General features: G+C 63.1%; 52 protein-coding genes, 1 pseudogene and 1 riboswitch. Of the genes and pseudogenes, 25 read left to right on the top strand and 28 right to left on the bottom strand.

Going from position 1 to position 55,411, the window contains the following annotated elements; all coding sequences use genetic code 11:
- Window positions 1-306: 306 nt before the first annotated feature.
- The gene (locus AC0CMF_RS07030; protein WP_094462355.1) at window positions 307-756 is read right to left on the bottom strand and encodes a group III truncated hemoglobin; all 450 of its coding nucleotides are present in this window, start codon (window positions 754-756) and stop codon (window positions 307-309) included.
- Between the two features lie 200 nt (window positions 757-956).
- Here AC0CMF_RS07030 and AC0CMF_RS07035 point away from each other — a divergent pair, with 200 nt between their 5' ends.
- The 5 genes from AC0CMF_RS07035 to AC0CMF_RS07055 all read left to right on the top strand — a co-directional run bounded on the left by AC0CMF_RS07035 (window position 957) and on the right by AC0CMF_RS07055 (window position 5,899).
- Window positions 957-2,084, top strand: coding sequence for a glycosyltransferase (locus tag AC0CMF_RS07035; protein WP_050472253.1), 1,128 nt, complete (start codon window positions 957-959; stop codon window positions 2,082-2,084).
- Between the two features lie 13 nt (window positions 2,085-2,097).
- Window positions 2,098-3,630 (top strand): glycosyltransferase family 39 protein, encoded by a 1,533-nt coding sequence (locus tag AC0CMF_RS07040; RefSeq protein WP_374629771.1) that lies wholly within the window; start codon window positions 2,098-2,100, stop codon window positions 3,628-3,630.
- A 111-nt stretch (window positions 3,631-3,741) separates the two neighbouring features.
- The gene (locus tag AC0CMF_RS07045) at window positions 3,742-4,539 is read left to right on the top strand and encodes a ChbG/HpnK family deacetylase (RefSeq protein WP_374629772.1); all 798 of its coding nucleotides are present in this window, start codon (window positions 3,742-3,744) and stop codon (window positions 4,537-4,539) included.
- A 232-nt stretch (window positions 4,540-4,771) separates the two neighbouring features.
- The gene (locus AC0CMF_RS07050; protein ID WP_058897870.1) at window positions 4,772-5,461 is read left to right on the top strand and encodes a Crp/Fnr family transcriptional regulator; all 690 of its coding nucleotides are present in this window, start codon (window positions 4,772-4,774) and stop codon (window positions 5,459-5,461) included.
- Between the two features lie 21 nt (window positions 5,462-5,482).
- A complete protein-coding gene (locus AC0CMF_RS07055; RefSeq protein WP_019963192.1) occupies window positions 5,483-5,899 on the top strand; it encodes an acyl-CoA thioesterase in 417 nt (138 codons plus the stop codon).
- A gap of 283 nt (window positions 5,900-6,182) precedes the next feature.
- On the opposite strand, the gene AC0CMF_RS07060 is transcribed toward AC0CMF_RS07055, so the two are convergent.
- Window positions 6,183-6,470 carry a hypothetical protein gene (locus tag AC0CMF_RS07060; RefSeq protein ID WP_050472028.1) on the bottom strand — a complete coding sequence of 96 codons (288 nt, stop codon included), beginning with the start codon at window positions 6,468-6,470 and terminating at the stop codon, window positions 6,183-6,185.
- Window positions 6,471-6,540: 70 nt separating this feature from the next.
- Window positions 6,541-6,652: riboswitch (SAM-I-IV-variant riboswitch) on the bottom strand.
- 121 nt (window positions 6,653-6,773) lie between these two features.
- On the opposite strand from AC0CMF_RS07060, the gene AC0CMF_RS07065 reads away from it, so the two are divergent.
- On the top strand, window positions 6,774-7,775 hold the full coding sequence (locus AC0CMF_RS07065; protein ID WP_374629773.1) for a hypothetical protein: 1,002 nt from the start codon (window positions 6,774-6,776) through the stop codon (window positions 7,773-7,775).
- 10 nt (window positions 7,776-7,785) lie between these two features.
- On the opposite strand, the gene AC0CMF_RS07070 is transcribed toward AC0CMF_RS07065, so the two are convergent.
- Complete coding sequence (locus AC0CMF_RS07070; RefSeq protein WP_050472026.1) at window positions 7,786-7,992, bottom strand: SlyX family protein; 207 nt, start codon at window positions 7,990-7,992, stop codon at window positions 7,786-7,788.
- 169 nt (window positions 7,993-8,161) lie between these two features.
- Between AC0CMF_RS07070 and AC0CMF_RS07075 the strand changes: the two genes are divergently transcribed.
- Window positions 8,162-8,866, top strand: a complete 705-nt coding sequence (locus tag AC0CMF_RS07075; protein ID WP_058897868.1) for a glutathione binding-like protein — start codon at window positions 8,162-8,164, stop codon at window positions 8,864-8,866.
- Between the two features lie 56 nt (window positions 8,867-8,922).
- Here the strand turns inward: AC0CMF_RS07075 and AC0CMF_RS07080 are convergent, their stop codons facing one another.
- The 6 genes from AC0CMF_RS07080 to AC0CMF_RS07105 all read right to left on the bottom strand — a co-directional run bounded on the left by AC0CMF_RS07080 (window position 8,923) and on the right by AC0CMF_RS07105 (window position 14,927).
- The gene (locus AC0CMF_RS07080; RefSeq protein ID WP_050472024.1) at window positions 8,923-9,471 is read right to left on the bottom strand and encodes a hypothetical protein; all 549 of its coding nucleotides are present in this window, start codon (window positions 9,469-9,471) and stop codon (window positions 8,923-8,925) included.
- 69 nt (window positions 9,472-9,540) lie between these two features.
- The gene (locus AC0CMF_RS07085; protein WP_374629774.1) at window positions 9,541-10,104 is read right to left on the bottom strand and encodes a hypothetical protein; all 564 of its coding nucleotides are present in this window, start codon (window positions 10,102-10,104) and stop codon (window positions 9,541-9,543) included.
- 267 nt (window positions 10,105-10,371) lie between these two features.
- Complete coding sequence (groL, locus tag AC0CMF_RS07090) at window positions 10,372-12,012, bottom strand: chaperonin GroEL (protein WP_050472022.1); 1,641 nt, start codon at window positions 12,010-12,012, stop codon at window positions 10,372-10,374.
- Between the two features lie 56 nt (window positions 12,013-12,068).
- Entirely contained in the window at window positions 12,069-12,356 is a 288-nt protein-coding gene (gene groES / locus AC0CMF_RS07095) for a co-chaperone GroES (RefSeq protein WP_019963183.1), read from the bottom strand.
- Window positions 12,357-12,606: 250 nt separating this feature from the next.
- Window positions 12,607-14,037, bottom strand: coding sequence for a sigma-54-dependent transcriptional regulator (locus AC0CMF_RS07100; RefSeq protein WP_374629775.1), 1,431 nt, complete (start codon window positions 14,035-14,037; stop codon window positions 12,607-12,609).
- 242 nt (window positions 14,038-14,279) lie between these two features.
- Entirely contained in the window at window positions 14,280-14,927 is a 648-nt protein-coding gene (locus AC0CMF_RS07105) for a hypothetical protein (RefSeq protein ID WP_374629776.1), read from the bottom strand.
- A gap of 280 nt (window positions 14,928-15,207) precedes the next feature.
- Here AC0CMF_RS07105 and AC0CMF_RS07110 point away from each other — a divergent pair, with 280 nt between their 5' ends.
- Window positions 15,208-16,806: an EAL domain-containing protein gene (locus AC0CMF_RS07110; protein ID WP_374629777.1), complete on the top strand. Its 1,599-nt coding sequence runs from the start codon at window positions 15,208-15,210 to the stop codon at window positions 16,804-16,806.
- A gap of 255 nt (window positions 16,807-17,061) precedes the next feature.
- Here AC0CMF_RS07110 and bfr read toward each other — a convergent pair whose 3' ends face one another.
- From bfr to mutY, 3 genes are all read right to left on the bottom strand, one after another.
- Window positions 17,062-17,550 carry a bacterioferritin gene (bfr, locus tag AC0CMF_RS07115; RefSeq protein ID WP_019963179.1) on the bottom strand — a complete coding sequence of 163 codons (489 nt, stop codon included), beginning with the start codon at window positions 17,548-17,550 and terminating at the stop codon, window positions 17,062-17,064.
- 122 nt (window positions 17,551-17,672) lie between these two features.
- On the bottom strand, window positions 17,673-18,218 hold the full coding sequence (locus AC0CMF_RS07120; protein ID WP_123193622.1) for a 2OG-Fe(II) oxygenase: 546 nt from the start codon (window positions 18,216-18,218) through the stop codon (window positions 17,673-17,675).
- A gap of 119 nt (window positions 18,219-18,337) precedes the next feature.
- The gene (gene mutY / locus AC0CMF_RS07125) at window positions 18,338-19,435 is read right to left on the bottom strand and encodes an A/G-specific adenine glycosylase (protein ID WP_374629778.1); all 1,098 of its coding nucleotides are present in this window, start codon (window positions 19,433-19,435) and stop codon (window positions 18,338-18,340) included.
- Between the two features lie 192 nt (window positions 19,436-19,627).
- Here mutY and AC0CMF_RS07130 point away from each other — a divergent pair, with 192 nt between their 5' ends.
- The 8 genes from AC0CMF_RS07130 to AC0CMF_RS07165 all read left to right on the top strand — a co-directional run bounded on the left by AC0CMF_RS07130 (window position 19,628) and on the right by AC0CMF_RS07165 (window position 27,940).
- Window positions 19,628-20,152: a DUF721 domain-containing protein gene (locus AC0CMF_RS07130; protein ID WP_374629779.1), complete on the top strand. Its 525-nt coding sequence runs from the start codon at window positions 19,628-19,630 to the stop codon at window positions 20,150-20,152.
- Between the two features lie 176 nt (window positions 20,153-20,328).
- The gene (locus AC0CMF_RS07135; RefSeq protein ID WP_058897860.1) at window positions 20,329-20,970 is read left to right on the top strand and encodes a DsbA family protein; all 642 of its coding nucleotides are present in this window, start codon (window positions 20,329-20,331) and stop codon (window positions 20,968-20,970) included.
- 619 nt (window positions 20,971-21,589) lie between these two features.
- The gene (gene smc, locus AC0CMF_RS07140) at window positions 21,590-25,054 is read left to right on the top strand and encodes a chromosome segregation protein SMC (RefSeq protein WP_374629987.1); all 3,465 of its coding nucleotides are present in this window, start codon (window positions 21,590-21,592) and stop codon (window positions 25,052-25,054) included.
- A gap of 206 nt (window positions 25,055-25,260) precedes the next feature.
- Complete coding sequence (locus AC0CMF_RS07145; RefSeq protein ID WP_122519391.1) at window positions 25,261-25,689, top strand: AtpZ/AtpI family protein; 429 nt, start codon at window positions 25,261-25,263, stop codon at window positions 25,687-25,689.
- Between the two features lie 76 nt (window positions 25,690-25,765).
- Window positions 25,766-26,515, top strand: a complete 750-nt coding sequence (locus AC0CMF_RS07150) for a F0F1 ATP synthase subunit A (protein WP_019963172.1) — start codon at window positions 25,766-25,768, stop codon at window positions 26,513-26,515.
- Window positions 26,516-26,584: 69 nt separating this feature from the next.
- Complete coding sequence (locus tag AC0CMF_RS07155) at window positions 26,585-26,812, top strand: F0F1 ATP synthase subunit C (protein WP_019963171.1); 228 nt, start codon at window positions 26,585-26,587, stop codon at window positions 26,810-26,812.
- A gap of 79 nt (window positions 26,813-26,891) precedes the next feature.
- Window positions 26,892-27,449, top strand: a complete 558-nt coding sequence (locus AC0CMF_RS07160) for a F0F1 ATP synthase subunit B (protein WP_374629986.1) — start codon at window positions 26,892-26,894, stop codon at window positions 27,447-27,449.
- A gap of 11 nt (window positions 27,450-27,460) precedes the next feature.
- On the top strand, window positions 27,461-27,940 hold the full coding sequence (locus AC0CMF_RS07165) for a F0F1 ATP synthase subunit B family protein (RefSeq protein WP_094462342.1): 480 nt from the start codon (window positions 27,461-27,463) through the stop codon (window positions 27,938-27,940).
- A 69-nt stretch (window positions 27,941-28,009) separates the two neighbouring features.
- Here the strand turns inward: AC0CMF_RS07165 and AC0CMF_RS07170 are convergent, their stop codons facing one another.
- Window positions 28,010-28,660: a ribonuclease HII gene (locus tag AC0CMF_RS07170; protein WP_374629985.1), complete on the bottom strand. Its 651-nt coding sequence runs from the start codon at window positions 28,658-28,660 to the stop codon at window positions 28,010-28,012.
- A gap of 60 nt (window positions 28,661-28,720) precedes the next feature.
- A complete protein-coding gene (locus tag AC0CMF_RS07175; protein ID WP_374629984.1) occupies window positions 28,721-29,845 on the bottom strand; it encodes a PA0069 family radical SAM protein in 1,125 nt (374 codons plus the stop codon).
- Between the two features lie 106 nt (window positions 29,846-29,951).
- Here AC0CMF_RS07175 and AC0CMF_RS07180 point away from each other — a divergent pair, with 106 nt between their 5' ends.
- Together AC0CMF_RS07180 and AC0CMF_RS07185 are read left to right on the top strand one after the other, a co-directional pair.
- A complete protein-coding gene (locus tag AC0CMF_RS07180) occupies window positions 29,952-30,638 on the top strand; it encodes a glycosyltransferase (RefSeq protein WP_374629983.1) in 687 nt (228 codons plus the stop codon).
- A 121-nt stretch (window positions 30,639-30,759) separates the two neighbouring features.
- Window positions 30,760-31,533, top strand: a complete 774-nt coding sequence (locus AC0CMF_RS07185) for a DUF4344 domain-containing metallopeptidase (protein WP_122519393.1) — start codon at window positions 30,760-30,762, stop codon at window positions 31,531-31,533.
- A 45-nt stretch (window positions 31,534-31,578) separates the two neighbouring features.
- Here AC0CMF_RS07185 and AC0CMF_RS07190 read toward each other — a convergent pair whose 3' ends face one another.
- Window positions 31,579-32,601 carry an AraC family transcriptional regulator gene (locus AC0CMF_RS07190; protein ID WP_374629982.1) on the bottom strand — a complete coding sequence of 341 codons (1,023 nt, stop codon included), beginning with the start codon at window positions 32,599-32,601 and terminating at the stop codon, window positions 31,579-31,581.
- Between the two features lie 282 nt (window positions 32,602-32,883).
- Between AC0CMF_RS07190 and AC0CMF_RS07195 the strand changes: the two genes are divergently transcribed.
- Window positions 32,884-33,384 (top strand): cupin domain-containing protein, encoded by a 501-nt coding sequence (locus AC0CMF_RS07195; protein ID WP_374629981.1) that lies wholly within the window; start codon window positions 32,884-32,886, stop codon window positions 33,382-33,384.
- An 83-nt stretch (window positions 33,385-33,467) separates the two neighbouring features.
- Entirely contained in the window at window positions 33,468-34,943 is a 1,476-nt protein-coding gene (locus AC0CMF_RS07200; protein WP_186415257.1) for a flavin-containing monooxygenase, read from the top strand.
- Window positions 34,944-34,950: 7 nt separating this feature from the next.
- On the opposite strand, the pseudogene moaB reads toward AC0CMF_RS07200, so the two are convergent.
- Window positions 34,951-35,509: pseudogene (moaB, locus tag AC0CMF_RS07205) on the bottom strand (molybdenum cofactor biosynthesis protein B).
- A gap of 230 nt (window positions 35,510-35,739) precedes the next feature.
- Between moaB and AC0CMF_RS07210 the strand changes: the two are divergent.
- Together AC0CMF_RS07210 and AC0CMF_RS07215 are read left to right on the top strand one after the other, a co-directional pair.
- Window positions 35,740-36,951 (top strand): aminotransferase-like domain-containing protein, encoded by a 1,212-nt coding sequence (locus AC0CMF_RS07210; protein WP_374629980.1) that lies wholly within the window; start codon window positions 35,740-35,742, stop codon window positions 36,949-36,951.
- A 149-nt stretch (window positions 36,952-37,100) separates the two neighbouring features.
- Entirely contained in the window at window positions 37,101-37,391 is a 291-nt protein-coding gene (locus AC0CMF_RS07215; RefSeq protein WP_472481347.1) for a GIY-YIG nuclease family protein, read from the top strand.
- A gap of 424 nt (window positions 37,392-37,815) precedes the next feature.
- On the opposite strand, the gene AC0CMF_RS07220 is transcribed toward AC0CMF_RS07215, so the two are convergent.
- From AC0CMF_RS07220 to AC0CMF_RS07265, 10 genes are all read right to left on the bottom strand, one after another.
- A complete protein-coding gene (locus AC0CMF_RS07220) occupies window positions 37,816-39,153 on the bottom strand; it encodes a M16 family metallopeptidase (RefSeq protein WP_472481349.1) in 1,338 nt (445 codons plus the stop codon).
- Between the two features lie 127 nt (window positions 39,154-39,280).
- Window positions 39,281-40,693: a M16 family metallopeptidase gene (locus tag AC0CMF_RS07225; RefSeq protein ID WP_174235450.1), complete on the bottom strand. Its 1,413-nt coding sequence runs from the start codon at window positions 40,691-40,693 to the stop codon at window positions 39,281-39,283.
- Between the two features lie 181 nt (window positions 40,694-40,874).
- A complete protein-coding gene (locus tag AC0CMF_RS07230; RefSeq protein ID WP_472481351.1) occupies window positions 40,875-41,609 on the bottom strand; it encodes a hypothetical protein in 735 nt (244 codons plus the stop codon).
- Between the two features lie 77 nt (window positions 41,610-41,686).
- Window positions 41,687-42,181 (bottom strand): signal peptidase II, encoded by a 495-nt coding sequence (gene lspA / locus AC0CMF_RS07235; RefSeq protein WP_019963153.1) that lies wholly within the window; start codon window positions 42,179-42,181, stop codon window positions 41,687-41,689.
- A 92-nt stretch (window positions 42,182-42,273) separates the two neighbouring features.
- On the bottom strand, window positions 42,274-45,252 hold the full coding sequence (gene ileS, locus AC0CMF_RS07240; protein WP_472481353.1) for an isoleucine--tRNA ligase: 2,979 nt from the start codon (window positions 45,250-45,252) through the stop codon (window positions 42,274-42,276).
- A 321-nt stretch (window positions 45,253-45,573) separates the two neighbouring features.
- Window positions 45,574-45,906, bottom strand: a complete 333-nt coding sequence (locus AC0CMF_RS07245) for a hypothetical protein (protein ID WP_374629975.1) — start codon at window positions 45,904-45,906, stop codon at window positions 45,574-45,576.
- Between the two features lie 3 nt (window positions 45,907-45,909).
- Complete coding sequence (locus AC0CMF_RS07250; RefSeq protein ID WP_374629974.1) at window positions 45,910-46,173, bottom strand: hypothetical protein; 264 nt, start codon at window positions 46,171-46,173, stop codon at window positions 45,910-45,912.
- 160 nt (window positions 46,174-46,333) lie between these two features.
- Complete coding sequence (locus tag AC0CMF_RS07255) at window positions 46,334-47,272, bottom strand: DMT family transporter (protein WP_186393166.1); 939 nt, start codon at window positions 47,270-47,272, stop codon at window positions 46,334-46,336.
- A complete protein-coding gene (locus AC0CMF_RS07260) occupies window positions 47,269-48,261 on the bottom strand; it encodes a bifunctional riboflavin kinase/FAD synthetase (protein WP_186393167.1) in 993 nt (330 codons plus the stop codon). The genes AC0CMF_RS07255 and AC0CMF_RS07260 overlap by 4 nt, the downstream gene beginning before the upstream one ends.
- Window positions 48,262-48,424: 163 nt before the next feature.
- Window positions 48,425-48,883 carry a MaoC family dehydratase gene (locus tag AC0CMF_RS07265; RefSeq protein WP_019963147.1) on the bottom strand — a complete coding sequence of 153 codons (459 nt, stop codon included), beginning with the start codon at window positions 48,881-48,883 and terminating at the stop codon, window positions 48,425-48,427.
- Between the two features lie 252 nt (window positions 48,884-49,135).
- Between AC0CMF_RS07265 and AC0CMF_RS07270 the strand changes: the two genes are divergently transcribed.
- Together AC0CMF_RS07270 and AC0CMF_RS07275 are read left to right on the top strand one after the other, a co-directional pair.
- Window positions 49,136-49,519: a response regulator gene (locus AC0CMF_RS07270; RefSeq protein ID WP_019963146.1), complete on the top strand. Its 384-nt coding sequence runs from the start codon at window positions 49,136-49,138 to the stop codon at window positions 49,517-49,519.
- A 190-nt stretch (window positions 49,520-49,709) separates the two neighbouring features.
- Window positions 49,710-50,390: a protein phosphatase CheZ gene (locus AC0CMF_RS07275; protein WP_186393168.1), complete on the top strand. Its 681-nt coding sequence runs from the start codon at window positions 49,710-49,712 to the stop codon at window positions 50,388-50,390.
- Between the two features lie 67 nt (window positions 50,391-50,457).
- Here AC0CMF_RS07275 and AC0CMF_RS07280 read toward each other — a convergent pair whose 3' ends face one another.
- Window positions 50,458-51,330 (bottom strand): TIGR01459 family HAD-type hydrolase, encoded by an 873-nt coding sequence (locus AC0CMF_RS07280; RefSeq protein ID WP_374629973.1) that lies wholly within the window; start codon window positions 51,328-51,330, stop codon window positions 50,458-50,460.
- A 187-nt stretch (window positions 51,331-51,517) separates the two neighbouring features.
- Between AC0CMF_RS07280 and mutL the strand changes: the two genes are divergently transcribed.
- Window positions 51,518-53,425, top strand: a complete 1,908-nt coding sequence (gene mutL / locus AC0CMF_RS07285; protein ID WP_374629972.1) for a DNA mismatch repair endonuclease MutL — start codon at window positions 51,518-51,520, stop codon at window positions 53,423-53,425.
- Between the two features lie 133 nt (window positions 53,426-53,558).
- Here mutL and AC0CMF_RS07290 read toward each other — a convergent pair whose 3' ends face one another.
- Entirely contained in the window at window positions 53,559-54,701 is a 1,143-nt protein-coding gene (locus tag AC0CMF_RS07290) for a porin (RefSeq protein WP_374629971.1), read from the bottom strand.
- Between the last annotated feature and the right edge of the window lie 710 nt (window positions 54,702-55,411).

Raw genomic sequence — 55,411 nt, forward strand, 5'->3', positions numbered from 1 at the left:
TCGTGGGGAGGGGTAAGGGGTGGGGGGGCTCTGAGTCCGCAAGATTTTGAAAAAATTAGCTTTTCCTGAAGAGGCTGGAGAGGGGAAGAGAAGCTGTCTGTAATCAATGGAGACTTTGCCAGACGGAAAGGTCTTTCCCCCCACCCCCTTGCCCCTCCCCACCAGGGGGAGGGGGGCTGAAACGCCGTGCCGGAGTAACGAGACTTCAGACCTTCCCCATCTGTCTCTGGCTTCATGCACGAAGCCTGCATATCGTAGCTCAAGGTGGAAAAAGGGCGCTGTGCTCAAAAGAGAGTGCCTTCTCCCCTATTCCTCCCCGAACAGAAATCCCGGCGGGCGGTCGAAGGGGGTGCCGAGCATGGCGAGCCAGAGGCTGGTGGCGATGCGCTCGGCCTGGCGGATGACGATGGCGGCAGCTTCCGGATCGGCAAAGACGTGGCGGGCGGTGGCGCGGAAGAGGGTGAGCCAGCGGCGGAAATCATCGCTTTCCACCTCCTGGCGCATGGGCAGGTGGGCAGGCACCGGGCGGCCCTTGTATTCGCCGGTCTTCAGCAGCACGGAGCCCCAGAAGCCCTTCATCCGTTCCAGATGCGCGTCCCAGTGCCCGGCCATGCGGGCCTCGAAAATGGGGCCGAGGCGTTCATCAGTGCGCACGGCATCATAGAAGCTGTCCACCAGCGTGTTGATCTCATCCCGCGTGATGCTTTCATGCATGGGCACGCGGGTGACGGCGGGGCGGATATCGACAGAGGTCATGGCCTGCTTTCCTGATCAGGCCGCCAGTCTAGCGGCGAGCCTTTGCAAAGGCACGGCAAAAGCTGCGCGGGCGGCAAGGGGCCGCAGGCTGGCGTCAACCGCGCCTCGCTTGCAAATGGCGGCCTTTTGGCTATGTTCCCGGCCAAACAGACCGGCAGGCAGATGGCCGCCGCAAGATGATTGAAGAACGGATTTTCCGCATGGATGTGAGCCTGAACCGGACAGAGGCGCAACGCGGCGCCGCGCCGGAACTCACGGTGGTTCTGCCGACCTATAATGAGCGGGGCAACGTGCCGCTGGTGATCGCGGCACTGCGCAAGGCGCTGGAAGGCGTGGCCTGGGAAGTCATTTTCGTCGATGACAATTCGCCGGATGGCACCGCCGCTGCAGCCCGTGCCATTGCCGCCGAAGATCCGCGCATTCGCGTCATCCGCCGTGTTGGCCGCCGGGGCCTTTCGGGTGCCTGCGTCGAAGGCATGCTGGCGTCGTCTGCCCCCTTTGTGGCCGTGATGGATGCGGACATGCAGCATGACGAGACGCTGCTGCCGCGCATGCTGGCGGCGCTGCGCTCCGGCGAGGTGGATCTGGCGGTCGCCAGCCGCAAGGTCGAAGGCGGCGATATCGGCGAGGGCCTGTCCGCGATCCGCAAGGCGGGCTCCAACTTCGCCAACGCGCTGGCGCGCAAGCTGCTGAAGGTGACGCTCTCCGACCCGATGAGCGGCTTCTTCATGCTGCGGCGGGAAGTGGTCGATGAACTTGCTCCGCGCCTCTCGGCGCAAGGCTTCAAGATCCTGCTCGACATCGTGGCGAGCGGCGAGGGGCGCCTGCGCATCCGCGAGCTGCCCTTTGTCTTCCGCGAGCGGCAGGAGGGGGAAAGCAAGCTCGATACGCTGGTGACGCTGGATTATCTGGGCCTTCTGGTCTCGAAGTATCTGGGCGACATGGTCTCCGTCCGCTTCCTCATGTTCAGCCTTGTGGGCGCCAGCGGCGTGCTGGTGCATCTGGTGGCGCTGCGCGCGTCGCTGCTGGCGCTGGAGCTGGACTTCAACCAGGCGCAGATTGCCGCGACCTTCGTCGCCATGACCACCAACTTCTTCCTCAACAACCAGCTGACCTACCGCGACCGGCGGCTGACAGGTCTTGCCATGCTGCGTGGCCTCGTCACCTTCTATGCGGTGTGCAGTGTCGGCGTGCTGGCCAACGTGGGCGTCGCAAACCTGATCTATGAAAACGAGCCGGTGTGGTGGATTGCGGGCGCTGCCGGTGCGGTGATGGGCGCGGTGTGGAATTACGCTGCCTCCTCCGTCCTGACCTGGCGCAAGTCCTGAGGGTGAAGTGATCATGGCTGGACAGACGGGCGCATTGGGAACAGGCCGCGAAAGAGTGGCAGACCTGCCGCTGTGGCTGCAGCCGAAGCTGCTTGTCCTTCTGGTGCTGGCGCTGACGGCGCTGCGACTGTGGACGGGGGCCAGTGCCTATATCGTCGAGGACGAGGGCTATTACCGGCTCTGGGGCCTCTATCCGGCTTTCGGCTATTACGACCACCCGCCGATGGTGGCCTGGTGGATCTGGCTGGGCCAGCAGATTGCGGGTGACAACGCTCTGGGGCTGCGGCTCGTCAGCATCCTGTCGGCGGCCATTGGGTCGCTGGCGCTGTGGCGCACGGCCTTCCTGCTGTTCGGCCCGCGTGTGGCCGGGCTGTCCGTGCTGTTTCTCAACGCGACGCTGCTCGTCGGCATCGGTGCTGTGCTGGCGACGCCTGATGCGCCTTCCGTGTTCTTCTGGGGCCTGACGCTCTGGGCTCTGGCGGAACTCACCGCTTCAGGAAAAGCCAACTGGTGGCTGGCAGTTGGGCTATTCGCAGGTCTTGGGCTCGTCTCCAAATATTCCGTGCTGTTCCTTGGCGCCGGGATCGTGCTGTGGCTGCTGATGCCCGCCAACCGCCGCTGGTTCCTGTCCTGGCAGCTGTGGGTGGGCGGGCTCATTGCTCTTGCCGTGCTGTCGCCGGTGCTGATGTGGAATGCGGGCCATGACTGGGCTTCGTTCTACAAGCAGTTCGGCCGCGCCGGGCGGGGTGACTGGACGGAAAAGTTCATCATCGAATTTATCGGCGCCTTCCTCGGTCTGCTCAATCCGCTGGTGGCCATTCCGGCGCTGGCCGGGCTGTGGCAGCTGGTGCGGCGCATGGGCAAGGGCGAGACAGGCGCCGGGCTGATCGTGCTGACCACGCTGCCGTTCCTTGCCTATCTGCTCGTCCATGCGCTGCATTCACGTGTGCAGGGCAACTGGCCGGCACCTGTGTTCCCGGCCTTCTGCATCATGGCCGCGGTGTTTGTGGCTGCAAGCACAGCACGCTTCTGGCGCAGGCTTGCAGCGGTGGCGATTGTGCTGGGGCTTGGGCTTGGTACTGCGGTACAGGTGCATGCGGTGTCGCCCTTCACCGGCAAGTTCGCCCGCAAGGACCCCACGTTCCAGATGCGCGGCTGGCCGGAAATTCATGACGAACTGCGCCAGATCGCTGATGCGCAAGGGGCGGGCTACATCGCCACCATGGGCTACGGCCTCAATGGCCAGATGGCCTTTGCCTTCCGGGGTGAGATCCCTGTCATCCAGCTCAATGACCGCATCCGCTATGTGATGATGCCGCAGCCGGGGCCGGAGCTGTTCTCCGTGCCGGGGCTCTATGTCACCGAAGCACGGCGCGATGCGGCCGAGCGGCTGTCGGAGACCTTTGGCCGGGTGGAGCTTGTGGCAACCCTCACGCGCAAGGTTGAGGGCGTGCCGCTTGAGGACCTCTTGGTCTATGTCATCGATCAGCCGGAAGGCCCGCCGCTGGAGCCGATTGATCCCGCTCTCTGGATGTCCGCGCAATAGGCTGATGCCGCGAGGTTATGCCTGAATTTCTGTTTCCGATTGTATTCCAAGCCTTTTTGCGGTTAGCAAAGAGGCATGGTGCCCCGCGATAAATTGCGGGTAGGGGGCGGAATGAAACGGATCACCCTGGCGGCAGTCGATTATGGCTTCGCGTTCGGCACGGACCGGGCGATCCGCGAGCTTTTGGCGCAGGGCCGCCTCAGCGCGGTGGGCTGTCTTGCTTTCTCCGAGTTGTGGCGGCGTGAATATGCGCCCTTGCGCGAGGTCGTGGATGGCGGCGCAGGTCATGCACTGGTTGGCCTGACCCTGACGCTGACAGGCGCCTTCGGCATGCCGATGAGCCCCCGCTGGCAGCAGGAACTGGGGCCATCCTTCCGCAGCCCCGGCTGGTTCGCCCGCCGCGCAGGCTTCGGGCTGCTGCCCGACGAAATCATCCTTGAGGAGATGGCTGCCCAGCTCCGCAGCTTCATCGTGTATTTCGGCGCTGAACCGCAATTCATCACCCTGTCCGATGGCCTGATGCGCCACCGGGCTCTGGTGCGGCTGCTGGCGCGGTCGGTGGAGGCTGAGGGCCTTGCCACCCGTCCGCTTCTCATCTACCCGCAAGGGGAAGGGCGGGCGCTGCGCCGTTTCAGCCGCTTTGCGTTGAAGCTTGGCTTCCCCGTTCTGGCCAGCGGCCCCATGCTGCCGGACCCGCCAACCGAGGCGGAACTGCAGGAGGCGCTGAGGCATCACTTCGACGGACTTCCCGAAATGGCTTTCGTCGTGGCGCGGCCTGCGATCATCGATGACCGTCTGCGGCGGCAACTGCCAAAGGCGGAGCTTGCAAGGCGCGAGCGGCATTTTGCCGTGCTCAAAAGCCTCAAATTCTTCAACACACTGGCAGAGAAGGACATCTTCCTTTACTGAAGGTGTACCAGCCGGTTTTCTCCTGCCAGTCCTCGATCTGCCTTCCGCAAACGGAAACGGCTCCAGTGGGGGCTGGAGCCGTTCTTCGGGAGGAGGCAAACAGCTCTCGCTGTCTGCTATTGTGGATATGGGCAGTTTTTGCGAGATTGCCAGAGGCAGGGTAGACAATTTTTACTGGGCAGGCGGGCGGCGCAGGGCCGTGTGTCTGCCATGAGCCAAGGGGCAGCGTCTCGTGTCGGATCTCAAGGGTTTTCTCGACAACAGCTTCACTCTCGAGGGGCTGCCGTCAGAGCTGGCGGACGGGCTCACCCGTCTGGCGCGTCCGATGAAGGTGAACCAGGGAGCGATCCTGTTCGAGACCGGCGATCCGGGCAATGGCTGCTACGCCATTCTGGAAGGTTCCCTCAAGGTCTCCATTCTGTCCGTCGAAGGGGATGAGCAGCTGCTCGCCGTGCTGGGGCCTGGGGATCTGGTGGGTGAACTGGCGCTTCTCGACGGGCGGCCGCGCTCGGCCACCGTCACGGCGCTGAAGGCGGCACGGCTCGCCTTCATCGACAAGTCCGCTTTCGAGCGCTTTGCCGATGAAAATCCGCAGCTCTACCGCCACATGCTGTCCATCGTCGGCAAGCGGCTGCGCCAGTCCAACGATGTTCTGGCCGCCCGTTCCTTCCTCCCGCTGCCGGGCCGCGTGGCTCAGACGCTGATGCAGCTGGCGGAGACCTTCGGCAAGCCGCTGGATAACGGCCGCATCCTCATTCACTACAAGCTCAGCCAGTCCGAGATCGCCAATATGGCAGGCGCTGCGCGCGAGAATGTCAGCCGCGTGCTGAACGACTGGAAGCGGCTCGGCACGATCAGCCGCATTTCCGGCTATTATTGCCTCGAGCGCCCGGAAGTGCTCAAGCAGGCAGCAACCCTCTGATTTTCCTCCCCACCGTCTTTCATGGAGAGCCATGTGACAGCCACTTCGGACGCAGAAACCGAACAGCCAACCGGTGACCTGACCCTTCGCACCATGGCCATGCCGGCCGATACCAACGCCTCGGGCGACATTTTCGGCGGCTGGGTGCTGTCGCAGATGGACCTTGCAGGTGGCATTGCCGCCGGCCAGCGCGCCAGTGGCCGCGTTGTGACCATTGCAATCGACCGGATGAAATTCATCCGTCCGGTGCATGTGGGTGATGTGCTGTGCATCTACACCCGCGTTGGCCGGATCGGCCGGTCCTCCATGGAAATCAACATGGAAGCCTGGGCCCTGCGCCACCGCTATGGCCAGCGGGAAAAGGTGACCGAAGCGATGTTCACCTTCGTCGCCGTGGATGAGGATGGCCGTCCGCGTCCGGTTCCGGCGGAGTGCTGAGGTCAGCTCCGGGTGAGCCGGGCTCATTGAGGGGCGGTCAAGCCCGTGCGGCGCCTGAGCGATTTCAAGGCGTGATGCGTCGGCATCGAAAGCCTTGGCATCAGTCCATTGGTGAAAGCCTCTCCACTTTCGTCTTGCCATGACGAACAGAAAGAAGAAGCCGGTCAGGCAGTCCTGACCGGCTTGTGGCCTGTTTGGGGGCAGGCGGAACAGCACGAAGCGCAAGGCTTTTCAGCCATGGCACGTGAAAATAGCGTGGTTCGGGAACGGGTTCCGCGGCGGTTCAGCCGGGAAAGCTCTGCCGGGCGCGACGCTCGAGATCGGCGTAAAGGCTCTCGTCGACCGCTTTGGAACAACCTGTGTTCCACAGTGCGATCAGCCCTTCCACCCGTGTCTTGCGCATCTCTGAGGTCAGCGGCGCATGTGTACGGCGGAGCGCGGCGGTCAGTTTCAACTGACGCAGGCGCTGCAGGACATAAAACTCCGAGGCGGTCAGGGAAGAACGGGCGGCAGGTGCGGCCAGGTCCTTCAGCTGTGCCCCGGCCAGGACAATCTGGACGGATGCGTTCACGGCGTTACTCTCTCTTCTCGACATTAAAAAATCCTCCTTCGGTTGCCCGAGGAGGACTGGCGCATTGACGTTCTGACCGCTTGGTTGCCCTGGGTTTCCCCATGGCCACATCCCTTTGCGGGGACCACCTTGCCCGGCCGGGCAGGTTGGCGAGGGCGCCAGCCCTTCTCTTGATGATGCGGGCTTTATGGCACAAACCTTTTGCGGGGTCAATCAGCGGGAATTTCACGTCTGCCTCCCGCTCTGCGTCTAGCTGACAGAGCGAAAATCCGGCCGAGCCGCCGCCCTTTCCGGGAGAGTCAGATGCCCCAGCAGACCGATGCCACCTTGCAGATGATCGATGCGAACAATGCGGGCTTCGGCACCGTGCGGCTGGATCCGCGGGCGGAAAGCAGCAACTACGAGGACCATCTCGTGTTGCAGGGCACTCAGTTGCCAAGCACCTATTACGGATTGGCGGGGTCGGACAATACGACCCGGTTCAGGCCGTTGCATCAGGCTGGCTTTCTGGCGACTACGGCCCGCACGCGCGTCTATTTTGCGGTGGCGGGGATGATCAATCAGATCACCAACCCGCGTACGGCGCTTTCGTCCAGTCTTCAGCAGGTTCAGGGGCCGGTCTACAAGAGCAAGTATTATGTCTTTGTCCGCCTCGGCGTTTCCCTTGCTGATTTTCAGGCGACGATTGCCGCCATGATTGCAAATGCGCAGGCGATCACGACAGGCGATCTGGTGGACATCAATGGGCGGTCGCAGGCAACGGGCCCGACCGGCCTCTACTATGTGAATGCAGGGGCGCTTGAGGGCACATTCTGGGCGCGCAAGAATGCAGGTTGGGAAAGTTCGTTCTTTCCATCCAAGATCAACAAGCGCCTCCGGCCGCTCTGTCTGATGGATTTCCGCATTCAGCCCAATCAGGTTGCGACGGCGCAGGGCACGGGAGCTGCCTATGCCGCCAGCATTGCGCTGGTGCCCACGGCGCGCAACCAGGTGCATACGGGCCATACGCTGATGACACCAGCCGCGCTTGCCAACTGGTACGCCGGCCAGAACTTTGCCTCTCTGGCTGGCAATGTGGCTGGTGCCACGATCTGGAACAAGTATGACTGGCTTGGCCAATACCAGCAGAATGCGTCCTTTGCGACGAACAACTATGATGTCGCAGGTCCGCAAATCGCCAGCGGTAACGAATATTACGCCCGTGAGTTCTTCAATCTGTTCCCGGTGACGAACCCGAATGCCAATGCGAAGACCGCGCAAAGCCAGTCCATCGTCTCGATGATCGATGGCTTCGTGAACAATTGAGTGTTCGCACTCAATAATGCGGCGGGCGGGTGACGGGATGGGCGGAAATGCCCGTCTCGATCAGTTCGTCGATCTGGTCCGTCATTTCCCTCAGCTTGCGCGTCAGCCGCTCGATCTGCTTGCCCTGCTCGATGACCACGGCGTTGAGGTCGTCGATGGTGCGGATGGCATGGGCAAGGCCGATTTCCAGATTCACGACGCGGTCTTCATCCATCATGGCAAGGGCCTCTCGTGATATGTGGCCGCTTCTCAGCCGCAGGTTTGGAAATTCTGACAGGGTACGGTCTTGGCAGGGCGGACAGGATGCTTAAGTTAGACAAGCGGGGTGCTCTGCCTCGCGTCTTATCTCCCCTCCCGCCCTTTGGCACAAGAGCGAAAGCCCGAACATGACAAGCCTTGCGGATTTTCCGATCACCCGGAAGTGGCCGGCCCAGCATCCTGACCGTATCCAGCTTTACTCCCTGCCGACGCCGAATGGCATCAAGGTCAGCGCCTTCCTGGAAGAAGCGGGCCTTGCCTATGAGCCGCATCTGGTGGATTTCGGCTCCAGTGACCAGATGACGCCCGAGTTCCTGTCGCTGAACCCGAACAACAAGATCCCCGCCATCATCGACCCCAATGGCCCGGACGGAAAGCCTTTCGGCATCTGGGAATCGGGTGCCATCCTCATCTATCTGGCGGAAAAGACGGGCCAATTCCTGCCGGAGGATCCGGCCGGGAAGTATGAGACCATCCAGTGGCTGATGTGGCAGATGGGCGGTCTTGGCCCCATGTCCGGCCAGCTCGGCTTCTTCCACAAATTCGCGGGCCGCGAATATGAGGACCGCCGCCCGTTCGAGCGTTACCGCGACGAGGTGAAGCGCCTGCTGGGTGTGCTCGATCAGCGTCTTGAGGGCCGCGAGTTCATCATGGGCGCGGACTACACCATCGCCGACATGGCCTCATGGCCCTGGCTGCGCACCCTCTCCGGCTTCTATGAGGCAGCAGAGCACGTGGACCTTGCCACCCGCAAGAACGTGCTGCGCTGGTTCGAAGCCTGCATGGCCCGCCCGGCCAGCCAGAAGGCGGTCAATATTCCGGCGCGGGGCTGAGAAACAAGGATCAGTCCGGCCCGGCGCGAAGGCCGGGCCGGTCTTCATGACGCCGATCACGCAAAGATCTGCCACCAGGGGGCCCAGCCGGCCGTCTTCATCTGAGTAGGAGACACCTGCGCCGTCTTCTGGTTGATCTGGCCCGTCAGCGTCAGCTGTGTCTGCAGCGTTGTGGCATTGATCATCGTGCAGCCGAAATCGGCCGGGTTTTCGTCCGAAAAGCTGTTGTAGAAAACGTAGAGCCCGATGGCCGGGCTATCGCCGAAGTAGCCGTTCTTTGTGGTGGCAATCAGCGTGTTCATCTGGTTGATGTCGATCGTGTAGAACGGGAACCTGTTCACGACATCGAGTTTCTTCGCCTGCACCAGCAGGACGGAGCCCTTGTAGTTCCAGATCCAGTCGCCGCCGAATTCGATCTCCAGCTTGGCGCCTTGAAGGCTTGTCGTGCCGAGACCGAGATTCTGGCCGGTCGACTGATCATTGATCACGGCGAGATTGACACTCGTGATCGCGTCTTCCCGGATCACCTCGCCCAGATTGGATGAGGCCTTCATGATGTTGTAGGTCCAGGTGGACTGGGTCTTGAGAACGTCGGTAAGAGACATGGACTGCTCCCTGCGCTGGTCTGTCTCTTGCCTTGACGCAGGCAGGGCAGGGCGCGTGAGCATCCCGCCTCACTTCAGCGGAAACATCTCGTACCAGGGCCGGGCGCCCGCATGCCGGGCCTCCTCAAGCGTGACGATGGCCGGGCGGAGCGTCAGCCGGTTGCGGTTGAACAGGAAGTCCTGCATCCGCCGCGCATCGATGAACAGGCAGCCTTCGTTCATGCGGTGCTCTGGCCCGGTAAAGCTGGTGTAGAGCACGAAGACCGGATGCACGTGCCGGTGGCCGTGTGAGGCGGCTTCTGCCGCCGCGATCAGGCTGCGGATGCCGTCAACCTCGAAGGGAAAATAGCTCAGTCCCAGATGCCGCTCGCGCTCCAGCCGCAGGGCGCGCACCAGATAGTGCCGGTCCTCCAGGCTCCACGCCCAGCTCGCCCCCAGATCCTCCGCAAGGCCGGGGTCCTCCTGCCAGGCTGTCACCAGCCCGATCTTGGCCGACCGCGTCATCTGGTGGATCGTCACCAGATTGACCGTCGTCAGAAACGGCTCCGCCACATGCGCCCCAAGATGGGCGGTGGCTTCCATGAAGTCCGAGGTCCAGACCGACCTCTCGGCGAGAATTTCCTGAATATTCATGACCATCCCGGCCCCAACTGCCCTGCCTTGAAGGACGCTTGCGGGGGAGGGATGTGAATATAATCCGGTAGGGGATTTGTGGGCGGCCATGCAAAAAGGGCGGCCCGAGGACCGGCCTTTCCGTATTTCGAGGCTGATGGACTTCTTAGAAGTCCATGCCGCCCCCCAAACCCGCGCTAGCGGGTTCAAGACTTAGTCTGATGGGCGGCCATGCAAAAAGGGCGGCCCGAGGGCCGCCCTTTCCGTATTTCGAGGCTGATGGACTTCTTAGAAGTCCATGCCGCCCATGCCGCCCATGCCGCCGCCCGGCATTGCCGGAGCGTCCTTCTTGGGCAGCTCGGCAACCATGGCGCCGGTGGTGATCAGCAGACCGGCGACGGAAGCGGCGTCCTGCAGGGCAGTGCGCACGACCTTGGTCGGGTCGATGATGCCGGCTTCGATCATGTTGACATAGGTCTCGGTCTGAGCGTCGAAGCCGAAGGAGACGTCGTTGTTCTCCTGGATCTTGCCGACGACGATCGAGCCTTCCACGCCGGCGTTCTCGACGATCTGACGGATCGGGGACTCAAGAGCGCGCAGGACGATCTTGATGCCGGCCTGGATGTCAGCGTTGTCGGAGGACAGCTTCTCGACAGCAGCCTTGGCGCGCAGGAGCGCGGTGCCGCCGCCCGGGACGATGCCTTCTTCGACGGCCGCACGGGTCGCGTTCAGGGCGTCGTCGACGCGGTCCTTCTTTTCCTTCACTTCGATCTCGGTTGCACCGCCAACGCGGATGACGGCGACGCCGCCAGCCAGCTTGGCCAGACGCTCCTGCAGCTTCTCGCGGTCGTAGTCCGAGGTGGTTTCCTCGATCTGCGCCTTGATCTGTGCAACGCGGCCAGCGATGTCGTCCTTGGAGCCAGCGCCATCAACGATGGTGGTGTTTTCCTTGGAGATGGAGACCTTCTCGGCGCGGCCGAGCATGTCGAGCGTGACGCTCTCCAGCTTGATGCCGAGGTCTTCGGAGATCACCGTGCCGCCGGTCAGGATGGCGATGTCTTCCAGCATGGCCTTGCGGCGGTCGCCGAAGCCCGGAGCCTTGACGGCAGCGATCTTGAGGCCGCCGCGCAGCTTGTTGACGACGAGGGTCGCCAGAGCTTCGCCTTCGACGTCTTCAGCGATGATGAGGAGCGGCTTGCCCGACTGCACCACAGCTTCGAGAACCGGCAACATGGCCTGCAGGTTGGAGAGCTTCTTCTCGTGCAGGAGAATGTAGGGCTTCTCCAGTTCGGCGAGCATCTTCTCGGCGTTGGTGACGAAGTACGGGGACAGGTAGCCGCGGTCGAACTGCATGCCCTCGACGACTTCCAGCTCGGTCTCGAGAGACTTGGCTTCCTCGACGGTGATCACGCCCTCGTTGCCGACTCGCTGCATGGCTTCGGCAATGTCCTTGCCGACCTGCACGTCGCCGTTGGCGGAAATGGTGCCGACCTGAGCGACTTCTTCAGAGGTGGTGATCTTCTTGGAAACCGAGACCAGGTACTTCACGGCTTCGGCAGCAGCGAGGTCGATGCCGCGCTTCAGATCCATCGGGTTCATGCCGGCGGCAACAGCCTTGGCACCTTCCTTGACGATGGACTGGGCCAGCACGGTGGCGGTGGTGGTGCCGTCACCGGCGATGTCGTTGGTCTTCGAGGCCACTTCGCGCACCATCTGGGCGCCCATGTTCTCGAACTTGTCTTCCAGCTCGATTTCCTTGGCAACCGACACACCGTCCTTGGTGATGCGCGGAGCGCCGAAGGCCTTGTCGAGGACCACGTTGCGGCCCTTCGGGCCGAGGGTCACCTTGACAGCGTTTGCGAGGATATCGACGCCACGCAGCATTTTTTCGCGGGCATCAGCACCGAACTTTACGTCCTTGGCAGCCATTTTATCGTCTCACTCTAATTTGGGTTGATGTCAGTGAAATCCGGAGGTCCGCCTGATCAGGCGATCACACCCATGATGTCGGATTCCTTCATGATCAGCAGGTCTTCACCGTTGATCTTGACTTCGGTGCCGGACCACTTGCCGAAGAGCACGCGGTCACCAGCCTTAACGTCAACCGGGATCAGTTCGCCGTTGTCCTTGCGGGCACCAGCGCCGACGGAGACGACTTCGCCTTCCTGCGGCTTTTCCTTGGCGGTGTCCGGAATGATGATGCCGCCGGCGGTCTTCTCTTCGGAGGTTACGCGACGAACAACGACACGGTCGTGCAGCGGACGAAACGTCATTTGGCTCTTTCCTCTCATGCGGCGTGCCCCCATATGAAGCAGCACGCAATCCATAATGTTGATGGCTCGAGAGATCGCGGGTTGCCCCGCGTCTTGTTAGCACTCCTCAACAGCGAGTGCTAACAGCCCCCGATTTAGGAGCGCCTGCGGGCCTTGTCAATGCCGGACCAAACGAAAAAATCCTCCGGCTGATTGGCCGGAGGACTCGGGTTTTCGGACTTTCGGGGGTCTTGCGCCGCTCTGCCTGCGCTCACATGGCGGCAGAACGCTCCGACCAGGACTGCTTCTTGCGGTAGATGGTCGAGGGGCTGATCTCGAGCGCTGCAGCAGCCAGTGCGATATTGCCGTCAAAGGCATCCAGCGCGTCCTCGATGATCCGCCGCTCCTGCGCCCAAAGGGGCTCTATGGCAGCCAGCGGCCGGGCGCCGCGTGCGGGGCGGCGGCGCTCGCGGGCTTCATCGCTGCCGAGCCGGGCGCGGGCCGAGGCCTCCCGGATGAAATGTGGCAGCATGTCATAGGTGACCGCCGTGCCGTTGTTCATCACCACGATCTGCCGGATGGTGTTTTCCAGCTGGCGCACGTTGCCGGGCCAGGCATAAGTCTCAAGCCGCGCTTCCGCATCGGCATCAAAGCCGCGGAAGGATCTGCGGTCCTCTCCGGCAAAGCGGGTCAGGAACTCCAGTGCCAGCGGCAGGATGTCCTCGCGCCGTTCGCGCAGGGGCGGCAGATGCACGGGCAGCACGTTCAGCCGGTAATAAAGGTCTTCGCGCAGACGGCCTGTTGCGACCTCCGCCAATGGATCGCGGCTGGACGAGCACATGATACGCAGGCTGGACGGCGCGCCGTCCTCCGGCTTCGCCAGCCCCTTGTCCTGAAGCAGCAGCAGAAGCTTGGCCTGAAGCGACAGGTCCAGCTCGTTCACCTCATCAAGGAACAGCGTGCCCCCGGCCGCCTGTGCCGTGGCGCCAGGATAGGCCTCGCTGCCATCACCGAACAGCTCCGTGTCGATCCGCTCCACCGAAAGCCCGGCGCAGTTGATAGAGACAAAGCGGTTGCCGGCCCGGCCGGACAGAACGTGGATCGCTTCGGCACACAGGCTTTTGCCCGTGCCGGATTCACCCGTGATGAAGACCGGGGCATCAGACGGCGCAAGACGGCCGATCTGATTGTAGACGCCCGTCATCAGCTGTGATGTGCCGGTGAAGCGGCCGATGGGCGCGCGGGAGGCCGGATCCATCTGGCGCATGGCCGGGGTATCCCGGCGTGCGGACTGTGGCTGAAGCTGCGGGCGGCGGCCATCGAGCTGGGCCTGCACCTTGCTCATCAAGGCATCCAGCGTGAAGGGCTTGGCGATGAAGTCGTGTGCTCCGGCGCGCATGGCATTCATGGCCTGCGTGACGGAACCGTGGGAACTGGTGGCGATGATGATCGCACCGGGGCTGCGCACGGCAAAACGGGCAAGCGCCTCGTCTCCGCCGGCCGTCTCGATGTCGATGATCAGCACATCGGCCGAAGCGTCGCTCAGCGCATCGAGGCACTGGCGCGGGTCCGAATAGACCAGCGGCTCGGCAACAGCACCGCTCAGCCGCGCACAGACCGTGGCTGCACGGGTTGCATCCGCCGGGCTTGCGTCAAGAACGCGCACATGAATGGACCTTGTGAGGTCCGGAAGGCTCCCCATCCCCGGGTTACTCCCGCTCTTGTCAGATGTCTTCAGGCAGGTCTTGTCTGAACTGTCGGCTGAGTGTTGTGCAAACGTGGTAAACAAAGCGTTGTCAGCCTCGTAAATAGTGACGGCAACGCCATCCAATCGGCCGGGGGCTCAGGGTTTCATGGTTGATTTCTCTGCGGGATTTTCTCCGGCGCCGTGCGGCCCCGGCCAGAGCCACACCATATGATGGTGCTTTCGATGACTGGAACCGGCTAAAGGTGTGCGGCGGCGTAACCTGCGGCGAAGGCGATCGCCATCAGCGGAAAGAACACCGCCGGGCGCAGCAGAACGGCCGGAAAGCTGCGCGCTTGCGGTGTTTCCAGCAACTTTGCGGAAGAGGTGGGAGGCGTAAGCGCTGGATCGGCGGGGAGGGGCGGTTCTGACCCTGCCTCCGGCTTCGTTTCGGGGGCAGTTCCGGATTCCGGCACGGGCATGAGGTGAAAGCCGGGCTGGTAACTGCCCCTGGGGATGATGATGCGCACCGGATCGCTGTGTCCGGTGCCCGCATAATAATCCTCAAGGCGTTTGCGCAGTCTTGCCGCCTCCACCCGGACGATCGGGTCTGTGGCAGGGTTGAAACTGTCGTCCCGCCCCAGTGCCTGCGTGGCGATGGTGTAGCCCTTCAGGGGGACCGGCGGATCGGCGATGGAGGCTTCCACCACGAAGGTCAGGAACTGGCGCAGCTGCTGGGATGCCGAGAACTCCGGACTGCCGGTGATCTTGTGCAGGGCGAGGCGGACGAGGTCACGGTTGACGGCTGGCTGCGGGCTGTTGCCGGTGCCGGATGCGGGCCGAACGGTACCGCCTGCGCGGGCAAGGCGCGCTTCCGGTTCCCGTTCACTGGCCGACTGTCCTTCCACTCCGCCAATCTCCCCGCTTGTTCAAGAGATAGCGGGCCTCCCGTTTCAGCCCCTGGGGATAAGGCTATGGCTCTCGCAGCGAATTGCAAGGGTTTTTGCGGCTGGCCGTTGTTGCGTTGCAGGAAGGCCGCAGCGCCGCACTGTTAACCATTATTAATGCGCTTTAATGAGAACTAGGCAAAGTTTTCCCCGTAAAGGCGGGTTTGCGGAGTCGGAACTACAGCGGCTTTCGGGCAAAATCGTTAACAGAGTATTGATTCGGGGTAGTGCGGCCAAAGGCATGGGGCGTTTAGCGACCATCATCATTCTGATCTGTATGGGCGTGATTGCCCTGTCGGCCGCCGCTGTGCTCGTTTATCAGTTTGGCCGTCCGCCGGGGGAAGCGCTGTCGCTGTCGCTTGCGCTGATGTGCACCATGATCGTGGTGCAGGTGGTGCTGGGCCGTGGCCGCGACCGGGGCGAGGTCAGCGACGTTGTCGAACGTCTGGAAGACCGGCTGCTGGAGCTGGATGAGGACGTCAACAACCTCGAAGGCCGTCTGACGGGCGTCGAACACACCATTCCGCGCCGCACCCGTGAGGAAATCGATCCGTTGTTTGCCGAGATCGAGGTGCTGGGTACGCTGGTCAAGCAGATGGCGGAAGCCATGTCCGACATGGAAACCCGCATCGAGGACCAGCGCGCCATTGGCGGCCCGGCTCCCGTGCAGGGCCTTGCCTATCATGGCCAGCCTTATGAGCAGGCGCCGCAGCACATGCAGCCGCAGCTGGCTGCGCCCCAGCAGCCTCAGTATCAGCAGCCGGCCTACGCCCAGCAGCCTTATTATCAGGATGCGCCCCAGCAGCCGCAGGCCTATGCCGCGCAGCAGCAGCCGGCCTATCAGTCGCAGCATCAGGGGCATCACGCTCCCGAGCCGCAGCGCCAGCCGGAGCCGCAGCACGCGCCGCACCAGCCGCATCAGCATCAACCCGAGCACATGCCCGGCGGGCGGATCGAGCCTGTGTTCGGCGGTTTCGAGCAGCCCGGCTTCCGCAACGAGCCGGAGCCGGCTCGTCCGGCATTCCAACCGCAGGCCCCGGTTTCGCAAAAGACCGATCCGGCCATGCGCGAAATGATCCGCTCGGCGCTGAATGCCAACCGGGTGGATCTGTTCCTGCAGCCGATCGTCACCCTGCCGCAGCGCCGGGTGAAATATTATGAAGCCTTCACGCGCCTGAGAGACGGCAACGACCAGGTTCTGGAGCCGGCCGTCTTCCTGCCGGAGGCGATCCGCTCGGGCCTCATCCCGCGCATCGACAATCTGCTGCTGTTCCGCTCCGTGCAGGTGATCCGCCGCCTGACGACACGCAACCGCGATGCAGCCCTGTTCTGCAATGTCTCCTCCATTTCGCTGGCGGACGAGACGTTCTTTCCCGGCTTCCTGGAGTTCGTGCGCAACAACAAGAGCTTCAGCGACCTGCTGATCCTCGAGTTCACGCAGGACGATGTGGCGCAGATGGGCGTTGTGGAGATGGAAAGCCTCGGCGCTCTCGCCGAGATCGGCTTCCATTTCTCCATCGACCAGATCCATGACCTGAAGATGGACTTCAAGTCACTGGCCGAGCGCGGGTTCCGCTATGCCAAGCTGCATGCGGATTATCTCATCGGCCGCCGCAGCTCCGATCACGGGCATATCCATCCGGGCGATTTCGGCAATCTGCTGCACCGCTACGGCATGACGCTGATTGCCTCGCATGTGGAGACGGAATCGCAGGTGCTGGAGCTTCTGGACTTTGATGTCTCCATGGCGCAGGGGCATCTCTTCTCCCCGCCGCGCCCCGTCCGCGCCGAAGTTCTCCAGGGCATGCCTGCACCCGCGCCGCGTAAGCGCGCCAGCTGATGATGACGCCGCGCAAGCGGCTCGAGTTGTTTCCTCTGAGCATCCACCCGCGCCGTCCCGGCCTTGTGCCGGGACCTGTCAGGGATCCGAGGCCGTGACCGCCTGACGGGTCCCGGATCTTCGCTACGCTGCGTCCGGGACGGCGCGGTGTGGGCGGCTGGCTTTCCGGAAACAGAATGGCACCAAACAAAAAAGCGCGCCGGCCGGGGCCAGCGCGCTTCTTGGGATCTCTGAATGATCTTTGGGGCCTGATACTTATTCGCCGACTTCGTTGGCCGGTTCTGCCTGCAGCATGCCGTAGCGCTCTTCGCCGATGCGGCCGAGCAGCTCAAGCTGGGTTTCGAGGAAGTCGATGTGGCCTTCCTCGTCCTTCAGCAGCTCTTCGAACAGCTGCATGGAAACGATGTCGCCTTCCTCACGGCAGATCTCGCGGGACTTGGCGTAGGAGGTGCGGGCGTCATATTCGCCGGCAAGGTCACACTCGAGCACTTCCTTGATGGTCTGGCCAATCCGCAGGGGAGCCAGCTTCTGCATGTTGGGATGGCCTTCCAGGAAGATGATGCGCGACGTGATCTTGTCCGCATGCTGCATCTCTTCGATCGACTCGGCGCGCTCCTTCTTGGCGAGGCGCGTATAGCCCCAGTCATCCAGCAGGCGGTAATGCAGCCAATACTGGTTGATGGCGCCCAGTTCGAGGAACAGGGCCTCGTTGAGGCAGTCGATGACCTTGGGATTGCCCTTCATGATGAGACTCACTTCATTCAGCGGGGTTGAACTGGATCTACATTAGAATAATTCTACAGTGGCTGTCCAGCCCCTCCGGTTGAGGTTCCTCATTTTTCCCGTTGGTATCTTCACAATGGGTGTCAACGGAAGGATGGCCCATGGCACCAGCAGGTCAGTGAATAGCGCCGCCCGCTTGAGACCGGGGTAACCCGGTGCAGCATGAAGCTGGCAAAAAGCGTCGCAGAGCCCTGTTCTCTCGGTGCTGACCATTTGGTGCTGCCCAGATCAAGATCGAGGCTGCCGCCGTCATAGAGCGCGGGCGGTGTCAGCTGAACAACGATGGTGAGCTTGCGCTGGCGGGCGATGGCGCCGTCGCCGATGTCGGAATGCCAGTCGTAGTGGCCTTCATCCGTCTCGTCATAAGCGGCGACCTGCAGCCGCTCCTTGAAATCGGTGATGTCGAACTGAAAGGCCTCGCGGTTGGCCGCAGCGACCGTTGCAAGAATGCGGTCCATGACAAAGGCAGCGCTGCCTTGATCATCGAGCCAGGAGATCCGTGCGCGGCGGATGGTGTGCTGCACACCGCCGACCAAGCCCCCGTCCGTCATCTCCGCATTCTCGGCGAGGGCTATGATCTCTGCGCATTCGGCAGGGGTGAAAACGTCCTTCACAGTATGCTTGAACATGTGCCGATGACTTTCTGATCGACGCGAAATGGTGCGCGATCAATCCTGACGGCATGGAAAAAGCAAGAGGAATCGCAAAGCCTTGATCGATAAGGGAAAATAGCCGCGTTCGCAGGGCCTCACCGGCGGGCGTGCGAGATGATCTTGCGCATCACGGTCGGCAGGGCTTCGCCCTCCACATCGCCCGGTTCTGACCACCAGCAGCCTTCGGGCAGGGGCGTGCCGGCAGGCAATGTGGCGCTGTAGACGGTCACCTCCAGATGGAAGTGGGTGAAGGTGTGGGTGGCAACGCCCAGATGCTGGTGCCAGCGGGCCTTGACGGGGGCGGCTGAAAGCGCCGTCTCTTCGGCAAAATCCGTGCTCCAGACCGTGCCGGGCACTTCGGCCATGCCGCCCAGAAGCCCTTTGGGCGGGCGCTTGCGCAGGGTCAGCGCGCCATCGCCATCCCGCAGCATGACAAAGGCTGCGCCCCGCCGCGTCGGCTTTTCCGCCTTGGCCGCCTTGCGGGGCAGGGTGTCTGCAATGCCCTGACGGCGGCCCTCGCAAGGCGCGCTCCAGGGGCACAGGGCGCACGCGGGTCGGCGCGGGGTGCAGATGGTGGCGCCCAGATCCATCACGGCCTGGGCAAAGTCGCCCGGCCTTTTTTCAGGGGTCAGCGCATCCATCGCCGCACGGATGGCGGGCTTTGCGCCGGGCAGCGGCTCTTCGATCAGATGCAGCCGCGACAACACCCGCTCCACATTGCCGTCCACCACGGCAGCGCGCTGGTCAAAGGCAATGGCGGCGATGGCTGCCGCCGTATAGGGCCCGATGCCGGGCAGCGCCTTCAGGCCTTCCTCGGTCTCGGGAAAACGGCCGCCAAGCTCAAACGCGATCCTTTCGGCGCAGGCCTTGAGGTTGCGGGCGCGGGAATAATAGCCGAGCCCGGCCCATGCCTTCATCACGTCATCGGTCTCGGCGTTTGCCAGATCCGTGACCTTCGGCCACTTGGCGGTGAAGGCGAGGAAATAGTCCTTCACGGCTGCAACGGTGGTCTGCTGCAGCATGATCTCCGACAGCCACACCCTGTAGGGATCGGGGACAACGCCCACCGTCCGCTCATGCGGGGGCACGCGCCAGGGCAGGGCACGGGCGTTGCGGTCGTACCAGGCCAGAAGCTCTCGCGCGCGCTGAGCGGTGGCCTGATCCTGCAGAAGGGGCGGAGATGATGCGTCCATGGCGCAAAGCTTGGCCGGGAGCGGCGGTAAATCAAGGCTGCCCCAGTGCGGGAGCTGGGGAAAAGCAGGTGAAAATGCCCCGCCATTCTGGTGTTAAGAGGCTGGTCTTGATTTCGGCGCAAACTGCAAGGAGGAGTTTGACAGGCACATGCAGGCGCAATGCGCCGGCCGCAGAAGGAATTGGGCAGACCGATGAGCAGCTTGGGCGGATCAGGCAGACAGGGACGGGTGCAGTCGCGCCCGCTTGCCGATCTGATCGGCAAGGCGATGGAGCCCGTCTTCCGCAAGCGCGGCTTTGCCTCGGCTGATCTGGTGGCCAGCTGGCCGGACATCGTTGGCGACCGTTATGGTGAAAGGGTGCGGCCCGAACGGCTGATCTGGCCGCGCACGCCGGAACGGGATGGTTCGGGCGTGCCGGAGCCCGCAACGCTTGTGGTCAACACCGATGGCGCAACGGCCCTGATGCTGACCCATGACATGCCCATCGTGCTGGAGCGCATCAACGCCTATTTCGGCTGGGCTGCAATCGGCCGCATCCGGATCGTCCAGAAGCCGGTGACCGTGCCGGTGAAGAAGCAGCGGCCCGCCCTGCGCGCCCTGACGGATGACGAACAGAAGAAGCTGGATGCCAAGCTTGACGGGCTGGAGCACAAGGGCCTGCGCCAGGCGCTGGAGACCCTTGGCAAGCAGGTCATCGCCCGCTCCTCCGGCAGCTGAGCAGAGCCTTCAACAGGACAAAACACCGCTTGCCATGCGGTTTTCTGCCGCTGCGGCAGTCTTTCGATATCACGGACACGTGTGTTTCCCACTGCTGCCACAATTGCACTGTCCGGTTGACGTGTCCCTTGCAAGCGGGCACATGACTGCGACCGCCAAACAGTATCAGGCAGGATATGATCGTGAACCTTACCCGCAGACAGCTTCTGGCCAGCGCCGCCGCAACCACCTTTGCCGCCGCCCTGGCAACCTCCGTCCCGGCCTTTGCCCAATCGGCAGATGTTGCGAAGCTGATGGAGCCGGGCCCCCTCGGTGACATGGTGATCGGCAACGAAGATGCGCCGGTGACCATCATCGAATACGCGTCCCTGACCTGTGGCCATTGCGCCAACTTCCACAAGAACACCCTGCCCGAGCTGAAGAAGCAGTATATCGACACGGGCAAGGCCAAGATGATCATGCGCGAGTTCCCGCTGGATCCTGTCGCTTCCGGTGGCTTCATGCTGGCCCGCTGCGCGCCGCAGGACAAGTATTTCGACGTCCTGTCGGCCATGTTCGCCGATCAGCGTAGCTGGGCCTTCACGCAGGACCCCTATAACGCGATGCTGAATTTCTCCAAGCAGCTCGGCTTCACGCAGGAAAGCTTCGAGGCATGCCTCGGCAACCAGCAGCTTCTCGATGGCATCACCGCCGTGCAGGAGCGGGCCTCCAAGGAATTCGGTGTCAATTCGACCCCGACCTTCTTCGTCAACGGCGAGCGTATTGTCGGCGCGTCCTCCTTCGACGAGTTTGCCAAGGTCATCGAAAAGCACCTCTGAGCCCAAGGGGCCAGTTGAGCAAGGCTCCAGTTGAGCTTCCGCCCCGCCGCAGCCGGTCTGCGGCGGGGCGTTTTATTGCCGTTTTCCCCGCTATTCCCGCAATTGGCGGTTTGATCCGGGCGGTCAGAAGCGGCTTTTCCTTGACAAGAGCCCCTCTCGTCAGCCGGAGTCTGCGCCAAAGGGCATGGCTGGGGAGCCGTGTCCTGCAGCCATCCGGCCTCCTGGGGCGGACGGCATCTTTCCGGGGGCGCATGCGCGTGACAGAAATGCTCGACAGGGTAATGGCTTCTGCCTGCCCGGCCGTTTGGCCGGGACGGGATAGCCGTGCCCTGGCGGTGGCGGTGATGTTGCGTGACCACGGCTTTGCGGCTGTCTCTTCGCCCCCCTCCCCCTTGTGGGGAGGGGCTGGGGGTGGGGGGCTCGGCATTTCGATGCTCCGCTGCTTTTCTGTTCTGGAAAACAGCGGCCTGACAGTTCGCTTGAGAAATCGCGGTGCCTCCCGGACACAAGCAGGCTCACAGCCCCCCACCCCTTACCCCTCCCCACGTTGGGGGAGGGGGGCGGAGCTGCCTTGCCATCAGAACAATCGTTCCCTCCTCCTCACTGTTGGAGGCGCGGCGTGAAGTTCAACAAGCTGCGCGTGGCCGGGTTCAAATCCTTCGTCGAGCCGATGGAATTCGTCATCGGCGACGGGCTGACCGGCGTTGTCGGCCCCAATGGCTGCGGCAAGTCCAATCTTGTCGAGGCGCTGCGCTGGGTGATGGGGGAAAACTCCTACAAGAACATGCGCGCCTCCGGCATGGACGATGTGATCTTCTCCGGAAGCCTCAACCGTCCGGCCCGCAATACTGCGGAAGTGACGCTCTTTCTCGACAACGCCGACCGCAAGGCGCCCACCGGCTTCAACGACAGCGACATGCTGGAAGTCAGCCGCCGCATCGAGCGCGAGGCAGGGTCCGTCTACCGCATCAACTCGCGCGATGTGCGCGCCCGTGACGTACAGCTGCTGTTTGCCGATGCCTCCACCGGCGCCCGCTCTCCCGCCATGGTGCGGCAGGGGCAGATCGGCGAGCTGATCTCGGCCAAGCCTACCTCCCGCCGCCAGATCCTGGAAGAGGCGGCCGGCATCTCGGGTCTGCACAGCCGCCGCAACGAGGCAGAGATCCGGCTGCGGGCAGCGGAGCAGAATCTCGAACGTCTGGAAGACGTGCTGGTGCAGATCGACGGCCAGCTCGACAGCCTGCGCCGCCAGTCCCGGCAGGCCTCGCGCTACCGCAATCTGTCTGCCGAGATCCGCTCAGCGGAAGCTGCGATCCTTTACTTGCGCCTGAATGAGGCCCGTGAAGGTCTGGAAGAGGCGGACCGCATGTTCACTGCCTCGCGTGCCGAGGTGGTGGCGGCTGCGGAAGCACAGACAGAGGCCGCCAAGACGCAGGCCATTGCGGCCCACCGCCTGCCGGAGATCCGCGATGCTGCGGCGCGCGCCGGGGCTGCCTTGCAGCGGCTCGTCATTGCCCGCAACGAGCTGGATGCCGAAGACCGGCGCGTGCGCGAAAAGCTGGTAGACCTCAACCGCCGCCTTGTTCAGCTGGCAGAGGATCTTGCCCGCGAAGAGCGGATGATCGAGGAAAACAGCGAGGTTCTGGAACGGCTGACCGAAGAGCGGGCCGAACTGCTGGAAGAGGGCGAAACCGCCGCCGAACGCGCCGAACTGGCTGCAGAGCGCGTCGAGGACGCGGGCAGCAAGGTGCGCGATCTCGAAGAGGTTCTGAACGAGAAGACCGCCGCCGAAGCGCGGGTGACAGCGCAGCGCCAGCAGATGCAGCGCACGCTGGATGAAGCGCGGGGCAAGGCCGAGCGCTTGCGCTCCCAGTCCGCGGAGGCTTCGCGCATGTATGAGGCGCTGCGGGCCGAGATGGATGCCGCCGACGGCGTTGCCGGGCGCGCCGAAGAGGTGGAGCTGTGCGAAGCCGCCGTTCTGGAGGCCGAGGAGCGGCTGGAGACGGCGGAGCAGGACACCCGCAACGCCCGCGAGGCAGAGCAGGGCGCCCGTGCGCCGCTGGCCGAGGCCGAGCGTGTGTTGCAGCGGCTGGAGACCGAAGCGCGCACGCTGGAAAGCGTGCTCAACATGGTGGCCGCCGGGGCGCATGCGCCCGTGGTGGACCGCATGACCGTGAAGCCTGGCCTGGAAACGGCGCTGGGTGCAGCACTGGGTGATGATCTGGAAGCCTCGCTGGACGAGGGCGCGCCCGTGCGCTGGTCCGGAACGGCGGAAAGTACGGCGGCTGGTGATTCTCCCCTGCCGTCCGGCGCAAGCCCGCTGGCGTCAGAGGTGGAGGCTCCCGCCGAGTTGCGCCGCCGTCTGGCGCAGATTGGTGTGGTTCCGGCTGAAGAGGGCCCGCGTCTTCAGGCGCTGCTGAAGCCCGGCCAGAGGCTTGTCTCCCGCGAGGGGCACCTGTGGCGCTGGGATGGCTTCACCGTTGCCGCTGACGCCCCGACGCCCGCTGCCCAGCGGCTGGCGCAGCGCAACCGTCTGGCGGCGCTGGCCGGTGAAATCGGCATTGCCGGAGAACGGGTGGAGACCGCCCGCGAGGCGCTGGAGGCGGCTTCTGCCCGTGTGCAGCAGGCAGCAGACCGGGAACAGGCGGCACGCCAGCAGTTGCGCGATCATCAGAAGGCGCTGAGCGAGGCTCGTGAAGCGCTGATGGCAGCAGAGCGGGTGCTCTCCCAGCTGGCGCTGCGCCTGCAAGGGGCAGAGGATCTGGCCCGGCGCCTGTCTACCGAAGCCGAAGAAGCCGCCGAACGTGTCGAGGAAGCGGCTGAACGGCTGGAGGAGCTGCCCGATTCGGGCGGGCTGACGGAGGAAATCCATCAGCTTCACACCCAGCTGGCCGCAGCCCGCAGCGCGCTGTCCGAAGCGCGGGTGATGGCCGATGGTATCGCCCGTGAAAAGCAGATGCGCGACCGGCGGCTGGAGGCGATTGCCCGCGAGCATGAAAGCTGGCGCAGCCGCGCCGCCAATGCCGCCTCCCAGATCGAAACCCTGCGCGCCCGCATGGGCGAGGCGGAGGACGAGCGGCAGGAACTGATCGAGGCGCCGGAGGACATCGAGATCCGCCGCCGCGACCTTTTCAGCGCCATTGCCAAGGCGGAAGCCGCCAAGCAGGAGGCGGATGACACACTTGTGAAGGCCGAGGCCTCCCTGTCGGACGTGGACCGCATGGCGCGGGAGGCGCAGGAGGTGCTGTTCCGCGCCCGCGAAGGCCATGTGCGCGCCGAAGAGCGTGTGGCTGCTGCCCGCGAGCGTGTGGAGACGGTCATCGGCCGCATTTCCGAGGCGCTGGATGTGCCGCTGATCCAGCTGCCCGAACTGGCAGGCTTCACCGAAGGCGCACCGCTGCCGGACCCGGAAAGCATGGAGCGCAAGCTGGAGCGGCTCAAGGCCGAGCGGGAGCGGCTGGGCGGGGTGAACCTGCGCGCCGATGACGAGCTGGCGGAAATCGACACCCAGCGCGAGACACTTGCGCGCGAGCGTGATGATCTGATCGAGGCCATCAAGCGCCTGCGCACCGGCATCTCCAACCTCAACCGTGAGGCGCGCGAGCGCCTGCTGGCCTCCTTCGAGATCGTCAACGGCCATTTCCAGCGGCTGTTCACCCATCTCTTCGGCGGCGGCACGGCGGAACTGCAGCTGGTGGACAGCGATGATCCGCTGGATGCCGGCCTTGAGATCGTCGCCCGCCCGCCGGGCAAGAAGCCGCAGACCATGACGCTGCTGTCCGGCGGGGAGCAGGCGCTGACGGCCATGGCGCTGATCTTTGCCGTGTTTCTCACCAATCCGGCGCCGATTTGCGTGCTCGACGAAGTGGATGCGCCGCTGGACGATGCCAACGTGGAGCGCTACTGCGACCTCCTGGAAGAAATGGCGAGACGTACGGAAACCCGCTTCGTGGTGATCACCCACAACCCGATCACCATGGCACGGATGAACCGGCTGTTCGGCGTCACCATGGCCGAGCGCGGGGTGTCGCAGCTGGTGTCCGTGGACCTTGAAACGGCAGAGCGATTCCGCGACGCGGTATGACGCAGCACCGAACTGTGGCAAGGCAAGGGCAAATGGCGCGGAAAAGTCGTGCTGGAACTTGTTCGCGGAAGCAGAAAAATCAATCGTTTCAATAAGTTGAATTCCTAACCCATGTTCTTGACAGGGCAGGTGGTGCCGACTATTGTGCGCCCGGCTTAAGGGGGCGACGGAGGACCGGCGTTTCCTTTGTTGAATGTGAGGGGCCTATGGACCGTTCGCCGCAACAAGGGGATGCCAAAGAAGGATCCTCTGAAATTTCCGAAGCTGACCTGTCGTCTCGACGGGAGAAGCTCAATCAGCTGCTGGAAGAGCGCCGCCAAAGCGAAATACGCGCAGAGGCAAAGGCGAGCCGCAGTTCGACGGCCGGCATGGCACAGGCAATGAAGCTCTCTTCGGAGTTCATTGCAGGGATCGTGGCGGGCGGCATGATTGGCTGGCTCCTGGACCAGTGGCTGGGAACGATGCCCCTCGGGCTTGTCGTTTTCATTCTGCTGGGGTTCGGTGCGGGGATTCTCAATGTGCTCAGGTCGGCCGGAGTGGTGCCTGAGCAGGGGGAGGCCTGGCGCAAGCCGGTCACACCGGGTGGGAAAGATGAAGATTCTGACGAGTCTTCGCAGGATTCTCCCCGAAAGTGACTTGACGTGACGGCGGTGCGACGACTAAGAGCCCGCGCAAACAGCGCTTTGTGAACGATAGAACGAAGGTTGACCGGTGGCGAACGATCCGATCCATCAGTTTCATATCAAGACGCTCGTCCCGATCGAGGTCGGCGGTATCGATCTGTCCTTCACCAATTCCGCCCTGTTCATGGTGGTGACGGTCATTACCGCTGCGGCGTTCCTGATTTTCTCGTCTTCCAGCCGCGGCCTGATCCCGTCCCGCTGGCAGTCCATGGCTGAGCTCAGCTACGAGTTCGTTGCCGGGATGCTGCGAAACGGCGCCGGAACGGAAGGCATGCGCTTCTTCCCGCTGGTGTTCTCGCTGTTCATGTTCGTGCTGGTCGCGAACCTGCTCGGCATGTTCCCGTATTTCTACACGATCACCAGCCAGATCATCGTGACCTTTGCCCTGGCGCTGCTCGTGATCCTGACGGTCACGATCTACGGCTTCGCCCGTCACGGCCTGCACTTCCTGCACCTCTTCGTTCCGGCCGGTGTGCCGGGCGCGCTGGTGCCGCTTGTTGCGCCGATCGAAGTGATCTCGTTCCTCTCCCGCCCGATCAGCCTCTCGGTTCGTCTTTTCGCGAACATGCTGGCGGGCCATATCACCCTCAAGGTGTTCGCCGGGTTCGTTGTCAGCATGAGCGCCATGGGTGCAGCTGGCATGTTCGGGGCCGTCCTCCCGCTCGGGATGACGGTGGCGCTGACGGCACTGGAGTTCCTCGTTGCGTTCCTGCAGGCGTATGTGTTCACGCTGCTGACCTGCATGTACCTCAACGACGCCCTTCATCCGTCTCACTAAACTCACCAACTCATGTGGCCGCAAAGGCCGCCTGACAACGCTGACAAACGTCAATTAGGAGCACGTGTCATGGAAGCAGAAGCAGCAAAGTTCATTGGCGCTGGTATCGCCGCTCTCGGCATGGGCCTCGTCGCCCTGGCTCTGGGTAACATCTTCTCCAACTTCCTGTCGGGCGCTCTGCGCAACCCGTCCGCTGCTGATGGCCAGTTCGGCCGTCTGGTGTTCGGCTTCGCCGTGACCGAAGCTCTGGGCATCTTCTCGCTGCTGATCGCCCTTCTGCTCCTGTTCGCCGTCTAATCGTCCCTAACGGCGTATTGGAACGAATGAGACCGGGGGCGGCGCACCTGCGCCGCCTTCCCGGTATCCGGAGGCGATAATGGCAGGCGAAACCCATACTACTGTGGACGGGCAGGTTATCCTGGACGTTCCGGCATCAGAACACGGGGCAGGTTTCCCGCCGTTCGACCCGACCCATTTTGTCTCGCAGCTGTTCTGGCTGTTCGTCACCTTCCTGGTCTTCTACTGGATCATGAAGAACGTGGCTCTGCCGCGTATCGCTGGCATTCTCGAGGACCGTCACGACCGCATCGCGGGCGACCTGTCGGAAGCCGAGCGCCTGAAGCGGGAGACCGACGAAGCCATTGCCGCTTACGAGCAGGCCCTGTCCGAAGCCCGTGCCCGTGCACGCGGCATTGCACAGGACACCCGTGAAAAGCTCAAGGCTGAAACGGATGCACGCCGCGTCACCGCCGAGCAGGGCCTTGCGGCCAAGCTGGCAGAGGCCGATGCGCATATCTCGTCCATCAAGGACAAGGCTCTGGCCCAGGTTGGTGAAATCGCCAGCGAGACATCTTCCGCCCTGGTGGAAGCTCTGATCGGTGTGGCTCCGGCCAAGGCTGAAGCAGACGCTGCCGTTCAGTCTGCGGCGAAGTAAGGAGACCGGTCATGGATGCATCATTCTGGGCACTGGTCGGCCTGATCCTGTTCTTTGTCCTGATCGCCTGGCTCGGTGTTCCGGCCAAGATCACGGCAGCGCTTGACAGCCGCGCGACCAAGATCCGCACGGATCTGGAAGAAGCCCGCAAGCTTCGTGAAGAAGCTCAGGCGCTTCTGGCCGACTATCAGCGCCGCCGTCATGAGGCGGAAGCGGAAGCTGAAGCAATCGTGGCTGAGGCCCGTGCAGAGGCAGAGCAGCTGACGCTGGAGACCACCCGGTCTCTGGAAGAGCTGATTGCCCGGCGCACCAAGTCTGCCGAAGACAAGATTGCCCAGGCCGAAGCCCATGCCATCGCGGAAGTGAAGGCAAAGGCTGCTGATCTGGCGGTCGCCGCTGCTGAAAGCATGCTGGTGGCCAAGGTGACGGGTTCCGTTGCCGAGGGCCTGACGGCCAAGAGCATCGAGCAGGTCAAGGCTGGCCTCAACTGAAGCCTGCCGGATCACTGATCTCATGAAAGCGGCCCCTGCGGGCCGCTTTTTTGTTGGGTAAAGTGAAGCTCAGTCCCGCACGGCTGCGGCCACGGGCCGGAATGACATGCGGTGCAGGGGGCAGGGGCCGAGCGCCGTCAGGGCGGCGGCATGGGCGGGCACGCCATAGCCCTTGTGAACGGCAAAGCCATAGCCGGGAAAAAGGCTGTCTGCCCGTTCCATCATCCGGTCACGGGTGACCTTGGCAACGATGGACGCAGCAGCAATGGCAAGGCACCGCCCGTCGCCCTTGATCAGCGCCTGCCCGTCCACTCCGAGCCCCGGCGGCACATCACGGCCATCCACCAGGACATAGCCAGCTTTCCGGGAGAGGCCAGCCACGGCCCGGCGCATGGCGTCCAGCGTTGCGGCACGGATGTTCATCCGGTCGATTGTGGCGGCCGAACTGCTGGCAACGCTGACGAAAGCCGTGGCACAGATTTCGTCATAGAGGGCATTGCGCCGGCTCTCGGTGAGCTTCTTGGAATCGTTCAGGCCCACCGGCAGGTTTGAGTAGTCGAGGATCACGGCAGCGGTGACGACCGGTCCGGCCCACGGTCCGCGCCCGGCTTCGTCCACGCCGCAAAGTGCGCCGCCGAGGCCTGAGGCATGTCCGGCTTCAAGTGCGGCGTCCAGCGTGTCGCCGAATCGCAGATCAAAAAGGGATGGGGCCTTGCTCATGGAGCGGATCGTGATGATTCCCGGCGGCAATGCAAGAGCAAGGACCTGTCCCGTAGCAGATCAGAACAGGGAGAGCTGCACGCCACCCACCTGCGGCGGGGTGAAAAGCTCCGTGTTCAGCTTCTTGCGCCGCTGGTTCAGCCCCAGCCGCTTGCAGGCAAGGCTGAAGCGCTGGCCGATCTGCTGAGCATAGGGGCCGAGCCCGCGCATCCGCTGGCCCCATTCGGCGTCATAGTCCTTGCCGCCGCGCATGGAGCGCAGGATGTTCATCACATGGCGGTAGCGGTCCGGCCGGTTGCGCAACAGCCAGTCGCGGAACAGTTCGGACACTTCCAGCGGCAGGCGCAGCAGAATGTAACCGGCCTCGGTGGCGCCATGCTCTGCGGCGGCTTCCAGCAGCGCCTCGATCTCGCTGTCCGTGAGGGCCGGGATCACCGGCGCCATCATCACGGAAGCGGGAATACCGGCTTCCGCCAGACCCTTAAGTGCCGCAAGACGCCGGTGCGGGGCGCTGGCGCGGGGCTCCAGCGTGCGCACCAGGTCCTTGTCGAGCGAGGTGATGGACAGCGCCACCTTGGCCAGACCCTTCTCCGCCATGCGCGACAGGATGTCCGCATCGCGCAGCACCAGCGCCGACTTGGTGACGATGGCGACCGGGTGATTGTAGGTCTCCAGCACAGTCAGGATCTCCCGCATCAGCTTGTAGCGCCGCTCGATGGGCTGGTAGGGGTCCGTGTTGGTGCCGATGGCGATGGTGCGCACCTGATAGCCGGGACGCGCCAGTTCCCGCTCCAGCAGTTCCGCAGCATTGGGCTTGGCAAAGAGCCGTGTCTCGAAGTCGAGGCCGGGGGAGAGGCCCATGAAGGCGTGGCTCGGCCGGGCAAAGCAATAGATGCAGCCATGCTCACAGCCCCGGTAGGGGTTGATCGAACGGTCAAAGGAAAGATCGGGCGACGAATTGCGCGTGATGATGGTGCGGGCCTTCTCTTCCTGCACCGTGGTCTTCAGCGGCGGCAGATCGTCCGGCGTCTCCCAGCCATCGTCAAAGCCTTCGCGCTGCTGGCGCTCGAAGCGGCCGGGCATGTTGAGCGCGGCCCCGCGGCCGCGCCGCAGATCCTCATCAAGGCGCAATGAGGCCATGGCAGCTTCCCGGGTGTCCTGTTCCGTCTGATCAATCCGTGCCATGCTTCAGCGACTCTCTAATGAGAACATAAGCGGAACATTAGCTGAAAATGCAAGCCGGGCAAGGCCTCTCTCGCCAGACCCCCGAAAAGGCGCTACAACCCGTTTCATGATCAGTGTTGTCCTTGCCACTCATGACAATGAAGCCCAGCTGGCGCATGCGCTGACGGCGCTTGTGCCGGGCGCTGCCGATGGGCTCATCCGTGAAGTACTGGTTGTGGATGCAGGTTCCTGCGATGCCACACACAAGGTGGCAGATGCGGCCGGGTGCGAATTCGAGGTGCTGGCAAGGGGCGAGGGGGCCCGTTTTGCTCATGGGGCAAGGCTGGCGCGAAAGTCGCCCTGGCTGTTGTTCCTCAACGCCTCGACCGTGCTGGAGCATGGCTGGCATCAGGATGTGCAGACGTTTATCGAGCGGGTGGAGCGCTCAGGTCAGGCCAACCGCTGCGCAGCTGCTTTCCGGCTGAGGCTGGATGCCTTCGGCTTCGGAGCGCGTCTGTCCGAGTTTGGCGCGATGCTGCGGAGCCGGATGCTGGCGATGCCGAATGCGGATCAGGGGCTGCTGATTTCGCGCAGGTTCTACGAGGAGTTGGGCGGTCACCGGGATCTGGCCGGGATGGCGGATTTCGATCTGGTCCGCCGTATCGGCCGCAGCCGCATCCGCCTTCTGCGCAGCAGCGCCATTGCCGGGATGCCGGGCGGGGAGGCGCGGACGGGACTTCGCCGCGCCGCTGCCCGCATGGCCGTTGCCGCGCTGCGCGTGCCGCCAACCCTTGCGGCACGGCTGCACGGCTGACCGGGATGTTTCTGCGCGCCCCAGGTGCCCGGTGCCGTCAGGCTGCTGTGGCCCTGCCGGGAAGCGGATATGTGATTGACGGGAATGTGGCACCAGCTCAACGCCGGAGTTCTACGCTCGAATGAGGCTCATTGCATTTGCGCTCGCCTTTGCTCTCGGCTTGGCTGCGGCACGCGGAGATGAGGCGCGCGATAGCTTCATCCAGTCCAACATCATTTCAACGCTTTACCACGAATTCGGCCATGCCCTTGTGGATGTGCTGAAGCTGCCGGTTCTGGGGCGGGAGGAAGATGCGGCTGACGCTCTGGCCACGCTGCTGATCCATCAGCTGTGGGAAGAGGATGCGGCGGTCACGATCGTCTATGATACGGCCTATGCCTACAGTCTGGCCCATGACGAGGCAGAGCGGGAAGGCGATGGACCGGTCTATCACGGCCAGCACGGAACGGACCTACAGCGCTACTACATGCTTGTCTGCCACTTCTACGGCGCCAATCCGGATGAGCGCGCCGAAGTGGCACGGGAGCTGGAATTGCCCGAGGAGCGGATGGAAGACTGTCCCGATGAATGGGAGCTGATGGCTTCCTCCTGGGGCAAGGCGCTTGATGCCATCGAGAAGAAATCCGGGAAGAAAGGCAAGCTGGTGCTCGTGCCGGGAAAGGGCGGCGAGCCGGCCCGCTCGCTGGTTGCGTCGGAAATCAAGGATCTCAACGCGCTTTTCAGCCTGCCTGTGACGGTGCAGGTGCGGATCGAGGAGTGCGGTGAGGCCAATGCCTTCTACTACCCGGGCGACAAGGCGATTGTCGTCTGCACCGAATATGCCGAGGATCTGGGCCGCATGTGGGACGAGGCCCCTGATGAGACACAGGACGAAACGTCCGGCACCGGGGAGTGACGGCGGCGCTCACTTGCACGGGTTTCTCGCTGCTGGCGCAGCTTTTCAGCTGGTGCTTTTGCGCAGTGCCCGCAGGGTTTCAGCGGGTGTCTCGCCGAACAGGTCCCGGTAGGCACCGGCGGCCCGACCGGCATGCTGCAGCCCGCAGGCCTGCATCAGCGTGGTGATATTGGCCGTTCCATCCCTGCGGCCGCGCGCGGCCATCAGGTGCTGGCGCAGCATGCTGAGCCGCCGCTCCTGAAGCGCCTGCGATATCGTCTGGCCCCGCTCGGCCTGAAAGGCGAGCTGCAAGGCGCGCAGGCTGTAGCCGCAGGCGCTGGCCAGCTCAGAGAAGTCGATGGGGTCTGCCAGATGGGCATCGATGTAGTCGAGCGCCCGCGACACCTTGTGCCCGGCGCCCGCGATGTCCTGAGGCGTGGCGCAAAGCCTGTCCCGCGCCGTGCCTGCATGGGTCCACAGCAGCGCATGGGTGGTGGACCAGCCCAGCCTGTTCAGCGCCTCTGCTCCGGCCGGATCGCCGCGGGGGATCTGGTCAGCCAGCCGGGCCAGCGCAAGGATCTGCGCCCCCAGCGTCCGCCCCGGCTCGCTGTCGAGCCGCAACTGCGGATCAAAGACGATTTCCTGTGCCTCGCTCCCCGTCAGCGCGGCGAACATGTCCTCCACCGCCTGCCGCTCCAGCTTGAGGATCACCTGCCCGCAGCTGGCCTTCCAGCGCATCAGGCTTGGCCGGGTGGGGGAGAGAACGGAGGCCGCGCGTGCGGCCCCGGTTGTGACCATCTGGCTGCCGATGCACACTTCCGCACCACTGGTCAGCGGAATCTGCACCAGAAAGAACCGCTCCAGACAGCCCGGATCAATCTCCACCTCGCCGCCATAGGCAACATAGTTGATGGAGCCGCCGGAAAAGGCGCGGCTGTTGTGGCAGGCGAAGAAGTCACGTCCATGATCGCGCGGACGCAGGCGATGGGAGCAGAAAATCCGCCCGACCTCCTCCGCTGCCTGGTCCACGTCCTGCGTCGCCACCCGGGCGTGGCCGGAAAGTGGCATCTGGATCGCTTGCATCTGCATGGTTTGCACCAGCGTTCTCTGGCCCGTCCCCTCGGCTTTTTCGCTCATTGCTGGACCAGTCAGTATAAATGCTAACACCGGACAGCCGGCGAAGGAAAGCGGTAACCGGCGGTTTTTCGCGCAGCGCATGAAGCCTTTCGCCCAGCGGATAGACGGGAGGGGCAGAAGCGCGTCTCGTAGGGGCAGGCCGGAGACAGGCACGGGGCAGGACCTCGTTACAAGTGCCACCCGGCCCTGAGGAGAACAGCGCGCCCGCAACGGGCGAGGACGGAGAGAACCAGCATGAAGACCGCCATTGCGAACATGGTTCAGGTGAACACGGAACCCGGCATCACCCGCGCCGGAACCGGCCTTGATGAGGTGGAGTGGAGCATTCTCGGCCATACCTACTGGATGAAATCCGAGGGCGAGGCCTGTTTCTCCTTTGAAACGCTGGACCCGCCCGGCACCTTCGTGCCGCCGCATGTCCATCCGACGCAGGATGAATTCATCTATGTGCTGGAAGGCCGTCTGGATCTTTATCTGGGCGGCGAGCACCATGTTGCCAATGCGGGCGATGTGGTGCGCATGCCGATGGGCATTCCGCACGGCTATTACAATCTCACCGACAAGCCCACCCGCGCCATCTTCTGGGTGTCGCCTGCCCGGCGCCTGCGCGAGCTCTTCGACAATCTGCACAATGTGGGTGATCCGGCTGAAGTGGTGCGCCGCTCAGCCCTGAGAGAGGTTCACTTCCTGCGCCCGGATGAAATGACCTTCGATCCGCTGACCCTGAAGATCTGACGGCCCCCGGCCAACGAGAAAAATCAGGCGTCCGGTGCGGCCGGAGCAGTCCGGCCCGCCGTGCGGGACAGGAGATTTCGATCATGACCAAACGCAAACAGGTCTGCGTCATCGGCGCGGGCGTGAGCGGGCTTGCCGCCGCGCATGCCTTTCAGGAGCAGGGGCATGCGGTGACCGTGCTGGAGCGCAGCCACGAGCTTGGCGGCGTCTGGGCGCCGCACCGCTCCTATCCGGGCATCCGCACCCAGAGCCCGAAGGATCTTTACCGCTACACCGATGCTGCCATGCCGGAGGGGTATCCGGAGTGGCCGTCCGGGGCGCAGGTGCATGCCTATCTGGAAAGCTATGCCAGAGAGAAGGCGCTGCTGCCGCTGATCCGGTTCAACACCAGCGTCACCGGTCTGTCCCGGCGGGATGGCGGCGGCTGGTGGGTGGAAACAGGCGAGGGCCGCACCGGCTATGATTTCGTCACCATCGCCAGCGGCGTCTTCAGCGACCGCAACGAGCTGGTGCATCCGGGCATGGATGAATTCAGGGCAGGCGGCGGGCAGATCCTGCATTCCAGCGAATACACCGACCCGGCTCTGGTGAGAGGCCGCAAGGTGGTGATCCTTGGCTTCTCCAAGTCGGCCACCGATGTGGCGGTCAATGCGGTGCAGCAGGGTGCGGCATCTGTCACCATCGTCTATCTGGAGCCGGTCTGGCGGGTGCCCTATCACTTCGCAGGGCTGATCAACTTCAAGCGCATCCTTTATTGCCGCGCCTCGGAGGGGATGTTCCCCGGCTGGGAAATGTCCTGGGGCGAAAAGCTGCGCCATGCGCTGACCAAACCGCTGGTCTGGGCCAACTGGCGGGCGCTGGAAAGCCTGCTGACCATGCAGTTCGGGCTGAAGAAGCTCGGCATGCGGCCAAAGCAGCCGATCGAGAACGGCATTGCCTGCGGCCTGTCTCTGGCGACGGAAGGCTTCTACCCGATGCTGAAGGATGGGCGGATCAAGGCCATTCAGGGCACGATTGCGGGATATGAGCCGGGAACGGTGATCCTGTCGGCCGGAGACCGGCTGCCGGCGGATGTTGTCCTTCTGGCCGTCGGCTGGAAGATGGGCGTGCCCTTCCTGCCGCAAGAGGTGCGGCAGAAGCTGGTGGAGCCGGACGGGCAGTACAGGCTGTACCGGCTGGCGGTGAACCCGGATGTGCCCGATCTGGGCTTTGTCGGCTTCAACTCCTCCTTCGCCACGGTGCTGACCAGCGACATGGCGGCCCGCTGGCTGGTGCGCTATGCCGATGGCAAGCTGGCTCATCAGCCCTCAGACCGTGAGATGAACGGCTGGATTGACCGGCATCTGGAATGGCGCAGAACGGTGCGCCCTGCGGCCAAGGGCTATGGCGGGCTGTGCTCTGCGCCTTATCACTTCCGCCATCTCGATGATCTGCTGGCAGACATGGGGGCGGCGCAGCGCAGGCGCGCCAACCCGCTGGCGGAAGTCTTCCTGCCGCCGGATGCGGATGCCTACAGCAGTTATCTCTCCACCGTTCCAGCCTACAGTCTGGAAGCTTGAAGCGGCATCAGGCCTGCTGCAGCTTGCCGCGCTTCAGATGCTCATCGAGGCGCGGCATGATCTCGACGAAATTGCAGGGCATGTGGCGGTAGTCGAGCTGCCACTTGAGAATGCCGTCCCAGGCATCCTTGCAGGCGCCCGGTGAGCCCGGCAGCACGAAGATATAGGTCGCGCCCGCAACACCAGCCGTCGCCCGTGACTGCACGGTCGAGGTGCCGATCTTCTCATAGGAAATGCGGTGGAAGACATAGGAAAAGCCCTCCATCCGCTTCTCGAACAGCGGCTCAAGGGCCTCCGGTGTCACGTCACGCCCGGTGAAGCCTGTGCCGCCGGTGGTGATCACCACATCCACGGTGCTGTCCGCAATCCACCCGCGCACGGCCTCCCTTATGGCCTCCACGTCATCGGGCACGATGCGCCGGTCCGCCAGCGTGTGGCCAGCGCTCGCAACCCGCTCCACCAGCACCGCGCCGGAGCCGGTCATCCTCCAGCTGCCGCGTGTCCGAAACGGTCAGCACCGCGATGCGCAGGGGGATGAAGGGGCGGCTGTCGTCGATGCGGCTCATGGCTTGGTCCTTGCGATCTTGATCTGCTGAGAGAGATAGGGCGTCCGGGGCATCTGCGCCAGACGGGTCATGGGTGGGCTTGCCATCAACAAAATTGCGTCAGCAGGGCATGAGAAGAATTTTTGCTGCTTATAGGTAAGCAATATTGACGTTTTTGAACGCCTGTGGTTCTGTCAGCCGATCAGACGGGCCGGATTCCAAGGCCCGCAGAACGCCGGGAAGAGACCCCCATGCTGGACTGGGAACATGTGTTCGCGACGCGCTCGAAACGGATGCGCGCTTCGGAAATCCGTGAACTTTTGAAACTGCTTGACCGCCCCGACATCATTTCCTTCGCAGGCGGCATTCCCGATCCGGCTCTCTTCCCCAAGGATGTATTTGCTGAAAGCTATGCCCGTGTGCTGGCGAGCGAAGGCGCAAACACCGCGCTGCAATATTCGGTCAGCGAGGGCAATCTGGCCTTGCGCAAGTGGCTGGTGGGCTACATGGCCAGCCTCGGCATTGCCTGCCAGGTGGAAAACATCATCATCACCTCCGGCTCCCAGCAGGGGCTGGATTATCTCGGCAAGCTGCTGCTTTCGCCGGGTGACACGGCACTGGTCAACTGGCCGACCTATCTGGGTGCGCTGCAGGCCTTCAACGCCTATGAACCGCATTATGACCGCCTGATCCCGCTCGGCAACCGCCCGGCGGAGGACTTCGTCAAGGCGGCGCAGGAGCGGGGCGGCGCGGTGAAATTCGCTTATGCTTCCGCCGATTTCGCCAACCCCACGGGCGAGACGCTGGACCGGCAGACGCGCGAACGCATCCTGGATCTGGCGGGTGAGCTGGACATTCCGGTGATCGAGGATGCCGCCTACCAGTCGCTGCGCTATGACGGCGAGCCCGTGCCGCCGATGCTGGCGCTGGACATTGCCCGTTGCGGCCACATCGATGCAGCGCGCACGATCTATTGCGGCAGCTTCTCCAAGACGCTTTCGCCCGGCCTGCGCGTGGGCTGGATCTGCGCTGCGGCCCCCGTCATCAGCCGTCTGGTGCTGATGAAGCAGGCGGCAGATCTCAACACCTCCACCATCAATCAGATGGTGCTGGCCGATGTGGCCGAGCGCTATTTCGACACGCAGGTGGAAACGATCCGCAAGGCCTATCAGGCCCGCCGCGACTGCATGCTGGACGCGCTCAGCCGTCACATGCCGCAGGGTTGCAACTGGTCGCGCCCGGATGGCGGCATGTTCGTCTGGGTCACCTTGCCCGAGGGGCTGGACGGCGCGGCGCTGCTCGCCCGCTCGCTGGAAACGGTCAAGGTCGCTTTCGTGCCCGGCAAGGCCTTCTTCGCCGATGGCTCCGGCGCCAACACCCTGCGCCTCAGCTTCTCCAGCTCCAACGAAGCCATGATCGAGGAAGGCATCTCCCGCCTCGGCAAGCTGATCTCGGAAGCTTGAGACACACAGTGCTGTAACAGGAAGAAAGGGCGGTCTGCGGGCCGCCTTTTTTATTGAGTATGCCGCCATGCCCTTCTGCTTGAATTGGTGCGGTCTGGGTGACGTGCTCTTTTTGATTGTAATTGCGCATTTGGAGTGTTCCGGAGATCATGCGCTGCTTCTGGGTATACATCCTCGCCGGCCGCAAGAATGGCACGGTTTACACCGGCGTGACCAACGATCTGATCCGGAGACTGCATGAGCATCAGAGTGGAACCGGTTCCTGCTTCACGGCCCGGTACTCGGTTCAGCGTCTCGTCTGGTATGAGCCGCATGGAACGGCGGAGGAAGCGATTGCCCGCGAAAAGGCGATCAAGAGCTGGCCGCGAGCCTGGAAAGTCGAACTGATCGAAGCCACAAATCCCGAATGGTATGATCTTGGCCGGTTCCTGAATGCATGAGGCTGCGAGTTTATTCGACGGGGACTGTACCGTTGACTTGAGGGGCAAATCGCGTGGATTGGGCACGGCGTGGATGCCATGATCAAGTCATGGCATGACGAATATTTTGAGTTTTGAGCGAGTTGATTGCTTGCAGGGGTTTTATTATTTTCGATTATTATGAAATAATAATTCCAGAAGTGTTATATTCACTCCGTCATGCCATGACTTGATCATGGCATCCACTCCCTTGCCTTTCCGCTTGTGCTCAGCGGTTTTGGCTTGCGAGTTGAAGGTCTGCCCGTATGCACGAGGCACGGCATGACGAAGGCTTGGAGACTTGAGCAAGTGGGGCTTGCTGAAGGTTTCTGATGCCCACCCCAAAAAACACCAAAGGGCAGCCAGATGGCCGCCCCTTGGGCATTCACTCATCCATCGCTGAAAGTCAGCTGGCCTGCGGGCCGACGGTGACGATCAGCGGCGTCTTGCCTTCCAGAAGGCGTTTGGCGATGCGCTGGACGTCTTCGAGGGTGACCGCCTCGATCTCCGCATTGCGGCGGTCGAAATAGTCGATGCCGAGGTCCGCCAGTTTCAGGGCCACCAGCTGGGCTGCGATCTTGCCCGATGTGTCGAAGCGCAGGGCGTAGGAGCCGGTCAGGAAGCTCTTGGCCTTGTCCAGCTCTTCCTGTGTGGGGCCCTGTTCCGCCATGCGTTTGAACTGTTCCTCAATGATGCTGATGGTCTCGTCCGCCCGGTCGGCACGGGTTGCGGCCGAGGCGACGAGCAGCGCGGAATGGTCGTCCGGAGCCAGGCTGGAGCCGACAGCATAGGACAGGCCGCGCTTTTCACGCACTTCCTCGAACAGCCAGGACGTGAAGGTGCCGCCGCCCAGAATGTGGTTCATCACGAAGGCTGCCTGATAGTCCGGATCATCCCGCTTCAGGCCCGGCAGACCGATGAGGATCGTGGTCTGCGGCACGTCCAGAGTGCGGGAGATGCGCTCGCCCGTTTTCGGCTCCACATCCGCGACTTCCGGCAACTGGTTCTTCTCCGGCAGCTTGCCGAACACCTCATCCAGCAGCGGTGCGAGCGTCTTCGCGTCGATGGCACCGACAACGCCAATGGCGAGCTTGTGGCGGGAGAGAAGGCGTCCGTGCAGGTCCTTGAGGTCTGCCGGGGAGAGCTTTTCCACCGTCTCCACCGTGCCGTCCCCCGGCTTGCCATAGGGGTGGCCGCCGAAGGCAGCGTCACGGAAAGCCTCGGAGGCAATGGCGTCCGGGTCTTCCTGCTTCTGACGCAGGCCGGCAAGGATCTGCGACTTCACCCGCTCCACCGGCTTCTCGTCAAAGCGTGGCTCGTTGATGGCAAGACGCAGCAGATCGAAAGCCTCGTCCTGCGTGCCTGTGAGCGTGCGCAGGGTGCCGAACAGCTGATCCTTGCCGCTGTTGAAACGGATGGAAACGGCCAGTTCTTCCAGCTTGCCTTGAAAGGCTTCGCTGTCGAGGTCCCCGGCGCCTTCGTCCATGGTGCTGGCCAGAAGATTGGCGAGGCCTTCCTTGCCATCCGGATCCTGTGCGGAGCCGCCGTCGAAGGCGAAATTCATCGAGATCATCGGCAAGGTTTCATCCTGCACCAGCCAGGCCTCGATGCCGCCGGGGCTGACAACCCTTTCGATGGTGGTCGCGCCCGCAGGCAGGGCACCCAGCACAAGAAGACCGATGCCCGCAACAGCCCGGGTGAAATGGGCCCGTGCAAAACGGGCAGGAGCAAAAAACTGCGTCATGCGCATATGTCCTTGTCAAATGCCAAGGCTTTGGATGCTGACGCATCACGCCTTGAAATGCTCAAACGCCGCACGGGCTGACCCGGCTTCGATGAGTCTGGCTCACCGCAGCCGGGATCGGGCCGCATCAGGACTTCTGGTCGCGGACAGAGCCGTCCGGCGACTGGCCGGGGGCGGTGAGATAGCCGGTGACCGGATCCTGCAGCAGATAATCCTGCGCCACCTTCTGAATATCAGCCGGGGTGACCGCTTCGATCTGGGCGGGCCAGGTCTGGACATCCTCGATGGTCTGGCCGCTGGTCAGTGCGGCGCCGAAGAGGCGGGCGAGGGTGACCTGACTGTCCTGCGCATAAATCGCGGAGGACATGAGGGAGTGCTTGGCGCGGGCCAGTTCTTCATCCGTCACGCCATTTTCGGCAATGTCCCGGATCGTGCGCTCGAAGATGTCCTGCAGCCCTGTCAGCGTGCCATCGCCGCGCGGTGAGCCATAGACGATGAAACGGGTCGTATCGAGCGAGGTGTCGAGGTAATAGGCGCCGACGCCGATCGCGACCTGCTGCTCCAGCACCGCTTCCTTGTGCAGGCGGCTGGTCGGGCCGCCAGCGAGGATCTGGGCCAGCAGTTCAAGGGCTTCCGGCTCGCGGTCCTTGCCGGTCGCCTGGCTCGGCACCAGCCAGCTTTCGGAAACGGACGGCTGGCGGACGCGCTCATCCTCCAGATGCACGCTGCGCTTGCCGCTGAGCGGCGGCTCTGCAGGGCGGATACGCGGACCCGGCTCGGCCCGGCGCGGCAGCTTGCCATAGGTTTCCTCGGCAAGCTTGCGCACATCGGCCGCTTCCACATCGCCGGCCACCACCAGAACGGCATTGTTGGGCGTGTAGAAGCGGTCATAGAAGGAGATGATGGCGTCGTGGTTCAGCGCCTCGATTTCGCTCTGCCAGCCGATCACCGGTGACCCGTAAGGATGGTTCACATAGGTGATGGCGGAAAGCGTCTCCTGCAGACGTGAGGAGGGATCGGCATCGACACGCATGCGCCGCTCTTCCAGCACCACCTGCTGTTCCGGCTTGATCACCTCGTCGGTGAGGACGAGATTCTGCATCCGGTCCGCCTCCAGTTCCATCATGCGCGGCAGGTGCTCCTTGGCCACGCGCTGGAAATAGGCGGTGTAGTCGTTGCTGGTGAAGGCATTTTCCTGGCCGCCGATATCGGAGACGATCTTGGAAAAGATGCCGTCCGGATTGTCCTTTGTTCCCTTGAACATCAGGTGCTCAAGGAAGTGGGCAACACCGGACTGGCCGGCCGGCTCATCGGCAGCGCCTGTCTTGTACCAGATCATATGGGTGACCACGGGGGCGCGGTGATCGGGGATCACCACCACCTCAAGACCGTTGTCCAGCGTGAAGCTGGACAGGTTCGGCGCAATGACCGGTGGTGCTTCGGCCGCAGTCTGGGCAAGCGACAGGCCGGAGCCCAAAACAAGGCAGGACAGCACCGTGGCGAAGAGAAGGCCGCGCCGTCTCGCAGCGGGAAGTGTCATCTTGGGGATCTCCCGGAATGGAACAGGGCGCGAATCCGGTCGCGCCGGCAGAGGAATGCGTCGCCTGCAATATAGGCGCTGGCGTGGCCCCGGCGCCTTAAATTTTCGTCATGTAGGGAAAGGGCCAAACAGAAACGGCGGCCAGTGGCCGCCGTCGAACAGTCCTGCAAAGATGGCTGCATCAGTAGACGCAGGACTCCTTGGCTGTCGGGGTACAATTCGGCTTGATGCGGCCGCCATCCATTTCCAGCTGCTTGCGGTCCTGGATCTGCTGGCGGTCGTTCGGCATCGCCAGCGGTGCATTGCCGGCAGGCGTCGAATAGGCGATCGGCGGCTCCACCAGGTAGCGGCGGACAGGCTTGCCATCGGGACCAAACAGATCCGACGTGTCGACACGCGTCAGCGGCCCCTGGCTCTGCTTCTTCATTTCGGCCGGCGTCATGCGGGCGCCGTCCATGATCTCGCCATCGCGCACATCGGCAGCAGTCTTGGCCTGGCGCTGCGCGCCGGTAATCTGCACGCCGCGCATCTGTTCGGGGGTCAGCAACTCGCCATCGCTGCCGCGGCCGGGCTGTGCATAGACAGCGCGCACTTCCTGCAGTGACTTGTCTTCCTTCGTCGGCCAGTTGGCCGCTGTCTCTGTTACCGGCTTTTCAGGCTGAGGCAACTGGTCCAGCTTGGCCGGCATGGCCAGCGGCGCACGCGGCTTGTACTCGATCGGCTTGGCCTGCGGATCAACCGCGCCAATGCCTTCCATGATCTTGCGGACGGCGACCTTGTCGACGGCTTCCTGCTCGCCATAGGAGTTTGTCACGCAGCCAGCCGCCAGAGCGCCCAGCATGATAGCAGATACGACACCACGCAGCCCGCCGAGGCTTACGGTCCGGGAACTTGCCAGAGAAAACTTGAACCGCACGTAACCTATCCCGTTTCCTGTGAGCGCAAGGCTGCAAGGGCGGCTTCAGGCCTGCCCGCTCGCACTCGCTGTCCCAATTATCCCGCTTTACGGCCTTTAGAACCGCCCTTTGAGGCTTTATTGGGGCTTCCTCGCCAACCGTCATACAGGAGAGCAGCCACTCCGGCAACGATTGCAGCATCCGCAATGTTGAAGACATACCACGAGAAGCTGCCGAAGTGGATGTGGAGAAAGTCGTAGACCGCGCCATAGGCGAAACGGTCAACCCCATTGCCAAGGGCGCCGCCGATGATCAGCGCCAGGCTCACTCCGGCAAACTTGCTGGTGCTGCGCACCGCCCAGACCCACAGCGCGATGGCTGCCAGAACGGTGAAGATGGCCAGAGCCCAGCGGCCCAGATCCGTCTCCTGCTGCAAAAGCCCGTAGGAAATACCCCGGTTCCAGACGGTGACGAGCTCCAGAAAGGGCAACAGGTCGATGTTGCCCTGCCGGGGCAGGTCATAGACGAACAGCAGCCAGAGTTTGCTCGCCTGATCGGCGGCAAAGATGATGGCGGCAATCACCGCCACCATCCGGCTGAGCGGCCCCCACAGCCATCTGCGGGTAAAACCTGACGGGGGAGCCACCTTGCTCATGCTTCGTCCTTCACCGTTTCCAACCTTGTTCAGGCTGCCGTGTGGGCTGCGTCCCATTCGCGCAGGGCTGCTGCATCGCGCAGGGTCACGTCCGGATAGTCCGGATCCGAGCCCACCTCGGGAAGGATCTTCCACGAGCGGGCGCATTTCGTGCCCTGTGCAAGACCCGGCACCACGGCCACGCCCTTCACGTCATCCAGCGTGAAGGCGCCTTCCGGTGCTGCCTCGCCGGTGAGCGTGAGCTGGCTGGTGATGCAGACATCCGCCATGTCCGTGCCGGCAAGAGCCGCCATCAGCTCTGCGTCGGTGACATGCACCACCGGGTGAGCTTCCAGCGACGAGCCGATGCGCTTTTCGCGGCGCTCGATTTCGAGAGCGCCGGTGATGACGCGGCGGACTTCGCGGATCTTCTCCCACTTGGCCGCCAGCGCCTCATTGCGCCACTCTGCCGGAACGTCGGGGAACTGCTGCAGATGCACCGAGTTGTCCTCGCCCGGATGACGGGCCAGCCAGCTTTCCTCCATGGTGAAGGGCAGCATCGGCGCCATCCAGGTGACGAGGCAGGTGAACAGCTGCTCCACCACCTGCAGGGCGGCCTTGCGGCGCACCGAAGAGGCCGGGTCGCAGTAAAGCGTGTCCTTGCGCACGTCGAAATAGAAGGCCGACAGCTCCACCGTCATGAAGGTGAAGAGGTGGTGGAAGACCTTCTTGTAGTCGAAGTCCTCGTAGCCCTTGCGCACGAGGGCATCCAGCTCGGCGAGGCGGTGCAGCATCAGCTGCTCCAGCTCCGGCATGTCCTTGAGCGCGATTTCCTCGCCGGTGGCATGAGCGAGGGTTCCCAGCATCCAGCGCAGGGTGTTGCGCAGCTTGCGGTAGCTGTCCACCGAGGTCTTGAGGATCTCCGGCCCGATGCGCTGGTCTTCGGCATAGTCGCCGGAGGCCACCCACAGGCGCAGGATGTCGGCGCCATACTGCTTGATCACGTCCTGCGGGAACACCTGATTGCCCAGGGACTTGGACATCTTGCGCCCGTCCTCGGCCATGGTGAAGCCGTGGGTCAGCACCGCGTCATAAGGCGCGTGGCCACGGGTGCCGCAGCTTTCCAGCAGCGAGGAATGGAACCAGCCGCGATGCTGGTCCGAGCCTTCGAGATAGAGAACATAGTCCTCGCCGCCATCAACCTTGCGCTTGGGGCTGAGATCGGCGCGCTTTTCCAGGCAGAAGGCATGGGTGGAGCCGCTGTCGAACCAGACATCGAGAATGTCGTCAACCTTGACCCACTCATCGGCCTTGTAGTCAGCCCCCAGGAACCGCTCCTTGGCACCTTCGGCGAACCACACATCCGCGCCTTCCGCCTTGAAGGCCTCGAAGATGCGGGCGTTGACGGCTTCGTCCTTCAGCACTTCCGCCGTGTCCTTGTGGATGAACACGGTGATCGGCACGCCCCAGGCGCGCTGGCGCGAGAGCACCCAGTCCGGGCGCCCCGCGATCATGGAGCGCAGGCGGTTCTGGCCGGAGGCGGGCACGAAGCGGGTCTCGTCGATGGCCTTCAGCGCGCGGCTGCGCAGGGTGTCGCCCGGGCCTTCCAGCGCGCGGTCCATGTAGACGAACCACTGCGGCGTGTTGCGGAAGATCACCGGCTTCTTCGAGCGCCAGGAATGCGGATACTGGTGCTTGAGGCGGCCAAGGCCGATCAGCGCACCCGCTTCCTTCAGCTTCTCGATATTGGCCTTGTTGGCCGTGCCCTTTTCACCCTTGTGGGTGATGACCTGCTGGCCCTCAAAGCCCGGCGCATCCTTGGTGTAGAAGCCGTCATCGGCCACGGTGAAGGGGATGGCCGTCTCGATGCCGCGCTCTTCCAGCTCGGCGCGCTTGGCGATCCAGATCTCGAAGTCGTCTGTGCCGTGGCCGGGGGCCGTGTGCACGAAGCCCGTACCGGCGTCATCGGTGACGTGATCACCATCCAGCAGCGGCACATCGAACTGATAGCCGCCAAGCTCCAGATCCCGGTAGGGATGGGCACAGGTCATGGCTGCCAGTTCATCGGCAGTCACCGGCCGGACGAGCGTGAAATCCGTGATGCGGGCGTTCTTGAAGACATCGGACGCCAGCTTGTCCGCAAGGATCAGCTTGTCGCCCTTCTGTACCCAGTTGTCATCCGCAAGGCCTTCCTGCGTGACCTCATAGAGGCCGTAGGAGATGGCCGAAGAATAGGAGATGGCGCGGTTGCCGGGGATAGTCCAGGGCGTGGTCGTCCAGATGACAACGGCGGCGTCCATCAGGTCTTCTGCGGCCGCCTCATCCAGGCTGCCAGCCTCGATCACCGGGAACTTCACCCAGATCATGTCCGACTGATAGTCGTGATACTCAATCTCGGCTTCGGCCAGCGCGGTGTTTTCCACCACCGACCACATCACCGGCTTGGAGCCGCGGTAGAGCTGGCCGGAGGTGGCGAATTTCATCAGCTCGGAGGCGATCACCGCTTCGGCTTCGAAGTTCATGGTCAGATACGGGTTCTCCCAGTCGCCCTCGATGCCGAGGCGGCGGAATTCCTCGCGCTGGATGCCGACCCAGTGGTCCGCATAGCTGCGGCATTCCTGGCGGAAGGCGATCATCGCGGCGGAGTTCTTCAGGTCCGGCTTCTGCTTGCCCTTGGAGCGGTAGTTCTCTTCCTCGATCTTCCACTCGATCGGCAGGCCGTGGCAGTCCCAGCCCGGAACATAGTTGCTGTCGAAACCCATCATCTGCATGGAGCGGGTGACGATGTCCTTCAGCGTCTTGTTCAGCGCATGGCCGATGTGGATGTTGCCGTTGGCATAGGGAGGGCCATCATGCAGCAGGAACTTGCGGCGCCCCGCAGAGGCAGTGCGCAGGCGCTTGTAGAGGTCCATCGCCTTCCAGCGCGCGATGATTTCCGGCTCCTTCTGCGGCAGGCCGGCGCGCATCGGGAAATCGGTCTCGGGCAGGTTCAGCGTCGTGGAATAGTCACGGGCAGTCGTTTCGGTCATTGCATGCAATCCGCAAAAATCAGGAAGGGCAAGGCGGGCGCCTTGCCAACTGTCAGGGGAGGCGGGCCATGCCGCTTCCCGTCACGAAGGGATCCCGGTCCCTCGGCGCGCCATCGCGTCAGCCGAAGGCCGGGCAGCTAATTCGTGAAATCGCGGGGCCGGAAAGGCATCCGGCAGGAAGAATGACTGTCATGGCCGCTCTAGTACCAGTCAAAAGCCTCTGAATAAAGCGGCAAATGCTGGAATCACAGCCGGGTCAAATTCACTCGAACAATAGGCAAGCAGGCCCATCGGATGACGGGCCTGCTCCGGTCGTAAGGATCAGCGGTCTGGACGCGGCGGCTTGTCAAGCTGGCTTCCCCGAATGATGCGGGCCAGTTCCCGCTTGTCATTGATCCAGTCTCGCGGATCGGATGCGCCGGCAACCAGCTCCTCCCGCGGACTGATCCAGCCGTCTCCACCGCAAAATCCACAGCGTTCCGAGTATGGCATGGCCATCTCCTGCATTTTGCTCCGCTCATAGAAGTCCTTGAGCGGATGCGCGCCGGATCTGTGCGGAAAGACCATCACGATACCCGTCCCATGGCATTCCGGACATTCATGTCCTGGGCCCTGATGCCTGATGTCAGGATGGCGCGGGTCGTTGCGGCCCATGGCTCAGCCTCCCCGTTCCACCTCCTCCCGGATCTCCTGGACGCTACGGTCTGGATTGCGGCGCTTTTCCTCAACCACGCGCTGCTGGAGTTCAGCTTCACGTTCGGCGTTGGCCTGTTGTGCCTGAGCCTCCCGCATCCCGTGGTAGGCCTCCACGGCTTCATTGATCTTTTCACCGATCTTCTCGCCTGCCTGGAGAGCGTCTTCCATCGCGCCGCCGACAAGTCCTTTTGCAGCCTCACCAGTTGCCTTGCTGATATTGCTCATGTTTATCTCCCATGTTTGCTTGCAGGTTCTTCGTTTTTTTAAAAGTAACCCTGCGGAAGCTATTGATGGGAAAATTTCACAAAAGTGAATTGATCTGGATCAAATTACCAGAACAATTCCCGGTTGAGATGTTTGAAAATGCCGCTTCAGGGCGGAGGTCTCAGCCCTGTGCCGCCCTGCGCCGTTCCCGGTGGGCAATGTAGATGCCGCTGGCAACGATCAGCGCGATGCCGGCCCAGGTCATCAGATCAGGAAAGTCGCCGAAGACCAGAAAGCCGAACAGGGTGGCGCTGACGATTTCCAGATAGTTGAACGGAGCAATGACCGACGCTGGCGCCAGGGCCAGAGCCTTCACGATCAACCCGTGCGACACAAAGGAAATGGCTCCGATGGCAAAGAGCAGCGACATTTCGATGCTGTTGGGCATGGCCACGATAATGCCCGTCGTCTCCACGCCAAAAGCGGCAATCACCGCAATGACGATGGCCAGCGTCAGGCCGCCCCCCAGCGAAGTCGTGAACTGCATGGACAGCATGCTGTCCTCACCCGCCAGAATGCGGGTCGTCAGCAGGTAAAGCGCAAACAGGCAGGCGGTGACCATCGGCAGCAGTGCGGCCGCGCCAAAGGCATCAAAGCCCGGGCGGATGATCATGATCGCCCCGATCAGCCCCACCACCACGGCCGCCCAGCGGCGCGGGCCGACTTGCTCCTTCAGGAAAATGGCGGAAAGAGCGGTCAGCACCATCGGCTGGATGAAGAAGATGGCAATCGCATCGGCAACCGGCATCACCTTCAGGGCAGTAAAGAAGGCGAAGGTGGCGCCGGCCAGAAAAATGCCGCGCAGCATGTTGATGCCCCAGCGCTTCGGCATCAGGGTGCGCAGGCCGCCGGTCATCATCAATGCGCCGAGCAGAGTAAAGACAGCCTGGAAGAAGAAACGCCCGAAGCCGATGAGCAGCGGCGCGACCGTGGCAGACAGGTATTTCGCCACCGTGTCCATGCCCGGCACGATGATCATCGCCAGAGTCATCAGCAGGATGCCCTGCAGAATATCGGCCTTGCTTGAAATCCGGCTGGCAGGCGAGGGGGCGCCCGTCATGACAGGGGCACGGCGCCAAGCGCCAGATCGAGGGCCGACAGGGGCTGTATGCTGGCAAGGGCCGCGCGGGCTTCGGCGCTGTCCCGGTCCATCTGCGCAATCAGTGCCGCGCTGCTGTCAAAGCGCTCCTCGGCCCGCAGGTAGGAGACGAATCGCACCCGCAGCGTCTTGCCATAGAGATCGCCGGAAAAATCGAACAGGAACACTTCCAGCAGCGGTGCCCCATTGTCGAAGGTCGGGCGGCGGCCGAAACTGGCAACGCCGTCATGGCGCTGGCCGTCCACTTCGACCCGCACTGCATAGATGCCGTGCTTCAGCGTGCAATCATCGGCAAGGCGCAGGTTGGCGGTGGGATAGCCGAGATCGCGGCCACGCTTTTCGCCATGGCGCACCTCGGCCTCGGCAAACCAGCGGTAGCCAAGCAGGCCGTTGGCCAGTGCCAGATCCCCTTCTGCAAGGGCTGCACGGATGCGGGAAGAGGAAATGACTTCGCCGCTCTCGTCATTTTCCGCCGTAACGATGGTGACACCAAAGCCGTGCTTTTCGCCGGAGGCACGCAGGAAGTCCGGCGTGCCGGCCCGGCCCTTGCCGAAGTGGAAATCATAGCCGGTAACCGCGTGGCGGATGCCGAGGGCGCCGATCAGGATTTCCTCGACGAAACGCTCTGCCTCAAGGCTGGCGAAATCGCGGGTGAAGGGCAGCACGATCAGCCCGTCGAGGCCAAGCGCTTCCATCACCTCCGCCTTCACATGGGCGGGCGTCAGACGGAAGAGCGGCACATGCGGGGCAAAGACCGAACGGGGATGCGGCTCGAACGTCATGGCAATGACAGGCCGTCCGTGGCCGTGTGCTTCATCAATCGCCGCCTGCAGCACGGCCCTGTGGCCCCGGTGCACACCATCAAAGTTGCCAATGGCAACGGCGCTGCCCTTGAGGTGCGCCGGTAACGAGGCCAGATCCTCGACAACTGAGAAAGGCGTAACGGTCATCAGAGATGAGAACCTGCGGGCTGGACTGCAGGCTGATCTGCAGCAGACATGAAACATGCGGCCTGACGCGTGGAAAATGCCTGCGTCAGGATTTGCCGGACCCTGCCGTTTTCACGGCCTTTCGTCAAGCGCACTTTGGCCGCCGTCCGTGCTGTCTGCACCCTCAGCTCTGGTGCCCGGGAAAGTCCCGCTCGGTCCCCCGGGCGGGGACCTTGACCATGGCTTCGCCTTCCAGAACCACCGTCTCCCCAACCCGGCAGATGCAGGAAAGCCGGGCCCGGTTGCCCTTGGGCAGAAGCTCCGCGACCTTCACCTCCACCGTCACGTCATCACCGATCCGCACCGGTGCCTTGAAATTCAGGGTCTGGGAAAGATAAATCGCGCCGGGGCCGGGAAGGCGCGTGCCAAGCAAGGCTGAGATAAGGCTCGCAGTATAAAGCCCATGGGCGATGCGCGTCCGGAAGGGCGTGCGTGCGGCAAAATGCTCAGACAAGTGAATAGGATTGCGGTCACCGGACACCTCGGCAAAGCCGACAATATCAGATGCGCTCACGTGCTTCGTCAGAGTCTCGCTCATGCCCTCGCTCAGGTCCTCGTAGCAAAGCTGACGCAGCTCAAGCATTTTTGCCTCCCAATACCAGAAACGTGCCCTTAAATACCGGTACGCACGCTATGGGGCAGAGTGCTCGGACACAATACGCCTTTGGGGGAAGAAAATGGCTTGCGCTATTAACGGTCTTTTCAGGGGAACCGCTTAGATTGCCCAAGTATGGGGAGGTGGGAACACGATCATCGTGTCTTCCTCCTGAAACGTCAGATCTCGTCATTTCCGGCCCAGAGGGTGGGCCCTGTAATTGACAGTATGGAGTAGACAATGGCCCTTGACCTTTCGATGCCGGTCCTGGTGGTCGATGATTACAAGACCATGATCCGGATTATCCGGAACCTGCTGAAGCAGCTTGGTTTTGAAGATATCGACGATGCAGCCGATGGTACGGAAGCCTTGGAGAAGATGAAGCAGCGCAAGTATGGCCTGGTCATCTCCGACTGGAACATGGAACCGATGACCGGTTACGAGCTGCTCAAGCAGGTTCGCGCTGACGCAAGTCTCTCCAAGACGCCGTTCATCATGGTGACTGCCGAGTCCAAGACCGAAAACGTGATCGCCGCCAAGAAGGCCGGCGTGAACAACTATATCGTGAAGCCGTTCAACGCGCAGACGCTGAAGGGCAAGATCGAAGCGGTCTTCGCAGACTGACAGATTTCGCTCACCCCGGCGGACTGCGCTGCTCCTCTCGCAGCCACGTCCGCCTGAGTGACGGGTCAGACCGATTTTCTCACGTCTGTCATTGCCCGGATGGCACTCCGGAAAATGGTGCAGAGGGAGGTCCCGTTCCAGGCAGCAGAACGGGCCAACGGTGCTGGCTACCCAACTGGAGGGCAGAACAATGGCCACAATGACAAAAGAGAACGTGGTCCGCGTCATCGAGTTTTTGGAAAAAAACAAAAGCCGTGACGGGGAAGTTGGCCTGAATGACGTCATGCAGCTTGCCGAAGTCATGAGCGGCTCCATGCATGATTTTCTGCTGGCGGTGCAGCCGGCAGTGACTGGCGAGCTGAAGGCAATCGCTGGCGAAATCACGCGGATGAAGGAAGAAATCACCGCGCTGCGTGCCAATGACATGAAGCAGCAGAAGATTCCCGATGCCGGGCGCGAGCTCGATGCCATCGTCGAGGCGACCGAATCGGCGACGCACACGATCATGACGGCTGCCGAGGAAATCATGGGCGCCGACACGTCGGATGGCTTGGCCTATCAGGAGCTCGTCAACAACAAGATGATCGAGATCTTCGAGGCCTGCGCCTTCCAGGATATCACCGGGCAGCGCATTTCCAAGGTCGTGGGCACCCTCAACTACATCGACCAGCGCGTCTCCGCCTTCGTTGAAAAGCTGCGCATCGTGGAAACGATGGAACCGGCGGCTGAAGAAACCGAAGCCGATCGCCGCAAGCGCGAGCTGATCCTGCATGGACCGCAGATGGCCGGTGAAGGCGTGTCGCAGGATGATATTGACGCCATGATGAGCGGTGGCGGTTCTCAGGACGACATCGACAAGCTGTTCGGCTGAAGTCTGACTGACTTTCGAATCAAGAAGGGCCGTAGCGGTGACGCTGCGGCCCTTTGCTTTGGATCGGTTACCAGCTGAGGCGCGGCAGGGCGGCGCGGGCGGAGAAGCCCTCTTCCGCGAGGCGCCGGCGGATCAGCGCCTCATCCGGCGTATCGACCGGGCCGAAATCCGAGGCATGGATGCCGCCGGTGATGAACAGCACGTCCAGATTCTGTGCGTCCGCGCCTCGAATGTCCGTCGGCAGACCATCACCGATGGCCAGCACCTTGGAACGGTCGAAGTCCGCGCCCTGGATCTGCTGCAGGCGGGCAAGTGCCGCATCATAAATCGGCTTGTGCGGCTTGCCCGGCAGGGTGACGCGGCCGCCCAGATCCTCATAGAGACGGGCAAGGGCACCGGCGCACCAGATCAGCTTGTCGCCGCGCTCCACCACGATATCCGGATTGGCACAGACCATCAGCAGACCGCGTGCAGCAAGAGCCTCCAGCTGATCCCGGTAGTCGTCCGGGGTCTCGGTCTCGTCATCAAAGAGGCCGGTGCAGCTGATCAGATCGGCATCTGTCTCGCTCACAATCTCAAGCCCTGTGCCGTCATAGAGGCTGAGGTCACGCTCCGGGCCGATGTGGAAGCACTTGCGCTCCGCGCTGCTGATCAGCAGGTGGCGGGTGACGTCGCCGGATGTCACGATATCATCATAGGCATGGCGCGGCACGCCGAGCATGGCCAGCTGTTCGTGGATCGGCTCGGCCGGGCGGGGGGCGTTGGTGATGAGCACCACCGTGCCGCGCTGCTCCTGGCGGAAGCGGGTCAGCGCCTCATGCGCGGCCGGAAAGGCGGCGACACCATTGTGCAGCACGCCCCAGACATCGCTGAGAATGCCCCTGTAATCAGGCGCAATGGCACCGAGGCCGGGGATGAGCAGGGGGGCTGTTGCGTTCATGGGGGCCTCTTACGGGCTGATCTGGTAACATTGGCGGGAATCGGGAGGTTGTCCCGCGCAGGCTGGCGGACAATATACGAAGCCGCGCGCCGGAGAAACCGGGCATGACAGCTGCCCGGACAGAGATAGCATCAGACAGAGACAGCAGCAGACTGGCGCCAAAGGACAGGCGCCGCAGGACAGGCAGATGGCAGTCAGACAACTGGGCGAGGCGGTGATCAACCGCATCGCGGCAGGCGAGGTGATCGAACGGCCCGCCAGCGTGATCAAGGAGCTGGTGGAGAATGCGGTCGATGCGGGCGCCTCCAGCATCGACATCGTGACGGCTGCAGGCGGCAAGACCCTGATGCGCGTCTCCGACGACGGCCTTGGCATGACGGCAGCCGATCTGGCGCTGGCCGTGCGCCGCCATTGTACGTCGAAGCTGCATGAGGAAGACCTCTTCGACATCCGCACCCTCGGCTTCCGGGGCGAGGCGCTGCCCTCCATCGGCTCCATCGCAAGGCTTGGCATCACCACCCGCCATGCGCAGGAACCCCATGCCTGGCGCATCGAGGTGGAGGGTGGAACGGAGAGCGATGTGCACCCGGCTGCCCGCCACAAGGGCACCCAGGTGGAAGTGCGCGATCTCTTCTTTGCAACGCCCGCCCGCCTGAAATTCCTCAAGACCGACAAAGCGGAAGCCGCCGCCGTGACGGATGTGGTCCGCCGCATCGCGCTGGCCTATCCGGAGGTTGGGTTCCAGCTGTCCGGCTCGGACCGGACCGCGCAAAGCTGGCCCGCAGCGCGCGGCGAGGATCCCCGCATGGCGCGGCTGGCGCAGGTGCTGGGCAAGGAGTTTCTTGACAATGCCATGGAGATTATGGCCGAGCGGGAGGGCGTGCGCCTGACCGGTTTTGCCGGCCTTCCGACCTATAACAAGGGCACGGCGCAGCAGCAGTTCTTCTATGTCAACGGCCGCCCGGTGCGCGACAAGCTGCTGCTGTCCGGTCTGCGCGGCGCCTATGCGGATGTGCTGGCCCGGGACCGGCATCCGGTCGTGGTGCTCTATATCGATCTGGACCCGGCCCTGGTGGATGTGAATGTGCATCCGGCCAAGGCAGATGTGCGCTTCCGCGACGGGCAACTGGTGCGCGGACTGCTCGTCGGGTCGATCAAGCAGTCGCTGGTGATGGCAGGCCACAGGTCGTCCACCTCCAATGCCGCGGCTGCCATGGAGGCGCTGCGGACCGGCATGGCGCCGGGCATGGGTGAGGCGTCAGGAAGCGGCCCGCAGCGCTCCGCGGCCTATCAGGCCAGTTATGGTGGAGGGGGCTGGCGTCCCGCCTCAAGGCCTGCGCAGCCGCAGGGGGGCTGGGACTGGCGCAGTTCCGCCTACCGGCCTTCAGAGGACGATGCGGCTCCGGCGGGAGCGCAGGGCTTTGCCGAAGCTGCTCAGGCCGCCCTGGCGGATATCGTGCTGCCCTCGGCGGATGCGCGGGCGCATAGCGAGCCGGCGGGCCAGGAGAACATGCACCGGCCGCTGGGGGCAGCCCGGGCGCAGGTGCACGAGACCTACATCATCTCCCAGACCATGGACGGGGTTGTCATCGTCGACCAGCATGCCGCGCATGAGCGGCTGGTCTATGAGCGGCTGAAGGAAATGCTGGCCGCCCGTGACGTGCCGCGCCAGATGCTGCTGATCCCGGAAATCGTCGAGCTGCCGGAGGAGGACGTGCACCGGCTGGCCGAACATGCGGATGAACTGGAGGCTGCCGGGCTGGTGCTGGAGCCCTTCGGCCCCGGTGCCATTGCCGTGCGGGAAACGCCCGCCATGCTGAAATCGCTCAACATCCGGGCGCTGGTGCAGGATCTGGCCGACGAATTGACCGAGTGGGAAACCGCCTCAGGCCTCAAGGAAAAGCTCGACCACGTGGCCGCCACCATGGCCTGCCACAGCTCCATCCGTGCAGGCCGGCGCATGCGTCCGGAAGAGATGGACGCATTGCTGCGCGAGATGGAGGCAACGCCGCTTTCCGGCCAGTGCAACCATGGCCGGCCGACCTGGATCGAGCTGAAGCTCTCCGATATCGAAAAGCTGTTCGGCCGGAAGTAGCGATCCGGTTCGGGGGCAGGACCTGCTCCAAAAAGAAGAGGGCCGCACGGTGGCGGCCCTCTGGTCTCGTCCTGGGAGGGACTGTGTCAGGACGGGGCATGGCGCAGGCGCACCATGCCACCCCGTTTCATCATCAGAACACGCGCTCGACGCGGATCGTGGTGTAGAACTCGTCGCGGTCACGGCGGCCCGAGTTGCGGTTGTAATCGAAGCTGCGGTAGGCGAACTCGGTGCCGATGGAAAAGTCGGAAATCGGCTTCCAGTTGACGTTGAAGTTGGCGCCCCACTGCTTGAAGTCGTTGGCAGAGCCAGCCGCATCGGCCGAGTAGTAACCGCCTTCAATGTTGGCGTCCCACTGCTCATTGAAGTTATGCAGATAGCCCGCACCAATGCCCCAGGCCTTGGTGGTCTTGGTCTTGGTGCCATCCAGCGTCGCATCGGTGATGGCGTCATCCCAGCTGTCGAGAACATAGCCGGATGCGCCATTGCCATACATGGCCTGCAGAGCGACGGCATCGCCTGCCCCCAGGAAGGGCACATTGATCTGCACACCCGCGCCAATGGCATAACCAGCCTTGGTCTTCGCGTCGGTGTCTTCAAAGCGGGTTTCATGCAGGGCGCCCATGATCTGGGCGGAACCCCAGGCCTGATCGATGCGCAGGTTGGCAACCAGATCCGGCAGGCGGTGGCCGGCATAGGTGGCGGAACCGCCCTCAAGGTTCCAGCGGCGGGTGGTGCCGTCTTCGATCGAAACCGTGGTGGTCAGACCATTGCCGAGGTCGGCCGTATAGGCGGCAACCCAGTTGCGCACGTCCGTATACTGGGTCTGGAAGTTGCCGTAGGAATAGCCGGTCCAGAAGTCATACATGGACGCGGTACGGCCGAAGGTGAAGTTGCCGAACTGGACAAAGGCATGTTCCAGCGTGGTGCCGGTACCGGTCCCGTCGTTCGAATTGTTCTCGAAGTAGGTGTCGATGTAGGCGCGGACGAGCCCGTATTCGCTGTTCGTACGGGCATCGAGGCGGATGGTGCCGCGGGCGCGGGTGTAGGTGCCGAAGTCCGCGCGGTCGTCCCAGGAGTTGTCGCGGTTACCGAAATTGTCGAAACGGTATTCGGCGCGGACACGGCCTTCCACGCGCAGGCAGGTCTCGGTGCCAGGGATGTAGAAGAAACCGGTTCCATAGGCATCACAGACACGGACGTAATCAACCGGCTCGGGAGCGGCCGGAAGATCGGCAGCAAGAGTGCCTGCAGACGAGGCTGCCAAGAAGGTCATTGTAGAAATCAGGCGTACACTGCGCATTCAGAGATCCTTCCCAATGAGCCAGCTGTCCGTGCCGGGGCCGCTGGGACGCGTGAGTCGACATTCAATAGGAAGATGATACGCCGGCTCCGGAAAAAGAAAATCGGGCAAAACAGGACGTTTACTTATTTGGCTGCGTAGATGCAAAAAAGACACGAAACAGCTTTTCCAGGGTTGTTTCGGCTATAAAAGATGCAGCAGGCCAAAAACGCTGGCAGCCAAGTAAGGTGCTGCGTGCCTCTGTTTTAGCCGTATGATGAAGAGATGGGCGCGGCTGGCCGTGGTGGATTCCGGCGGGAGGAATTTTCCGTCATCTGCCTGTCTTGCATGCGTGGCATGGAAGCGCCGCAAGGAGGCCGTGCGGCACGGCAGGCGGTGCGGCATTGTCCGCAGGCGGCTGACGCCACCCGGCTGGGAGACTTCAGGTTCAAATGAAAAGCATTGTCTGGCTGGCCGCGCTTCCGCTCCTGCTTGCAGGAGGGCTCACTCTACCCTTGCCCTTGCCAACCGGATTGCCCTTGCTGGTCCTCGGCCTGGTGATGATCCTTGCCGCCAGCCCCTGGGCTGTGCGCCTTTTGCGGCGGCTGCGGCGGCGCTTTCTGCGGCTGAATGGCCTGTTTCACACATTGGAAGACCGGGCCCCGGTGCGGCTGGGCCGGATCCTGCGGCGTACCCGGCCGCGG

The sequence above is a fragment of the Pannonibacter sp. CBAS1226 genome (assembly GCF_055685825.1).

Excerpts from the sequence above, each read along its gene's own strand:
- AC0CMF_RS07215 (WP_472481347.1), top strand. The coding sequence starts at position 37,101 with ATGCGCTGCTTCTGGGTATACATCCTCGCCGGCCGCAAGAATGGCACG.
- AC0CMF_RS07170 (WP_374629985.1), bottom strand. The coding sequence starts at position 28,660 with ATGAGCAAGGCCCCATCCCTTTTTGATCTGCGATTCGGCGACACGCTG.
- AC0CMF_RS07070 (WP_050472026.1), bottom strand. The coding sequence starts at position 7,992 with ATGATGGATGAAGACCGCGTCGTGAATCTGGAAATCGGCCTTGCCCAT.
- AC0CMF_RS07265 (WP_019963147.1), bottom strand. The coding sequence starts at position 48,883 with ATGCTTGAGCTGCGTCAGCTTTGCTACGAGGACCTGAGCGAGGGCATG.
- AC0CMF_RS07245 (WP_374629975.1), bottom strand. The coding sequence starts at position 45,906 with ATGGGCCGCAACGACCCGCGCCATCCTGACATCAGGCATCAGGGCCCA.
- AC0CMF_RS07045 (WP_374629772.1), top strand. The coding sequence starts at position 3,742 with ATGAAACGGATCACCCTGGCGGCAGTCGATTATGGCTTCGCGTTCGGC.
- ileS (WP_472481353.1), bottom strand. The coding sequence starts at position 45,252 with ATGACCGAAACGACTGCCCGTGACTATTCCACGACGCTGAACCTGCCC.
- AC0CMF_RS07085 (WP_374629774.1), bottom strand. The coding sequence starts at position 10,104 with ATGAATATTCAGGAAATTCTCGCCGAGAGGTCGGTCTGGACCTCGGAC.
- mutY (WP_374629778.1), bottom strand. The coding sequence starts at position 19,435 with ATGGACGCATCATCTCCGCCCCTTCTGCAGGATCAGGCCACCGCTCAG.
- AC0CMF_RS07275 (WP_186393168.1), top strand. The coding sequence starts at position 49,710 with ATGGCCACAATGACAAAAGAGAACGTGGTCCGCGTCATCGAGTTTTTG.
- AC0CMF_RS07200 (WP_186415257.1), top strand. The coding sequence starts at position 33,468 with ATGACCAAACGCAAACAGGTCTGCGTCATCGGCGCGGGCGTGAGCGGG.
- AC0CMF_RS07055 (WP_019963192.1), top strand. The coding sequence starts at position 5,483 with ATGGAGAGCCATGTGACAGCCACTTCGGACGCAGAAACCGAACAGCCA.
- AC0CMF_RS07270 (WP_019963146.1), top strand. The coding sequence starts at position 49,136 with ATGGCCCTTGACCTTTCGATGCCGGTCCTGGTGGTCGATGATTACAAG.
- AC0CMF_RS07290 (WP_374629971.1), bottom strand. The coding sequence starts at position 54,701 with ATGACCTTCTTGGCAGCCTCGTCTGCAGGCACTCTTGCTGCCGATCTT.
- AC0CMF_RS07145 (WP_122519391.1), top strand. The coding sequence starts at position 25,261 with ATGGACCGTTCGCCGCAACAAGGGGATGCCAAAGAAGGATCCTCTGAA.
- AC0CMF_RS07250 (WP_374629974.1), bottom strand. The coding sequence starts at position 46,173 with ATGAGCAATATCAGCAAGGCAACTGGTGAGGCTGCAAAAGGACTTGTC.
- AC0CMF_RS07100 (WP_374629775.1), bottom strand. The coding sequence starts at position 14,037 with ATGGGGAGCCTTCCGGACCTCACAAGGTCCATTCATGTGCGCGTTCTT.
- AC0CMF_RS07155 (WP_019963171.1), top strand. The coding sequence starts at position 26,585 with ATGGAAGCAGAAGCAGCAAAGTTCATTGGCGCTGGTATCGCCGCTCTC.
- AC0CMF_RS07065 (WP_374629773.1), top strand. The coding sequence starts at position 6,774 with ATGCCCCAGCAGACCGATGCCACCTTGCAGATGATCGATGCGAACAAT.
- AC0CMF_RS07195 (WP_374629981.1), top strand. The coding sequence starts at position 32,884 with ATGAAGACCGCCATTGCGAACATGGTTCAGGTGAACACGGAACCCGGC.
- groL (WP_050472022.1), bottom strand. The coding sequence starts at position 12,012 with ATGGCTGCCAAGGACGTAAAGTTCGGTGCTGATGCCCGCGAAAAAATG.
- AC0CMF_RS07220 (WP_472481349.1), bottom strand. The coding sequence starts at position 39,153 with ATGACGCAGTTTTTTGCTCCTGCCCGTTTTGCACGGGCCCATTTCACC.
- AC0CMF_RS07160 (WP_374629986.1), top strand. The coding sequence starts at position 26,892 with ATGGCAGGCGAAACCCATACTACTGTGGACGGGCAGGTTATCCTGGAC.
- lspA (WP_019963153.1), bottom strand. The coding sequence starts at position 42,181 with ATGGTGGCGGTGATTGCCGCCATCATCTTTGCCGCCGATCAGGCGAGC.
- AC0CMF_RS07120 (WP_123193622.1), bottom strand. The coding sequence starts at position 18,218 with ATGTTCAAGCATACTGTGAAGGACGTTTTCACCCCTGCCGAATGCGCA.
- AC0CMF_RS07075 (WP_058897868.1), top strand. The coding sequence starts at position 8,162 with ATGACAAGCCTTGCGGATTTTCCGATCACCCGGAAGTGGCCGGCCCAG.
- AC0CMF_RS07110 (WP_374629777.1), top strand. The coding sequence starts at position 15,208 with ATGGGGCGTTTAGCGACCATCATCATTCTGATCTGTATGGGCGTGATT.
- AC0CMF_RS07255 (WP_186393166.1), bottom strand. The coding sequence starts at position 47,272 with ATGACGGGCGCCCCCTCGCCTGCCAGCCGGATTTCAAGCAAGGCCGAT.
- mutL (WP_374629972.1), top strand. The coding sequence starts at position 51,518 with ATGGCAGTCAGACAACTGGGCGAGGCGGTGATCAACCGCATCGCGGCA.
- groES (WP_019963183.1), bottom strand. The coding sequence starts at position 12,356 with ATGACGTTTCGTCCGCTGCACGACCGTGTCGTTGTTCGTCGCGTAACC.
- AC0CMF_RS07165 (WP_094462342.1), top strand. The coding sequence starts at position 27,461 with ATGGATGCATCATTCTGGGCACTGGTCGGCCTGATCCTGTTCTTTGTC.
- AC0CMF_RS07225 (WP_174235450.1), bottom strand. The coding sequence starts at position 40,693 with ATGACACTTCCCGCTGCGAGACGGCGCGGCCTTCTCTTCGCCACGGTG.
- AC0CMF_RS07260 (WP_186393167.1), bottom strand. The coding sequence starts at position 48,261 with ATGACCGTTACGCCTTTCTCAGTTGTCGAGGATCTGGCCTCGTTACCG.
- AC0CMF_RS07035 (WP_050472253.1), top strand. The coding sequence starts at position 957 with ATGGATGTGAGCCTGAACCGGACAGAGGCGCAACGCGGCGCCGCGCCG.
- AC0CMF_RS07185 (WP_122519393.1), top strand. The coding sequence starts at position 30,760 with ATGAGGCTCATTGCATTTGCGCTCGCCTTTGCTCTCGGCTTGGCTGCG.
- AC0CMF_RS07175 (WP_374629984.1), bottom strand. The coding sequence starts at position 29,845 with ATGGCACGGATTGATCAGACGGAACAGGACACCCGGGAAGCTGCCATG.
- AC0CMF_RS07080 (WP_050472024.1), bottom strand. The coding sequence starts at position 9,471 with ATGTCTCTTACCGACGTTCTCAAGACCCAGTCCACCTGGACCTACAAC.
- AC0CMF_RS07210 (WP_374629980.1), top strand. The coding sequence starts at position 35,740 with ATGCTGGACTGGGAACATGTGTTCGCGACGCGCTCGAAACGGATGCGC.
- bfr (WP_019963179.1), bottom strand. The coding sequence starts at position 17,550 with ATGAAGGGCAATCCCAAGGTCATCGACTGCCTCAACGAGGCCCTGTTC.
- AC0CMF_RS07130 (WP_374629779.1), top strand. The coding sequence starts at position 19,628 with ATGAGCAGCTTGGGCGGATCAGGCAGACAGGGACGGGTGCAGTCGCGC.
- AC0CMF_RS07030 (WP_094462355.1), bottom strand. The coding sequence starts at position 756 with ATGACCTCTGTCGATATCCGCCCCGCCGTCACCCGCGTGCCCATGCAT.
- AC0CMF_RS07040 (WP_374629771.1), top strand. The coding sequence starts at position 2,098 with ATGGCTGGACAGACGGGCGCATTGGGAACAGGCCGCGAAAGAGTGGCA.
- AC0CMF_RS07180 (WP_374629983.1), top strand. The coding sequence starts at position 29,952 with ATGATCAGTGTTGTCCTTGCCACTCATGACAATGAAGCCCAGCTGGCG.
- AC0CMF_RS07280 (WP_374629973.1), bottom strand. The coding sequence starts at position 51,330 with ATGAACGCAACAGCCCCCCTGCTCATCCCCGGCCTCGGTGCCATTGCG.
- AC0CMF_RS07135 (WP_058897860.1), top strand. The coding sequence starts at position 20,329 with ATGATCGTGAACCTTACCCGCAGACAGCTTCTGGCCAGCGCCGCCGCA.
- AC0CMF_RS07190 (WP_374629982.1), bottom strand. The coding sequence starts at position 32,601 with ATGCAGATGCAAGCGATCCAGATGCCACTTTCCGGCCACGCCCGGGTG.